The organism is Microbacterium sp. LBN7, from assembly GCF_045690345.1.
Taxonomy (GTDB): Bacteria; Actinomycetota; Actinomycetes; order Actinomycetales; family Microbacteriaceae; genus Microbacterium.
Map to the genome: position 1 here is coordinate 450,922 of NZ_CP147856.1, position 55,383 is coordinate 506,304.

The window sequence follows — 55,383 nt, forward strand, 5'->3', positions numbered from 1 at the left end:
GCGCACGCCGATCCGGTCGCGCAGCGCGGTCGCGGCCTGGCGGCTCGGCGTGAGCACGAGCACCTCCTCCGGGCGCATCCCCTCGGTGTCGAGCAGGTGCACGACGCGATCGACGAGGGTGCGGGTCTTCCCTGTGCCCGGCGCGCCGATGATGACCCCCGAGGCGGTCGACGCGGCGGCGACGACGGCTCGCTGCGCGGCATCCGGTGTCATGTCCTCCACGGTATCGGGGCGCGCGGACATCGTCGCCGCGCCCTGCCCGCACGCCGTGTGCGCTCACGGCGAAACCGGCTCCGGCGGCCGATCCCGCCCGGTGCGCGCGGGGTAGAGTTGGGACGTCCGACGAACTTCAAGGAGCACGCGTGGAAATCCGCATCGGCATCATCAACACCGGCCGCGAGCTGAGCTTCGACACCGGCGCGAGCGCGGACGAGGTCCGCACCCAGGTCTCGGCCGCACTCGAGCAGAGCTCGACGCACCTGAACTTCTCCGACGTGAAGGGCAACTCCTACCTCGTCCCGACCGCGAACCTCGCCTACATCGAGCTGGGCTCCGAGGAATCCCGCCGCGTCGGCTTCGTCGCCTGACCGGACGATGTACATCCTCCTCGCGCTCATCGGCGCGTGCGCTCTCGGCATCGGCGCGCACTATCTGATCGGCGGCCGCGACCTGCGCGGCGTCGCCGTGACTCCGGCCATCGCGACGGCCGTGTCGGCGATCGCGTACACCGGCCTGCAGTGGGCGGGGCTCGGCGAGGACAGCATCTGGCTCTGGCTCGCGAGCGTCCTCGGAGCCGTGGCCGTCGCGGTCCTGGCGACGGTGGCGATCGTCGCGGTGCGCCGCCGATCGGATGCCCAGGCCAAGGCCGCGCTCGGGATCTGACCCGGCGACCGAGCTGACGTGGACGAGCGGCGCACGCTGCGCTGGATCAGGATCTGCATCGGGATCATGATCCTCGGACTGTTCGTGAGCGGCGTCACGGCGTTTCCGCTGCGGATCGAACTCGCGATCGGCTCCGACATCCTGCACGCATCTCCCGCCGCCGGCTGGTTCCCCGACGCCGTGGCGTGGGTCGACCGGGTGGCCGATGCGCTGGCCGACGTGGACGGACGCTACCCGTTCATCTCCTACGGCACGGACTGGCTCGCCTACGCGCATCTCGTGATCGCGGTCGTCTTCATCGGCCCGCTGGTCGATCCGGTGCGCAACATCTGGGTCATCCAGTTCGGCGTCATCGCCTGCGCCGGGATCATCCCGCTCGCCCTGATCGCCGGCGGCATCCGCGGCATCCCGCTCGGATGGCAGCTGATCGACATGTCGTTCGGGGTGCTCGGCGTGATCCCGCTCGTCATCGCCTGGCGCCTGACCAGGAAGCTGGAGCGGACGCGGTCGGCCTAGGAGGCGAGCCCCATCGCGTCCATGCGCCGCGCGTGCGCGCCCATCAGCTCGGTGTACACGGGCTCGATGCGCTCGTCGTCGGCCGCGAGCCGCTCCGGGCGCAGCGCTGAGCGGCAGACGAGGATCGTGTCGCCGACGAGCCGACGCGCCCACATCGACAGCAGCGAACGCCACTCCTCGTCGCTCTCGATCGTCTCCTGGATGATCGCGACGATCTCGTGGCGCGCATCGTCCTCCCGGAGGATCTCGACCACCCGGCGTCCGGTGTCGGCGTAGCTCGAGGCCAGCGCCAGATAGAAGTCGTCGAGCATCCCCGCGGTGATGTAGACCGCCAGCAGGGTCTCGCGGGGGCGCGCGCCGATGGTCTTGCGGCGGAAGGCGTCGAGGTTCTCGCGGAACGGCAGCATGAGCTGCGTCGGGTCGTCGCCTCGTTCCGCGATGAGGTCGACGATCGCGCGATGCTTCGTCAGCGCCGCTCCGGCCGCGCGGGAGAGGGATTCCTTCTCGGAGAGCTCGGGCGTCGCGCGGATCAGACGCGTGAGCGTCTCGAAGTAGCCGAGCTGGAGGTACGCGGCCTGCCCGAGGAAGCGATTCAGCTCCGGCGCGAGCTCGGCGAAGTCGACGCGGGTCGCGTCGCCCTGATCGCCCCGGCTGCGGAGGGCCAGCGTGCGGCGCGGCGCGGCGTCGCGCTGCCAGAACCACTTAACCACGGGGCCTCCCTGTCGAGTTCACCACGTCGTTCACAATACTCGGGCGCAGCACCTCTTCCTGGCCCGCACCGCCCCTCGGGTAGGCTGGGCGTGTCCCGCCGTCGGAGCGGGCCCCCGCGCCTGTGGCACAAGAGACGGCGTGGATCCGTTTACGTGGCGCCCCAGAGGGTCGCCGGACAGGCATCTGAACAAGTGACAACTTTCGCTGATCTCAATATCGATCAGGACATCATCGACGCGCTCGCCTCGAAGGGCATCGTCGACGCTTTCCCCATCCAGGAGCAGACCATCCCCCTCGGCCTTCCCGGCCAGGACATCATCGGCCAGGCGAAGACGGGTACCGGCAAGACCTTCGGCTTCGGCATCCCCGTCGTCCAGCGGCTCGGCAAGGACCCGGAGCACGGGGTGAAGGCGCTCATCGTCGTCCCGACCCGTGAGCTCGCGGTGCAGGTGTACGAGGACATCGATCTGCTCACCAGCAACCGCTCCACGAGCGTCGTCGCGATCTACGGCGGAAAGGCCTACGAGGGTCAGATCGACCAGCTCAAGGCCGGCGCGCAGATCGTCGTCGGCACGCCCGGTCGTCTGATCGACCTCGCGGGGCAGCGCCTGCTCGACCTCTCCAACGCGACCGAGGTCGTGCTCGACGAGGCCGACAAGATGCTCGATCTGGGCTTCCTGGCCGACATCGAGAAGATCTTCCAGAAGGTCCCGGCCGTCCGGCACACGCAGCTGTTCTCGGCGACCATGCCCGGCCCGATCGTGGCACTCGCCCGCCGCTTCATGACGAACCCGATCCACATCCGCGCCAGCGACCCGGACGAGGGCCTCACGCAGGCGAACATCAAGCACCTCGTCTACCGCGCGCATTCGATGGACAAGGACGAGATCATCGCCCGCATCCTGCAGGCCGAGGGCCGCGGAAAGACCGTGATCTTCACGCGCACCAAGCGTGCAGCGCAGCGCCTCGTCGACGAGCTGGGCGACCGCGGCTTCAACGTCGGCGGCGTGCACGGCGATATGGGTCAGGATCAGCGCGAGCGGTCGATGGCCGCGTTCAAGGCCGGCAAGCGCGATGTGCTCGTCGCGACCGATGTCGCCGCCCGCGGCATCGACGTCGACGACGTGACGCACGTGATCAACCACACCATCCCGGACGAGGACAAGACGTACCTGCACCGCGCCGGCCGTACCGGTCGCGCGGGCAAGACCGGCATCGCGGTGACCTTCGTCGACTGGGAGGACCTGCACAAGTGGGCCCTGATCAACCGGGCCCTCGAGTTCGGCCAGCCCGAGCCCGTCGAGACCTACTCGTCGAGCCCGCACCTGTTCTCCGACCTCGACATCCCCGAGGGCACCAAGGGTCGTCTGACGACCGCCCCGAAGACGCAGTCGGTGAAGACCGAGCGCACGCGTCGCCCGGAGCGCGCAGCGGATGCCGCCGCCGAGGGCAGCGATGAGAGCGGCACGCGTCGCCGCCGTCGCCGTCGCAACAGCGAGAACCCGGTCGGCTCCACCTTCGCCGAGGGCGGCTCCGAGTCGACCGCCTCCGACGGCCAGACCGCTCCGTCCGCCGATCGCGGCGCCGACGGCAGCGGCACCCACGACGGTGCGGGCAAGGAGCACCACGACGGGAAGCCGGCCCCGGCACGCCGTCGTCGTCGCCGTCGCGGCGGCTCCGGCGCCCCCGGCGCCGCCCCCGTCACCGGGGCCTGATCGACGTCGGAGGGGCGGATGCTGCGCGAGCGGCATCCGCCCCTCCGCTGTCTCCGGCACCGGCGCGCAGCATCGACCCGGGAATCTGCGGCGGATAGACCCACGCGACCAGGACCACCGAGATGATCATCAGCAGGAACCACGAGCTCAGCTTGCTCAGCGAGACGGGCTGCCAGGTCTCCGCCTGATCGGGGTACGCCCACGCCCCGGCCCAGGTGCCGATGTTCTCAGCGAGGTAGATGAACGCCGCCACGCCGCCGAAGACGAGCAGGAGCGGCAGCCGGACGGTGCGACGCCACACACGCGCGTGCATCACGGTGGGCACCCAGAGCGCCACGACCCCGGCGAGCAGCACCCAGCGGGCGTCCCACCACCAGTGGTGCGTGAAGAAGTTCAGGTAGATCGCCGCGGCCAGGATCGCCGTGATCCATCGACGCGGGTAGCGGGTGAACCCCAGATCGAACAGCCGGTAGACGCGCACCATGTACGAGCCGACGGCCGCGTACATGAAGCCGCTGAACAGCGGGACCCCGCCGATGCGGAGAACGCCGTCGGCGGCATAGGCCCACGAGCCGGCATCCGTCTTGAACAGCTCCATCGCCGTGCCGGTGAGATGGAACAGGACGATGACCCAGAGCTCGCGTCCGCTCTCGAGGCGGAACACCAGCATCGCGATCTGGATGAGAACCGCGGCGATCGTGAGCGCGTCGTTGCGGGCGAGGGCCGCGTCGTCGGGATACCAGAGCTGCGCGGCGACGATCACGATCAGCAGCGCGGCGCCGAAGATGCACGCCCAGGCCTGCTTGAGGACGAACACCGCGAACTCGACGAGTCCCGCGCGGATGCCGTCCGCCGGAGCGCCGAGGAGCACGCGCCTCGCGGCGGCATCGACGCGGCGCTCCAGGGAAGTCGCTCGCTGCATGCCTGGAACCGTATCCGTGGCGCTCGACAGCCGGCCGGGAGTGTCCCGACAGAATGCCGAGGATCAGGGAAAGCGCGGGGCGGTTCCGGTCGCGCGGTCTATGATCCGGGCGACCATCTCCTCGGACGTCGTGTTCTCCCCCGGACGATTGGGCTTGCCGCTGCCGTGGTAGTCGCTCGACCCGGTGACGATGAGGTCGTGCGCGGCGGCGATCTCCCGCAGCTTCCTCTTGCCCGCCTCGGTGTTCTCCCGGTGGTCGATCTCGAACCCGCCGAGGCCTGCGGCGATGAGGCGCTCGAGGTAGGGCACCGGCATCATCAGATCACGGCCGGTGACCGGGTGAGCGATGACCGCCACTCCCCCGGCGTCCGTGATGAGTCGGACCGCCGTGAGCGGGTCCGGGGCGTAGTGGGGTTCGTAGTACCCCTCGCGCGGATGGAGGATGCCGTCGAAGGCCTCGGTGCGGTCGCGCACGATCCCGCGGGCGACCAGGGCGTCGGCGATGTGCGGGCGACCGACGGTGGCGTCGAGCGTGGTCTGGGCGACGACGTCGTCCCAGTGCAGGTCGTAGTCGCGGCCGATGTTGCGGACGATCCGCTCCGCGCGTCCGATCCGGTCGCCGCGGATGCGCTCTGTCTCGGCCAGGAGAGCCGGGTCCTCCGGATCGAAGAGGTACCCGAGCACATGCACGCTGCGCCACTCGTGCTTGGCCGACAGCTCCATCCCGGGGATGAACGTCACCCCGAGCGCGGCGGCCGCCTCCCCCGCCTCCTGCCAGCCGGTCGAGCGGTCGTGGTCGGTCAGGGCGAGCGTCCGCACGCCGTGCGCGTGCGCCTGGCGCACCACCTCCGCAGGGCTCTCCGTGCCATCGGAATGGTTGGAGTGCAGGTGCAGGTCGGCGGGACCGGCGAACCCAGAGGACGGAGTGGCCATCCTCCGAGCGTACCGAGCATGGCGGCAGGGACTTCACAGGCGGCGCTTCTAGGCTTGTCGGGATGCTTCGACTACTGGGGGTCCTGTTCACCGTGCTGCTCGCGATCGCGACGGCGATCGTGGTGTGGCCGCAGTTCTTCCACCTCGAGCAGACCTACCCGTTCGCGCAGCTCGTGTCGGCTCGCGGGCCGGTTCTGGCGGGATTCCTGATCGTGGCGGTGCTCGCTCTCCTGCTCCTGTTCGCCCGTCCGCTGCGCGGATTCGCAGCATCCGTGCTCATCGTGGCCCTGCTCGGAGCGGGAGCGATCGGCGCCATCGGAGCCGTGCGCGGCTTCGGCACGTCCGCCCTCCCGGAGAAGGGTGAGGGAAGCGTCCGCGTCCTGACCTGGAACACGGCGGGCGAGGCGGTCTCGGCCGAGCACATCGCGCAGCAGATCCTCGAGCAGGGCGCCGACATCGTGGCGCTCCCGGAGACCACACAGGCGGTCGGAGAGCAGATCGCGCTGATGCTGCGCGAGCAGGGGCACCCGATGTGGGTGCATCACGTGCAGTTCCGCCCCGACGTGCAGGACGGGCCGCAGTCCTGGCAGACGACGGTGCTGGTCGCCCCCGACCTCGGCGAGTACTCCGTGATCGAGTCGTCGAAGGACGGCACGAGCAACACGGGCTCGGTGCCGAGCGCGGTGCTCATGCCCATCGACGGCGCCGGCCCCACGATCGTCGCCGTGCATGCGGTGGCGCCGCGCATGGAGGAGATGGAGCAGTGGCGGCATGACCTGCAGTGGATCGCCGACCAGTGCCCCCAGGGCGACTTCATCCTCGCCGGCGACTTCAACGCGACCATCGATCACATGGCGCCGCTCGGCATGGACGGCGGCGACATCGGATACTGCCGCGATGTGGCATCGCGCACCGGCAACGGCATGACCGGCACGTGGCCGAGTTCGCTCCCTCCGCTCGCGGGGGCACCGATCGACCACGTCATGGTCTCGCAGAACTGGACGCCCTCGGGCTCGGTCGTGCTCGACGACGCGGGCGGAAGCGACCACCGCGCCCTCGTCGTGCAGCTGGAGCCGGCCGGCTGAGCTTCTGCGCATGCCCGCCAGATGACAGACTGGAGGGATGAGCACCGCAGAGCGCGACACGATCGCAGACGCCGCCGCAGAGATCCCCGCCGAAGTCACGACGGAGACCGTCGAGAACAGCAGCACCAACCGCAAGCAGCCGTTCCCCCAGGGCTTCCTCGACACGATCTCGACCGGCTGGGCCGAGCGACCGGAGACGCTTCCGGCTCCGCGGGCACAGGCCGCGTTCGCGGCGACGCGCCGCGCAGCGGTCTCCGCGGCCTTCCCGGGCAAGCGACTGGTGATCCCCGCCGGCTCTCTCAAGCAGCGCAGCAACGACACCGACTACGTGTTCCGCGCGCACTCGGCGTTCGCTCATCTCACCGGATGGGCGTCGGATGCCGAGCCCGACTCGATCCTCGTCTTCGAGCCGACCGATGCCGGACACGACATCACCCTCTACTTCCGCGAGCGCGCGGACCGCACCACGACCGAGTTCTACGCCGACGCCACGGTGGGCGAGTTCTGGATCGGCCCGCGCCCGTCGCTCGCCGGCGTCTCGGCCGACCTCGCCATCGAGACCGCGCACCTCGAGAAGTTCGCGCCCGCGGACGGCGAACTCGTTCTCGACGAGGATGAGGCGCTCACCCGCGTCGTCTCCGAGCTGCGCCTGATCAAGGACGAGTTCGAGATCGCCGAGATGCGCCGCGCCGTCGACATCACCGCGCAGGGCTTCGACGACATCATCCGCGAGCTGCCGCAGGCGATCGACCATGCTCGGGGAGAGCGCGTGGTCGAGGGCGTCTTCCACCGCCGCGCGCGCGAGGACGGGAACGGCGAGGGGTACGACACCATCGCGGCATCCGGCCCGCATGCGTGCTACCTGCACTGGACCCGCAACGACGGCAGCGTCGTCCCCGGCGATCTGATCCTCGTCGACGCGGGTGTGGAGGCGGACAGCCTGTACACGGCCGACATCACCCGCACACTGCCGGTGTCCGGCACGTTCACCGAGGTGCAGCGTCGCGTCTACGAGACCGTGCGCGAGGCCGCGGATGCCGCCTTCGCCGCCGCACGAGTGGGCGTGCGGTTCCGCGATGTGCACGCCGCGGCGATGACCGTGATCGCCGCGCGCACCGCCGAGTGGGGTCTGCTGCCGGTCACGGCCGAGGAGGCCCTCGACGCGGATGCCGGCGGACAGCACCGCCGGTACATGGTGCACGGCACGTCGCACCACCTCGGCATCGACGTGCACGACTGCGCGCAGGCGCGGCGGGAGATGTACTACGACGGCATCCTCGCTCCCGGCATGGTGTTCACGATCGAGCCGGGCCTCTACTTCCAGATCGACGACCTCACGGTCCCCGCGGAGCTCCGCGGCATCGGCGTGCGCATCGAGGACGACATCCTGATGACCGCCGACGGCCCCGTGAATCTCTCGGCCGGAATCCCCCGCACCGCCGACGAGGTCGAGGCCTGGATCGCCCGCGTCCAGAGCTGAGCGATCCCGGTGCACGAGAGCGAGCTGCCGCTCGACGACGATCTCGCCGAGCGGCTGATCGCCGCACGCTTCCCGGAGCTGCGCGGTCGGCCGCTGCGGCGCGTGCCCACGACCGGCACGGTGAACACCATCATGCGACTGGGCGATGAACTGGTCGCGCGGTTCCCCCTCCTCGGCGCGTCCGAGGCGGAGCTGCGCACCGAGGCCGACGCCATGGCCGAGCTGGCCGACGCCAGCCCGTTCCCCGCAGCACGTCCCTACGGGGTCGCGAACGCCTCCGACGGGTTCGCTTCGGCGTGGTCCGTGCAGACGTGGCTCGACGGCGAGGTGGCCGGGCACGATCGGCACGCGGCATCCGCTTCTCTCGCCCGCGACATCGTGACGCTCATCACGACGATGCGGAGCGTCCCGGTCGGCGGGCGCGTGTTCGACGGCGCCGGTCGCGGCGGGCATCTCCCCGATCATGACGAGTGGATCACGACGTGTCTCGCGCAGAGTGGACACCTGCTCGACACGCGTCGGGCCGCAGAGCTCTGGGCGTCGCTGCGCGTGCTGCCGGCAGCCGGGCCCGACGTCATGAGTCATCGCGACCTCACCCCGTTCAACCTCCTCGTCACCGAGCGGGACGGCGACGATCGGCTCGCCGGTGTCCTGGACGGCGGGAGCTTCGGACCGGCCGACCCGGCGCTCGACCTCGTCGCCGCGTGGCATCTGTTCGATGCCCCGCGACGCCGGATGCTGCGCGACGGTGTCGGCGCAAGCGATGGGGAGTGGCTGCGCGGAGCGGCATGGGCGTTCCAGCAGGCGATGGGCCTCGTCTGGTACTACGAGGAGTCGAATCCGCCGATGAGCGCACTGGGCATCTCGACGATGCGGCGGCTGCTGGCGGATGAAGAGCTGTCGGGGCTGGGCCGGTGAGACGGCGTCACTCCGCGACGATCTCGACCTTGAATCCTTCGGCGTTCTCCAGCCAGCCGGCGTAGTGGTCTGGTCCTCCGGCGTGCGGGTACCGATCCTGGTAGAGCGGGCGCCATCCGTTGAACGGAGCGGCAGAGATCATGGCGTCGACGTCCGCCGGGGAGCCGCCCCACAGGGCGAGGTGATTCATGCCGGGTCTGCGCCGATCGTGATCGGCCGCCGAGATGTTCGGCGACGTCGTCAGGGTCACGTATGCTCCACCGGCGTCCCAGGTCCGACCGCCCGGCCACTCCCCTGTGCACTCCAGACCGAGCGAGGTGAACAGCCAGCTCCAGCCGTCGACGACCGCATCGAGGTCCGCCACCCAGATCTCGACGTGATGGATGCCCTTCATGACTGCTCCTGCGCACTCAGCGGCGCACGAACTCCGCGACGATCGGCGCCAGAGACGCACCGATCTCGGATGCCGGGCGCTTCTGCCCCTTCACCTCGAAGGTGTGCCCTCCACCCTCGATCCAGACGACCTCCGCGTTCTGACACGTCGCGACCGCATCCTCGAACTGGGAGATCGGCTGGATGAACGGGTCGTTCGTCCCCTCCACGAACAGCTGCGGCACGGCGATGGCCGGGAGGTGCTCGATCCGCGGCTTCTCCGGCTTTCCGGGGGCATGCAGCGGATAGCCGAGGTACGCGAGCCCGTCGACGGCGAGGCCGTCGGCGACGGCCATGGACGCCATCCGTCCGCCGTAGGACTTGCCGGCCGCCCAGACGGTCGCGTCGGGGGCGGCGGCTCGGGCGAAGGCCACCACCGCATTCCAGGTCACGATCGCGTGCCTCGCCGGGCCCGGCATCCGCCTCCCCTGCTCGACGTAGGGGAAGTTGAACCGCAGGGTCGAGAAGCCCGCGTCGCCGAGCGCATCGACGAACCCGGTGAGGAACGGATGATCCTTCCCCGTGCCCGCCCCATGCGCGACGATGACCGTCACGCCGTTCTCACCCGAGGACCAGTCCGCGGAGACCGTCGTCGGTCCGGTCGGCAGCTCGACGGCGATCCGGACCATCAGGAGCGCAGGAAGGGGATCGCGAACGGCACGCGCATGACCTTGCCCGAGGACGCCCGCACCGTGCCGATGATCACGATCACGAGGTGGGCGAGCGACAGCGCGAAGTACACGGTGATCGGGATGCCGAGCGGGTAGAAGCCCGTCGTCGGCGACTGCGACGTGAGGACGAACAGCAGCACGAAGTGCAGGATGAGCAGGAGCGAGGACACCATCAGGTAGGTGAGTCCCCAGTTCCGTGCCGCCCGCGCGTTCTCGCGCGCCGTGCCGCCCGCGCGGAGAGACGATCCGCCGCTCACCGCCATCGCGATTCCGGAGGCGAGACCACCGGCGAACGGGAACGGGATGACGATCAGGAACCCGAGCACCCAGGGCAGCAGGCCACGCGGCGGCACGGCCGCCGGGTACACGGGATATCCGGGCGCCGGGTACCCGGGCGCGACGTGGCCGGGGGCGGCGTAGCCGCCCGGAGCCCCCGGTGCGGGCGGGGGCTGATACGCGGGCGGTGGCTGATACGCGGGGGCCGCCGGCGGTGCCGGAGGAGGAGGAGGCGTGAACTCACCCGGCGTCTGAGGGTCGTGCGAGGTCATCGAGTGTCGTCCCGCGGGCCTTCGACGCGGGTCGCGACACCGGGCTCATCGACGGGACCCGGTGCGGGCGTCTCGGGCGTCGTCCCCTCCGGCTGCGGTACCGGGTCGGCCGGGCGCGGCGGCACCACCGGCTCCGCAGCGGGCTCGGGCGCCGGCGCCGGAGCGCCGGCCGGGATCCGCTCCCCGTACCGGGGCGGCTCGTCGAGGTTCACCGGGGGTCGCACCGGGGCGACGTGCGCCGAGCCGAGCACCTGACGAGCCTTGGAGAGCGAGGTGGGCATCACCGTGACCTCGTAGTGGTCCGCGGCGAACTGGGTGACGCTCGCGAAGTCGCGGCGACGACGCACGATCGCGTAGGTCACGAGGCTCAGCAGCATTCCCACGGCCACGCCGATGAACACGAAGCCGACGAACAGCTGGATCGGGACCTCGGGGTTGCCCAGCACGAGGATCGCGGAGAGGAAGAGCCCGAGCAGCACGCCGTTGATGGCACCGGAGCGGGCGGCAGCGGCATAGCCGAGCTTGCCGGTCACCCTCTCGACGGTGCGAACACTCTGGCCGACGATCGCGATGTCCCGCGCGGGCACCTCCCCGGCGATCAGCTTCGAGACCGTCTTCTGCGCGCTCTCGTAGTCGCGCGTCGACGCGACGATCTCGCCGGTCTCGGTACCGTTCACAGGACGGTTCAACATGCTCATCCGGCTATTCTTCCACGCCCTGCCATCCCGGGCCCGGGGAGCGCAACCCTCACGGCGGCTCTCGGGCCCGCGCACTACGCTGGGCAGGTGAGCACACAAAGGGTTTTCGCCGCGCGCCTGGCCGGGTGCGCCGTCTTCGACCCCCTGGGCGACCGCCTCGGCAAAGTCCGCGACGTCGTCATCGTGTACCGAAGTACCGCTGCTCCTCGCGTCATCGGCCTCGTGGTCGAGATCCCGGGCCGCCGCCACGTCTTCCTCTCCATCGGGCGTGTCACATCGATCCGCGCCGGGCAGGTCATCACGACCGGTCTGATCAACGTGCGCCGGTTCTCTCCGCGCGCCGGTGAGGTCCGTGTGCTCGCCGAGCTCCTCGGCCGTCGCGTGAACCTCGTCGACGGCACGGGCACGGCCGTGATCGAGGACGTCGCGATCGAGCCGAACCGTCTCGGGGAATGGGCTGTCAGCCAACTGTTCCTCCGCCGCCCGAAGACGAGCGCCTCGCCGTTCGCGAAGGGGCCGACGACGTTCGCGGCGTGGAACGAGGTCGCCGAGCAGCACTCCCCCGGTGAGGCCCAGTCGGCCGAGCAGCTCGTCGCCTCCTATTCGGAGCTGCATGCCGCCGACCTCGCGAACACGCTGCTCGATCTTCCTCAGCAGCGCATGATCGAGGTCGCCGAGGAGCTGTCGGACGATCGGCTCGCCGACGCCCTCGAGGAGATGCCCGAAGACGAGCAGGTCCACATCCTCGATCGCCTCGGCGACGAGCGCGCCGCCGACATCCTCGACCAGATGGAGCCGGACGACGCCGCCGACCTCCTCGCCCAGCTGCCGCCCAACCGGCTCGAGCAGCTCCTCGAGCTGATGGAGCCCGAGGAGGCAGAGGACGTCAGGATGCTCCTCCGCTACGGCCCGGACACCGCCGGCGGTCTGATGACCCCGGAGCCGATCATCCTCTCGGCGGATGCGACGGTCGCCGAGGCCCTGGCGCTGATCCGTCGGCACGAGCTCCACCCGGCGCTGGCGGCAGCCGTGTTCGTGACCCTCCCGCCGTTCGAGACCCCGACCGGCCGCCTCCTCGGCATGGTGCACTTCCAGCGGATGCTGCGCTATCCGCCGCACGAACGTCTCGGCGGGATCATGGACGACAGTCTCGAGCCCGTGCCCGCGAACGCGTCCGCCGCCGAGGTCGCGCGTCTCCTGGCGAGCTACGACCTCGTCTCGCTTCCCGTCGTCGATGCCGCGCGTCGCCTCGTCGGCGCGGTCAGCATCGACGACGTGCTCGACTACCTCCTCCCGGACGACTGGCGCTCGCATGACGACGACGAGCCGACGCCGACGCCGACGGCGAAGGAGGTGCGCTGATGGCACGTTCGCCCCGCCTCGACGCGCCCCTCGGTCGGGGCACCACACGCGCCCGCCCCACCTCACGCGACCGCTTCGGCCGGTTCACCGAATGGGTCGCCCGGGCGATGGGGACCCCCGCGTTCCTGCTGATGCTCACGCTGTTCTGCGTGGCCTGGATCCTCTGGAACACCCTGACGCCCGATCATCTGCGATTCGACGATGCGGCACTGGGCTTCACCGCGCTCACCCTCATGCTCTCTCTGCAGGCCTCGTACGCCGCGCCACTGATCCTGCTCGCGCAGAACCGCCAGGACGACCGCGACCGGGTGCAGATCGAGCAGGACCGTCAGCGCGCGGAGCGGAACCTCGCCGACACCGAGTACCTCGCGCGCGAGATCGTCGCGCTGCGCATGGCGCTCGAAGAGCGCAACACGCAGCTCGTCACCCGCGATGTCCTGCGCAACGAGCTGAAGGCGCTGCTCGCGGAGCTCGGCTCCGACGAGAAACACGATGAGAAGCACGACGACAGGCACGACGCCGAGAAGCGCTCCGGCGGCGGCGGCTCATGACGGCGGCCGACAGAGTCCGCGCGGCCGTGGCCGCGGTCACGGATCCGGAGCTGCGCCGCCCGATCGGCGACCTCGACATGGTCCGCGAGATCGAGGTCGACGGCGACCGGGCGCTGGTCGGGATCGTGCTCACGATCGTCGGCTGTCCCGCCGCCGCACGCATCGAATCGGATGTGCGGGAGGCCGCGGCATCCGTTCCCGGCATCGCCGCCGTCGACGTCTCGGTGGGCGTGATGACTCCGGCCGAGCGCAAGGCGCTGACCGAGAAGCTCCGCGACGGACGCCCGGCGAGGCAGATGCCCTTCGGCCCCGAATCGCTCACCCGGGTCATCCTCGTCTCCAGCGGCAAGGGCGGTGTGGGCAAGTCGACGGTCACCGCGAACCTCGCCGTCGCCCTCGCCGATCAGGGCCTGTCCGTCGGGCTCGTGGACGCCGACGTGCACGGCTTCTCGATCCCCGGTCTCCTCGGCATCGCGGCGGGAACCCAGCCGACGCGCATCGACGATCTCATGCTCCCTCCGGTCGCGCACGGCGTGAAGACGATCTCTATCGGCATGTTCCTCCGCGACGGCGAGGCCGTGGTCGCCTGGCGAGGGCCCATGCTGCACCGCACGGTCTCGCAGTTCCTCACGGACGTGTTCTTCGGCGATCTCGACATCCTCCTGATCGACATGCCCCCGGGTACCGGCGACATCGCCATCTCGATCGGACAGCTGCTGCCTCACGCGGAGGTCCTCGTGGTGACGACGCCGCAGGCCGCGGCATCCGACGTCGCCATCCGCAGCGGCCTCGTGGCGCGGCAGACCGGGCAGCGCGTGATCGGGGTCGTCGAGAACATGGCCGCGTACACCCTCCCCGACGGCACCGTCGTCGACCTGTTCGGGTCGGGCGGCGGCGCGGCCGTGGCCGCAGCACTGTCCGAGGGCGGCGACGACGTGGCGCTGCTGGCGTCGATCCCGTTGAGTCCGGCGCTGCGCGAAGGCGGCGACGTCGGCATCCCGATCGTCACGACGGAGTCGACGGATGCCGCCGCCACCACGATCCGCGCGCTCGCGCGCTCCCTCGCCGGTCAGGGTCGCGGTCTCGCCGGACGATCGCTGCCGATGTCGATCGGCTGAGCCGCCGACGGCCCGAGGGCCCCGTGGGAGAATGGGACGATGCCCCCTCGTTCCCTCACGATCGATGAGAGCCTGCTCCGACGGATGGCGCGCGATGCCGCCGTCTACTCGCTCACACGCCCGGTCGCGATCATCATGTGGGTGGCACTCGCCGCGGCCCTCGGCATCAGCATCCTCAACCTGTCGGGGCTGGTCGCCGCCGGCGAGGACGACGGCGGTCTCGCCGCGTGGATGCCGCCGCTGGTGATCGCCCTCGCCGTCATCGCGATCGTCATGTCCGTCTCGAGCGCCCGTCACGCCGTGCGCGCCGCGATGCCGCCGGCGACGCTCGTCTGGGTCTCGCTGGAGGACGAGGTGCTGCAGGTGGGCAGCGGCGACCGCCGCTCGACCATCGCCTACAGCACGTTCCAGGGCGTCAGGGTGGGCGCGGACGCCGTGCTGCTGAAGCTGCGCGACGCCTCTGTCGCGACGGCGATCCCGCGCGCGCTGCTGAGCGACGAGGACGTCGCCACGCTCCGCGCGAAGATCGCCTAGGCAGCCATGCCCTCCGCACGACGCCTGGTCCGGCGTGACGCCCCGACGCGGATCAGCACGATGATCGTCACCGCGACCGCGAACGGCGGCAGGAAGACCGCCCCGAACGACAGCATCGTCCCGATCGGGTAGTCGGCGCCGCCTCCGCGGCCGAGTCCGATGCTCCCGCCGCCGAACGAGTCGCCTGCGATCAGGAACGCGCCGTCGTAGATGTCGAGCGAATCCGCGCACCGGACCTCGTGTGGCCCCGCGGCCGGTGCGGTGAACTGCGCGGTCTGCTCGAATCCCGGCTTCGGCGTCATCCACCAGAGGGTGCTGCTCCAGTCGAGCGCCGGCGCCCCGCGCTGCGCGACGGGCTCGCCACCGGGGGCGACGACGACGCACTCCAGGGTTCCGAGGTTCGCGGAGATCCCCTGCGCCCAGATGCCCGCGCGCTCATCCGCATCGAGATCGACGACGATCGCGTCGCCGAGCGGCTGAGGCTCTGCGCGGTCGACGGAGGCGACGATCGGCAGGACCCAGAGGATCCAGATCAGCGCGCCGCCGACGGCGCCGAGCACCGCGGCGACCACCGCGAGGCGAAGTCGGGCTGCGGGGCGAAGGTGCGACCCCACAGGGCTCACGTGGCTTCGGGGTCGTACGGCGGCCGGTTCTCGGCGCTGAACGTCTGCGGCGCACGCGGTGCGACGGGCTCGGCGATGGTGGCTCGCGCCTTCGTCGCGGTCGCGGGCTGCGGCTCCTCCATCAGCGCATCGCGGATGATCCGGCGCGGGTCGTACTGTCGCGGGTCGAGCTTGCGCCAGTCGACGTCATCGAGCTCGGGACCCATCTCCTGACGCATCTTCGACTTCGTGTCGCGGACGTACTCGCCGACCTTGCGGACCATGCGGGCGAATCCCTCTGCGGCCCGCGGAAGACGCTCAGGGCCGATGATGAGCACCGCGATGAGGCCGATCAGCAGCAGCTTCTCGAAAGTGAGCCCGAACGTCATCTGTACAGGCTACCGCCGCGCCTGCACTCCCCGCGCACACCGAGCGAATACGCTGAGATCGATCACAGTGCAAGCACGGAAAGGCAGGCCATGAGCGAGCACGAAGCGAACGCGCGTTTCCTTCGCGAGTCCATCATCGAGCCGGATGCCATCGCGCGCGCCCGGGCCCACGCGGTCGAACTGGGAGCGGCGCCCGTCAGCGCCGTCGTCGGATCGCAGATCGCCGTGATCGCCGCCGCGACCGCCGCCCGCTCGATCGTCGAGATCGGCACGGGAGCCGGTGTCTCGGGACTGTGGCTGCTGCGCGGAGCGCCGCAGGCCGTGCTGACCTCGATCGACAACGAGCCGGAGCATCTCGCCGCCGCCCGCCAGGCATTCTCCGACGCGAGAGTGCCCTCGACGAAGGCCCGCTTCATCACCGGACGGGCCGCCGATGTGCTTCCCCGCATGAACGAGGCCTCCTACGACATCGTGCTCGTCGACGCCGACCCCGAGAACGTCATCGAGTATGTCGAGCACGGCCTGCGCCTCGCCCGCGCCGGCGGCATCGTGCTCGTTCCGCGCGTGCTCGGCGGCGGCCGCGTCGCCGATCCCGTGCAGCGCGACGAGATCACTGCGGCGTACCGCTCGCTCGTGCAGGAGACGCAGGAATCGTCGGCCGTGCTGGCGACCGTCTCCCCCGCCGGCGAAGGGCTCCTTCAGCTGGTCAGCATCGCCGATCGCGCCTGACTCTCGTTCCGGACGACAGCCACCCGGAACAAGAAAGAGGGCGACGGATCCGGAGATCCATCGCCCTCGCAGACCCGCATCGCGGATCCGGGGTCAATCAGGCCGGTGCCACGACGGCGGCCAGCACGTCGTGAAGTTCCTTGGCCTCGGCGTCGTTCACGGAGACGACCAGACGGCCGCCACCTTCGAGCGGAACGCGCACGATGATGAGTCGCCCTTCTTTCACGGCCTCCATGGGTCCGTCTCCGGTCCTCGGCTTCATCGCTGCCATCGTGGCTCCTTTTCCTCGGTGGTATGGAATGAGTTTATCGGGTGTCACCGGGGCCTGGACGTCACCTGTGAAGAAAAGCGACGAGCGTTCACTCTCAGGGCACCTGCCAGAACGTGTTCCCGAGGGCGTACATCGGGAGTATCCAGGCCCACTGACCGACCAGGCAGAGCACCAGGACACCGACTCGCCACCACCGTGATCGCGGCACAGCCAACGCTCCCCACATCGGGCTCAGCGGGAGCAGCAGCCGGAAGGTGCTCGACTGCGGGAAGAACACCGCGAGCAGATACAGCAGATAGCTCGCGCTCCACAGTCGCAGGTCCGTCCCCAGGGCGCGCACCTGCGGGAGGTACAGCAGCGCGGCTCCGGCGGCCACGACCAGGAGCGCCAGTGCCACCGGCCCCGCCCACACCGGCAGACCCCACAGCCCGAACCAGAACTGGGACGCCTGCACCCACCCCTCGAACGGCACGAATCCCTCGACGCCGCCGGCGATCCAGTGCCGCCGCCACGCGAGCTCCGTGGCGAGATAGGCGCCTGGATCGCCCGTGACCACGCCGGCGAGAAGCTGCCAGGCGAAGCCGGTCGCGGTCGCGAGAGCGCCCAGGGCGACGATGTGCGCGATCTCGACACCGGTGAGGGGATCGTCGCGGCGACGTACCCACCGGACGATGCCGTGCAGTCCGATGTAGAGCGCGAAGGCGAGGATTCCCGGCCGGGTGAAGGCCATCACCGGGATGAGCACATAGAGCCACGCGTATCGCCGACGGGTCATCGCGTCGAGCGCCAGGAAGAGCAGCAGGAGGAACAGCGTCTCTGCGTAACCCACCTGGAACATCGCGGCGAGGGGACCTGCGGCGAAGAACACCACGGCCCAGGTCGCGGCGGAGGCCCCGATGCGATCGCGCAGCAGTCGGTGCAGCGCCAGACAGGCGAGGTACCCGGCGACGAAGGAAAGCAGGAACGCTCCGGCGCCCCACGAGCCGAACACGAAGCCGAGTGCCTTCGCCGCATATGCGAACACCGGCATGAACGCCCAGGCGTTCTCCGCGACGTCGCCGGAATCGGTCAGCGGCAGTTCGGCCGGGTACCCGCTCTCGGCGACCAGCCAGTACCACTGCGCGTCCCAGCCGAGCACGAAGTCGATGAGTCCGGCATCCGCTCCGAAGCGCGACAGCGACGTCGAGATCGAAGCCGCCGCGAGGAAGAATCCCGTGGTGACGACTCGTGCGACGAGATAGATCACCGCGATGCGCAGGGCGAGGGGCGCCTGCGCCCAGCGACGGGCCGCGCTCAGTGCGAGGTGAGCCATGCGCGCAGGCCCCGCTCCACGGCGTCGATCTGCGCCAGAGGCACGCGCTCCTCGTCGTGGTGGGCCAGGTGGGGATCGCCGGGGCCGTAGTTCACCGCCGGGATGCCGAGCGCCGAGAAGCGCGCGACATCGGTCCAGCCGTACTTCGGTCGTGGCTCCGCGCCCACGGCCGCGACGAACTGCTGCGCGATCGGGGCGTCCAGCCCGGGGCGGGCTCCCTCTGCAGCATCCGTGATCTCGACGTCGAACCCGGCGAGCACGCCGCGCACGTGCGCCTCGGCGTCGGCCGCCGACTTGCTCGGAGCGAAACGGTAGTTCACCTCGACCTCGCACGCGTCGGGGATCACGTTCCCGGCGACACCGCCGGCGATGCGCACGGCGCTCAGGCTCTCGCGGTACAGGAGCCCGTCGACGGGCACCTCCTTGGCCCGGTACTCGGCCAGACGGGTGAGGATGGGCGCGGCGCGGTGGATCGCGTTCTCGCCGATCCACGCGCGTGCCGCGTGCGCCCGCACGCCGGTGGTGCGGACGATCGCGCGGAGCGTGCCGTTGCATCCGCCCTCGACCTCGCCGTTGGACGGCTCGCCCAGGATGGCGAAGTCCGCCTGGAACAGGTCGGGGCGCACGGCCGCGAGGAGCCCGAGACCGTTCTTCGAGGCTTCGACCTCCTCGTTGTCGTACCACATCCAGGTGACGTCGATCGCGGGCTCGGCGAGCTCGGCGGCGAGCTTGAGCTGCACCGCCGTCCCGGCCTTCATGTCGACCGTGCCGCGCCCCCAGAGGAAGGGGACCCCGTCGATCTCGATGTCCTTCGTTGGCACGTTCTCGTTGATCGGCACGGTGTCGATGTGCCCGGCGATCGCGACGCGCTGAGCGCGGCCGAGGCTCGTGCGCGCGACGATCGTGTTGCCGTGGCGGATCACCTCCAGATGCGCGAGGGGAGCGACGGCCGCCTCGATCGCGTCCGCGAGGGCCTTCTCATCGCCCGAGACACTCGGGATGTCGCAGAGTGCGCGGGTGAGTTCCACGGAGGACGCGGTCAGATCGAGCAGCATGTCCACCAGCCTACTTACACCGTCATGTGCGACGTGGTCGATCGGCGGGCGCGATAGCGTGGAAGCATGAGTGAATCGCGCAGCGTGTGGGGCATCGGACTGACCACGATCGCCGGAGACGGCACGGTGCTCGACGCGTGGTACCCCGAGGTCGGCGTCGGATCGCCGACGGCCGGCGATGCCGCCGCCGCAGCGGCCACCTGGGAGGCACTCACCGGCCCGGATGACCGCCGCAACGTCACGGTCGAGGTCGTCCAGCTCCAGATCGACCTCGACGCCCCGCCTGCCTCCACGTCTGACGCCTACCTGCGCCTGCACGCGCTCTCGCACCTGGTCGTGCGACCGAACGAGCTCAACCTCGACGGCATCTTCGGCCACCTGCCGAACGTGGCGTGGACGAACGCCGGCCCCGTGCACCCCGCGGACGCCGCCCGCCTGCGTCCGTTGCTGCAGCGCGCCGGCATCCAGGTGCAGGGACTCGACAAGTTCCCGCGCCTGACCGACTACGTGCAGCCCGCCGGTGTGCGGATCGCCGACGCGTCGCGAGTGCGCCTCGGAGCGTACCTCTCCCCCGGCACGACCGTCATGCACGAGGGCTTCGTGAACTTCAACGCCGGCACGCTGGGCGCGTCGATGGTCGAGGGACGCATCTCCCAGGGCGTCGTCGTCGGCGACGGCAGCGACATCGGAGGCGGCTCGTCGATCATGGGCACGCTGTCCGGTGGCGGCACGCACCGCGTCTCGATCGGGTCGAGGACCCTTCTCGGCGCGAACGCGGGGATCGGCATCTCGCTCGGAGACGACTGCGTCGTCGAGGCGGGGCTCTACGTCACGGCCGGAACGAAGATCGTGCTCGTCGACGGCCCGCAGACCGCTGACGGCGGTCGCGTCACGGTCAAGGGCGCCGAGCTCTCCGGCCAGGACGGGCTCCTGTTCCGCCGCAACTCGCTCAGCGGCGCGGTCGAGGCCGTGCGCCGCGCCGGCATCGGCGTGACCCTGAACGAGGCGCTGCACGCCTGATCTCTGACCCGTCCGACGGCGTCCGCCGGGCGTGGCGGGCCGGCACACAGGTTGTGCGTGATAGTGTCGGCATGACGCTCCTCGCAGTGCGAGACGTCTGCGTCGTCGACACGCTCCCGCGCCACTTGCCTGGTTCTGGCCATTTCGAACGGCGAAACGATGCGCGATCCCGCGCCGTCGCCCACCTTCCGCACCCGGCCCTGATGGTTCGCGCGTGCACTCTCGGAGATATACCCCTATGACTTCCTTCCTCGATCTCGGCGTGCCCGCCGACCTCGCCGCCGTCCTCTCGAAGGACGGCAAGACCGAAGCGTTCGCGATTCAGCGCGACACGCTTCCCGACTCCCTCGCCGGCCGCGACCTGCTCGGCCGCGGCCGCACCGGCAGCGGCAAGACGATCGCCTTCGCGCTCCCCCTCGTCTCCCGCCTCGCCGCCTCGTCGCGCACGAGCCGCCCCGGCCACCCGCGTGGTCTCGTGCTCGCTCCGACCCGCGAGCTCGCCACCCAGATCGCCGCGACCATCGCGCCGCTCGCGGCAGCCAAGGGCCTGCGCGTCACCACGGTGTTCGGCGGCGTCAGCCAGCGCCCGCAGGAGCAGGCCATGCGCAGCGGCGTCGACATCGTCGTCGCGTGCCCCGGCCGCCTCGAAGACCTCATGAAGCAGCGCGTCGTGCAGCTCGACGCGGTCGAGGTCACCGTTCTCGACGAGGCCGACCACATGGCTGACCTCGGCTTCCTGCCGGGTGTCACCCGCATCCTCACCGCGACCCCGGCCGGCGGTCAGCGCCTGCTGTTCAGCGCGACCCTCGACCGCGGCATCGACACTCTCGCCCGTCGCTTCCTCTCGAACGCCGTGAGCCATGAGGTCGATGAGGAGAGCGTGCCCGTGGGCGAGATGACCCACCGTGTGCTGGTCGTCGACTCGACGGACAACAAGACCGCTCTCGTGCGCGACCTCGCCTCCGGCACGGGTCGCCGCATCCTCTTCACGCGGACGAAGCACCAGGCGAAGAAGCTCGCCAAGCAGCTCACCGCCGCCGGCATCCCCGCGGTCGACCTGCACGGCAACCTGTCGCAGAACGCGCGCGAGCGCAACCTCAGCGCCTTCTCGACCGCTCCCGACGAGGGTGGCGTGCGCGTGCTCGTCGCGACCGACGTCGCCGCCCGCGGCGTGCACGTCGACAACGTCGACCTGGTCGTCCACGTCGACCCGCCGGTCGAGCACAAGGCGTACCTGCACCGCTCCGGTCGCACCGCTCGCGCCGGCGCCGCGGGAACCGTCGTCACGGTCGTGCTCCCCGAGCAGCGTCGCGACGTCAAGGACCTGCTGCGCAAGGCCGCGATCGACGCACCGCTCGAGAACGCGACGCAGGATGCCATCACCGGTCTCGTGCCCGAGCGCGCGGCTCACGTGCGTCCGGCTCCCGTCCAGGCGCAGCAGCCGCAGCGTCAGGCCAAGCAGCGTCCGGCCGGCGGAGAGCGTGCCGGCGCCTCCACGCCCCCGGCACGTCGCCGTCGTCCCCGCTCCGGCCAGGGCGGACAGGGCCAGGGCGGCCAGGCCCGTCAGGGCGGCGCCTCGCGCCAGGGCCAGGGCGGTCGCGGCTACCAGGGACGCTGAGTCTCCCCCACCTGATCCGCTCGCAGATCAGGTGACGCGAAAGGTCGCCGCGCATTCGCGCGGCGACCTTCTGCGTCCCCGTGGCCGGGCGTCAGCGCCGCACCGCATCCAGGACCACCGGGTCGGAGCACCCGCGGACGAAGCCCGCGAGACGTCGCCGGATCTCGAAGCCGAGCACCCGCGCGCCGAGCCACTCGGCGATCGGTGCGAGCCAGACCGGTCGGCAGGAGAAGTTGTACTTCCACACGGCCAGCGTGCCGCCTGCAACGGCCGTGAACCGCCACCCGCCGCCGAGCTTCTCGAAGAACCACGGCCCCGTCTCCATCACCATCCCGACGTTGGTCGGCGGCGCATAGGAGACGTAGCTGCTCACCATGGCGAAGCCGAGGCGCTGCCGGGTGAAGGTGCGCACACCCTTGGCCGGAGCATCCGCCTCGTCCAGGAAATGCTGTTCGCTGATGAACGGATCCCAGCGTCGACGGATCGCTCCCGTCGTCTGCGAGACGGCGAAGGCCGTCGCCGGGTCCACCGGCACGACGGCTTCGGCGCTGACGACGGGCATCGGACGCCGGTGTCAGCGGGTCTGGAACGTGCGCTCCGGAGACCCCGTGTACAGCTGCTGCGGGCGACCGATCTTCGTCTGCGGGTCGAGCTGCAGCTCGCGCCACTGCGCGAGCCAGCCCGGCAGCCGGCCGATCGCGAAGAGCACCGTGAACATCCGGGTCGGGAAGCCCATCGCCTTGTAGATGACGCCGGTGTAGAAGTCGACGTTCGGGTACAGACGGCGTTCGCGGAAGTAGTCGTCGGCGAGCGCGAGCTCCTCGAGCTCCTTCGCGAGGTCCAGCAGCGGGTCGGTGACGCCCAGAGAGGACAGCACCTCGTCCGCGGCCTCCTTGACGAGCTTGGCGCGCGGGTCGTAGTTCTTGTAGACCCGGTGCCCGAAGCCCATCAGCTTCACGCCCTCTTCCTTGTTCTTCACCCGCTCGACGAAGCGCGAGACGCTCTGACCGGAGTCGCGGATCTGGCCGAGCATCGTGAGGACGGCCTCGTTCGCCCCGCCGTGGAGCGGACCGGAGAGGGCCTGGATGCCCGCCGAGATCGACGCGAACTGGTTCGCGCCCGTGGAACCCACCAGGCGCACGGTCGAGGTCGACGCGTTCTGCTCGTGGTCCTCGTGGAGGATGAGGAGCAGCTCGAGAGCCTTGGACATGACCGGGTTGATCTCGTAGGGCTCCGAGAGCACGCCGAAGTTCAGCTTGAGGAAGTTCTCCACGAACCCGAGCGAGTTGTCCGGGTAGAGGAAGGCCTGGCCGACGCTCTTCTTGTGCGCGTACGCCGCGATCACCGGAAGCTTCGCGAGCATGCGGATCATGTTCAGCTCGACGTGCTCGGGATTGTGCGGGTCGGTCTGGCCCTCGTAGTAGGTCGAGAGCGCGGCGACGGCCGAGGACAGCACCGACATCGGGTGCGCGGTGTGCGGCAGGGCCGAGAAGAACCGCTTGAGGTCTTCGTGCAGCAGCGTGTGACGACGGATCTTCTCGTCGAACTCGGCGAGCTCGGAGGCCGACGGCAGCTCACCGTAGATGAGGAGCCAGGCGACCTCGAGGTAGCTCGTGGAGTTGGCCAGCTGCTCGATCGGGTACCCGCGATAGCGCAGGATGCCCTTGTCTCCGTCGATGAAGGTGATGTCCGACTTGGTCGATGCGGTGTTGACGAATCCGTAGTCCAGACCGGTGTAGCCGGTCTGCCGGGTCAGGGTCGAGAAGTCGATGCTGTCGTGGCCTGCCGTGCCGCGCACCAGCGGGAATTCGGCGGTCGTGTCGCCGATCGTCAGCTTCGCCGTCTGGTCTGCCGCTGCGCTCACGCGGACCTCCTCCTGGTGTCCGACCCCCGCTCGTCGCGTCGGTGTCGGACAAGATCTTGATCAAGCCGGAACTGGCGATCTCACGGCGCTGAGGCACCAGGTCGGTACCCGACCGAATCGCCTTTACAGCCTAGTAGGCACGCAGGCCTACTGTGACATCCGCCAAACGGACGGCGGATTTGACGAGGGAATCTACAGCTTTCCTTCATTCAGGCGTCGCGCGGCCTCCAGGACGCGGTCGGTCGCCGCGGTCAGCGCCAGCCGCACGTGCTGCCCGGACGCCGTCCCGTAGAACGGACCCGGACCCGCGAGGATGCCGAGATCGGCGAGCCGCCCCATCGATTCCCAGGCATCCCGCCCCTCGGTCGCCCAGAGGTACAGCCCCGCCTCGGAGCCGTCGATGCGGAAGCCCGCGGCCTCCAGCGCCGGACGCAGCGCATCGCGGCGCTCACGGTAGAGCTCCTTCTGGACCGCGACATGCTCGTCGTCGCCGAGTGCCGTCGCCATGGCGTGCTGCACGGGCGCAGGCGGCATCAGCCCCAGATGCTTCCGGGCCGTGAGGAGATCGCCGACGATGCGGGCGCAGCCCGCGACGAAGGCGGCGCGATACCCGGCGAGGTTCGACTGCTTGCTGAGCGAGTACACGCTGAGCAGGTTCGACCGCCGTCCGCCCGTCACGCGCGGGTCGAGGATCGACGGGATGGGCTCGGTCGCCCACGGCCCGTCCCAGCCCAGCTCCGCGTAGCACTCGTCGCTCGCGAGCACCGCGCCGAGCTCACGCGCACGCCGAACCGCCGCGGCCAACTCGTCGACGGTCCAGGTGCGTCCGTCGGGGTTGCCCGGCGTGTTGATCCAGATGAGCTTCGCACCCTCGGGCCACTCGGCGGGGTCGTCCGCGGCGACCGGCTCGGCACCGACCACGCGGGCACCGACCTCGTAGGTCGGGTAGGCGACGCGCGGATGCACGACGATGTCGCCCGCGCCGAGCCCGAGCAGCGTGGGGAGCAGGGCGACCAGCTCCTTGGAGCCGATCGTCGGGAGCACGTTGTCGACCGTGAGGTCGGGCACGCCGCGCCGACGCGCGTACCAGGCGACGATGGCCTCGCGCAGCGAGGGCGTGCCGAGAGTCTGCGGGTACGCGTGCGCGTCGGTCGCCTCGGCCAGAGCCCGGCGGATGATCTCCGGCGTCGGATCGACGGGAGAGCCGACGGACAGGTCGACCAGACCACCCGGATGCTGCGCGGCGCGGTCGCGGAACGGCACCACGGCGTCCCACGGGTAGTCGGCGAGGTCGCGGACGCTCACAGGGGCGCCTACTCGCCCTGAGGCGGCAGAGCGGCGATGATCGGGTGGTCGAACGTGTACACGCCGACCTTCGCGGCGCCGCCGGGCGATCCGATCTCGTCGAAGAACTCGACGTTGGCCTTGTAGTAGTCCTGCCATTCGTCGGGCAGGTCGTCCTCGTAGTAGATCGCCTCCACCGGGCACACCGGCTCGCAGGCACCGCAGTCGACGCACTCGTCCGGATGGATGTACAGCGAGCGTTCACCCTCGTAGATGCAGTCAACGGGGCACTCGTCGATGCAGGCGCGATCCTTGACATCGACGCACGGGAGGGCGATCACATACGTCACTCCCCCAGTCTACGACTCGCGGGCGACCGCTTCCTCCGCAGAGGGGGTCTCCGTGCGCACGGGAAGCCGCGAGAGCGACGGCCAGGCGACCACGAGCAGCACGAGGCCGGCGACCAGATAGGTCCAGATCCGTCCCGCGAGCGAGTCGGCCACGACGACCGAACCGCCGGGTCCGACGCCGGAGATCAGCACGAGCATCCCGATCATGCCGAGGCCGGCGGCGACGGCGGCGCCCCGATCGTGGGTGAGCGCGCGGACCGCGATGAGGATCGCCGCACACGCGATCGCCCCGACGATCAGCCCGACCGGGATCGGTCCCCACATGAGGCTGTGCCCGATCGTCCCGGCGACACCGTAGACGCCGCCCACGAGGGCGGCAGCGACCCACGACAGGACTCTCGACACCCAGCTCACACGCACCCCTCGATCCTACCGGCGAGGCCTGTGGATCCGGAGTGGGGCCTCGGCTTCACGCCGCGAGACCGAAGAGCCGCAGGAGCGCCGCGACGAGCGCGGCCGTGACCACGACGACGAGGAACGACTGGCGCAGCCAGAGGAGACCGCCGGCGACCAGCAGCGCGGGCACGCGCGCATCCACCGTGATCGCCTGGCCGTCGCCGAGAGTCTGCACCGCCACGAGAGCGGCGAGCAGTGCGACCGTCAGCAGATCCGAGATGCGCGCGGGCCGCGGCGCTTCGAGCAGCTTCGGCGGGACGAGGTACCCGACCGCCTTCAGCGCGAGACAGATCAGGGCGGCGAGCAGGATCGCGCTCCACAGGCTCATACGCCCTCCTCCGCTCCGGAGTCCGCCACGGGTGTCTGCTGCGGCGGGCGTCCGAGCCAGTTGAACCAGCCGACGACGATGGCCACCAGGGCGGCGATGAGCACAGGCAGCCCCGGCATGAGGAACGGGGTGAGCGCTGCCGCCACGACGGCCGCCGCCACGCCGACGGCGATCGCCTGGCGCTGCTTCAGTCGCGGCCAGAGCAGCGCGAGGAAGGCGGCGGCCGCCGCCGCATCCAGCCCCCAGGTGCGGGGGTCGCCGAGCACGTCGCCGACGAGCGCGCCGACCAGCGTCGTGATGTTCCAGCCCACGAAGATGCCGATGCCGGTCACCCAGAAGCCGACCCGCCGCAGGCGCGGGACGGTCTGCGAGATCGCCACTGCCGTCGACTCGTCGATCGTGAAATGCGCAGCGGCGGCTCGCCGCACGGGTCCGCCTCCGACGAGGGGGGACATGCGCATCCCGTAGGCGACGTTGCGCACCCCGAGCAGCGCGGCGGAGGCGACGGCCGAGGGCAGCGCGGCCAACCCGCCGGCGGTGAAGACCCCGACGAACGCGAACTGCGATCCGCCCGTGAACATGAGCAGACTCAGCACGCAGGTCTGCCAGACATCGAGACCGGATGCCACGGCGAGCGCCCCGAATGAGATGCCGTAGGCGCTCGTCGCCAGCACGACGCCAAGTGCTTCCCGCCAGACCTCACGCTCGGCGGTCATCGCGCCGATCCCAGGCTCGTTCGATCTGGTGAACACATGCCTATCATTCTGAACACCGAAGAACGGATAGTCAAGCGAACGATCGTTTGACATGATGAACACATGGAGGATCTCCGCACCCGCATCTCCCGCACTCTCCGCCGCGAGCGCGAGACCGTCGGCCTCTCGGTCTCCGAGCTCGCGCGGCGCGCCGGCGTGTCCAAGGCGACCGTGTCCCAGCTCGAGAGCGGTGCGGGCAACCCCAGCGTCGAGACGCTGTGGGCTCTCGGCGTCGCACTCGGCGTCCCCTTCGCGGTGCTCGTCGACCAGCAGTCCAACGCGCCGACGCTGATCCGTGCCGACGATCTCGCCGGCGTACCTTCGTCCGCCGCGGCCTACAGCGCGACGCTGCTGTCCGCCAGCCCTCCGGGGGCCCGCCGCGACGTCTACCTGATCCAGGCCGAGCCCGGCGACCCGCGGCTCTCCGACCCGCATCACGCCGGGACCATCGAGCACGTCATCCTGATCGCCGGACAGGCACAGGTCGGGCCGGTGACGGAGCCGATTCTGCTGAACCCCGGCGACTACCTGACGTACGCCGGCGACGCGCCGCACATCTTCGAGGCGACGGCATCCGGCACGAGCGCCGTGCTCATCTCCGAGCTGCGCTGATCGTCGCCTGCTCCCCACTCACTCGGCGCCGCCCGCGGGCGAGGGATCGGGGATCTCGTGCGGCCGGTACTGCGGCAGCCGCGACGCCGGGAGGATCGCGAGAGCGCTGATCCCGGCCAGCAGGAGCAGGCCGAGCTTGAGCGTCCCCAGGCGCGCCTCCTCGTTGACGACCACGGCCGCATCGACCTGCTCCGGCGTCGCATCCGTCGCTTCGAGCGCGGTCCGGAGATCGTCGTTGCTGACGAAGTTGAGGTTGTCCATGTCGACCTGGGCCACCAGCGCCGGCGGAAGCTCCGGATGCTCGACGACCGCGCGTCCGATGCTGAGACCGAGCAGCGACACCAGCAGGGCCCCGGCCAGCGCGGTTCCGACCGCCGAGGCGAGGTTCTGCGTGGTGCCGCGCAACGAGCCCACATCGCCCGCCAGCTCAGCGGGAGCCGCCGTCACCAGCACGTTGAACACCAGGGTCACGAGCGCTCCCTGGCCGATGCCGAACACGATGAGGCCGAGGATGGTCGGCAGCGTCTCCCAGTTGTTGCTCACGACGAACGAGAGCCAGACCAGAGCCGCCGTGGTGAGGATGAAGCCGAAGACGCCGATCGTGCGCGGCGGGAACCGCCTGTAGAACCGCACCACGAGCGTCGCCGTGATGAAGACGGTGAGGTTGAACGGCATCATGGCGATCGAGGTGTCGAACGGCGTGCGCCCCTGCACGATCTGGATGTAGAGCGGGATCGTGAAGTTCACGCACGCTTCCAGGGCCACGACGATGAACATCGCGTACACCGCGGCACGCTCCCGCGAAGAGCCGAGCACGCTCAGGTCGATCAGCGGGACCTTGCCCTCCGCCATCCGCTTCCTCGTCCACAGGAAGAAGCCCTGTCCGAGCACGAGACCGACGACGACGAAGACCGGAGCCGGCGAGAGCCCGACGATGCTGAAGGGTGCCGCGTCCGTCGCCGCGACCGCACCCCACGCGTTCAGGTTGTTGAACCCCAGCGTGAGCAGCACGATCGCCGCGCCGATCAGCAGCGAGGCGATCAGGTCGATGCGGATCGAGGCGTCGCCGCGGTCGCCACGCAGCGTGAAGCTGAGCGCGAAGACCAGCACGGCGATCCCGAGCACGATGAAGAACATGGGCCGCCACCCGACGAGGGTTCCCAGCGTGCCGCCGATCAGGAAGGCGCTGACGCCGGAGATCGCCCGCGCCGAGCCGATGGCGCCGATCGCGGTCGCCTGCTGCGCCCCGCGGTAGTTCTCGGCGATGAGGGCGACGATCGACGGCACGATGATCGCCGCAGCGGCCCCCGCGACCGCCTGACCCGCGATCGCCCATCCCACGGTCGGCGCGACCAGCATCATGATCGAGGATGCCGCGAACAGCGCGATCACGATCCGGAAGATGAGGACCCAGCCGATGCGCTGGCCGAGCTTCGCGCCCGTCATGACCAGTGCGGCCACCGCCAGGCCGTACATCACGATGGTCGTGCTCGCGACGGTCGGAGGCACCCCGAAGTCGCTCACCATCCCGCCGAGCGAGATCGGCAGTGCGGCCACGTTGAACGACATCAGCACCTGCGCGAGGAACAGGCTGACCATCGGCAGCCAGGAGGTCTTGGTCTCGGGCTGCTCTGTCTGCGTCATGGCTTCTCCTGCTCGGGGGATCGAGGAACAGCGGCGGAATGCTCCGGCGCGGGAGCCGAGGCGAAGAGGTTCAGACCGAGCGCTCGCGACAGGTAGCCGATCGCCATCTGCGCTCTCACGGAGTTGCCGGCATCGTCGAGTCGCGGCGAGAATCCGGCCACCGCGCCCTTGCCGGGTGCGACGGCCACGATCCCGCCGGCGACGCCGGACTTCGCCGGAAGCCCGATCTCGAAGAGCCAGTCCCCCGAGCGCTCGTAGAGCCCGCTCGACGCGACCACGGCGAGCGTGTCCCGGCACACCTCCGCCGAGACCACGCGCTCCCCCGTCACCGGGTTCACGCCGCCGTCGGCCAGCGTCGCCCCCATCACGGCGAGGTCGTGGGCGGTGACGCCGAGCGCGCACTGACGCGTGTAGACGTCGACGACCTCGTCGGGATCGCCGCTGAGCCGGCCGTAGCTGCGCAGCAGCCACCCGAGGGCGCGATTGCGCTCGTTCGTCGCGGCCTCGGAGGCGTACACGACGCCGTCGAGGCTCAGCGAGCGCCCCGCGAAGGCCGAGAGCCCCTCGCGGACGCGCTCCCACTGCTCGGCCGTCGTCGATCCGGGCATCAGCGCGGTCGTCGCGATGGCCCCGGCGTTGACCATGGGATTCATCGGATGCCCGTCGTTGAGCTCGAGAGCGACGACGGAGTTGAAGGCGAGCCCCGTGTTGTTCACCCCGACGATGTCGCGCACACGCTCATGCCCGTGCTCCTGGATCGCCAGGGCATAGACGAACATCTTCGAGATCGACTGGATCGAGAACGGATGCAGCGCGTCGCCGGCGTCGTGGAGGCCGCCGCCCACCTCGATGACCGCGAGGCCGAAGAGGTCGGGGTCGGCCCCCGCGAGCACCGGGATGTAGTCGGCGACGCGTCCGCCGTGCTCACCGGAGAACCGGGAGTGCGCCTCTCGGACGATGTCCTCGACGCGGTCCCAGCCGGGCAGTGTGCCGGTGGACACCTGTTGCGGGACGTCGAGCCAGGCGGCGGGGTCGAGCACGCGTCCTCCTCGGATCGGAGACGTCCCCAGCCGTCAGTCACACCGTAGCGTTCGTGGGGCCCTCCGACCAGAGGATCAGTACCAGTTCGTGGCCTGCGAGTGCCCCCAGGCGCTGCACGGAGTGCCGTAGACGGACGAGATGTAGCCGAGACCCCAGGCGATCTGGGTCGTGGCGTTCGTCTCCCAGTCGCTGCCCTCCGACGCCATCTTGCTGCCGGGAAGGGCCTGCGGGATGCCCGTCGCGCCGCTGGGGTTGTACGCCTGGTAGTTCCAGCCGGACTCCTTGTTCCAGAGCGACTCCAGGCAGGAGAACTGGTCGCCTCCCCAGCCGTAGCGGCTCGACATCATCTGCTGCGCCGTGGCCTTCGCACCCTCGACCGTGTTCGCGGAGGCGAGAGCCGCGGCGGCGGCCTCTGCTTCGGCGGCGGCCGCGGCGGCGGCGTCATCCGCGGCCTTCTTCTCCTGCGCAGCGGTGAAGGCGCCCTGCAGCGCCACGGTCGCCGTGGCGAGCGCCTTCGTCTCGGCTTCCACCTCGCCCGCGAGGACCGTGACGACCAGGGGCGACATCGCGTCGCGGTCCTCGAGCGCGTCGATGTCGTCCTGCAGCTCCGACACGTCGACGGGCGGGGCGGCGCTCACGTCGAGACCCGAGGCGGTCACGTCGTACGTCAGGGCCTGCGCACTGAGCACGGCATCCTTCGCATCGACCAGCGGCATCGCCGCGTCGTCCGCGACCTTCGCGTGGGGCTCCGTGCCGGCGACCAGCTGCGCGACGGCGGCAGTCGCGTCCGGCATCTCGGCGCCGGCGGCCGGGGCCGACACGATGCCGGCGGTGAGGGTGATGCCGAGGAGAGCGGCGGCGGCGGTCCCGAGGATCATCATCGGACGGCGGGCCGTGGCGCGGGCGGATGCCGCGGCGGAGGCGCGCCGAAGCGCACGGGTTTCATGGAGCATGGTTCGACTTTCGGGTCGTCGTACGCCCAATACAGGAGACTCATCGGGAGCTCGTCCCAGGCGCAAGTGTTCGAGCCTGCCATGCCTTCCTGAATGAAAATTGTGCCTCATCTGGGATTTACATGAGAAGAGGGCCCCGCACGCGCCTTTCGGCGGTGCGAGGCCCTCTGCAGAGCGCTCTCGAACGAGGGTCAGGCGTTCGCGTCCTGACGCTTGATGCGGGCGGTCTCGCGAGCGCGGGTGTTCTGATCCAGGTTCACCTTGCGGATGCGCACGACCTCCGGCGTCACCTCGACGCACTCGTCGTCACGGGCGAACTCGAGGCTCTCCTCGAGCGTCAGCTGACGCGGCGGGGTCATCGACTCGAACGTGTCGGAGCTCGCTGCACGCATGTTGGTGAGCTTCTTCTCCTTGGTGATGTTCACGTCCATGTCGTCGGCGCGCGAGTTCTCGCCGATGACCATGCCCTCGTAGACCTCCTGCGTGGGCTGCACGAAGAACGACATGCGCTCCTGCAGGGCGATCATCGCGAACGGGGTCACGACGCCCTGGCGGTCGGCGACGATCGAGCCGTTCTGGCGCGTGGTGATGTGTCCGGCCCACGGCTCGTAGCCGTGCGAGATCGCGTTGGCGATGCCGGTGCCACGGGTCGTGGTGAGGAACTCGCTGCGGAAGCCGATGAGGCCGCGCGACGGGACGATGAACTCCATGCGCACCCAGCCGGTGCCGTGGTTCGTCATGTTCTCCATGCGACCCTTGCGGCCGGCCAGCAGCTGCGTGATCGCACCGAGGTGCTCCTCGGGCGTGTCGATCGTGAGGTGCTCGAACGGCTCGTGCGTCTTGCCGTCGATCTGCTTCGTGACGACCTGGGGCTTGCCCACCGTGAGCTCGAAGCCCTCGCGGCGCATGTTCTCGACGAGGATCGCGAGCGCGAGCTCGCCGCGTCCCTGCACCTCCCACGCGTCGGGGCGGCCGATGTCGACGACCTTGAGCGAGACGTTGCCGATGAGCTCGCGGTCGAGACGGTCCTTGACCATGCGGGCGGTCAGCTTGTGGCCCTTGACCTTGCCCATGAGGGGCGAGGTGTTCGTGCCGATCGTCATCGAGATGGCGGGGTCGTCGACCGTGATCGCCGGAAGCGGGCGGACGTCCTCGGGGTCGGCGATCGTCTCGCCGATCGTGATGTCCTCGAAGCCGGCGATGGCGACGATGTCACCGGGCGCCGCCGACTCCGCGGGGTAGCGCTCGAGGGCGCGGGTCTTCAGGAGCTCGGTGATGCGGGCGTTGCTGGTCGAGCCGTCGGCACGGACCCAGGCGACCGTCTGCCCCTTCTTCAGCGTGCCGTTGAAGACGCGGAGGAGAGCGAGGCGACCGAGGAACGGGCTCGAGTCGAGGTTCGTGACCCAGGCCTGCAGCGGGGCCTCGTCGTCGTAGGACGGCGCCGGGATGTGCTCGAGGATGGCGCCGAAGAGCGGCTCCAGGTTCTCGTTGTCCGGCAGCGTGCCGTTCTCGGGGCGGTTCAGCGATGCGGCACCGGCGCGGCCGGAGGCGTACACGATCGGCACGTCGAGCAGCGCGTCGACGTCGAGATCCGGCACGTCGTCGACGAGGTCGGACGCGAGACCCAGGAGCAGGTCGTGGGCCTCCTCCTCGACCTCGGCGATGCGCGCGTCGGGACGGTCGGTCTTGTTGACCAGCAGGATGACGGGCAGCTTCGCCTCGAGCGCCTTGCGGAGCACGAAGCGGGTCTGCGGGAGCGGGCCCTCGCTGGCGTCGACGAGCAGCACGACGCCGTCGACCATGGAGAGGCCGCGCTCGACCTCTCCGCCGAAGTCGGCGTGACCGGGGGTGTCGATGACGTTGATCGTCACCTCGCCGTCGGTGGCGTGCACGCCCTTGTAGGTGATCGCCGTGTTCTTGGCGAGGATCGTGATGCCCTTCTCACGCTCGAGGTCGTTCGAGTCCATGGCGCGTTCGTCCACGTGGGCGTGTTCGCCGAAGGAGCCCGTCTGACGCAGCATGGCGTCGACGAGAGTGGTCTTGCCGTGGTCGACGTGCGCGACGATTGCGACGTTGCGGAGGTCAGAGCGGAGGGCGTGCGCCATGCAGAAGTCCTAAAGAGGTGTGGGATTGCGCCGGGAAGCCGACGTTCCAGGATAACGCAAGCTGAGGGTCTGTTCCTGAGCGGACGTCGTAGCATCGGGATCGTGACCTCCCGACCTGTCCCGGACCCCCTCCCCTGGGACCCTCCTGCACCCTCCCGCGGCCGGATCGGGTGGGAGATCGCGATCGTGCTCGCGCTGGGCCTCGGCCAGTCCGCCGTGTACGCGATCGTGCAGCTCGCCTACCGGCTCACGGATGAGACGCCGCTGGCGGATCAGACCGCGACGCTCAACCCGTCGCGCAGCGACCGCGAGTTCTTCGATCTCATCTACCAGGTGCTGTCGATCGGATTCTCGCTCGTGCCGGTGCTGCTGGTGTGCTTCCTCCTCTGGCAGTCGCGCCGTCCGCACCTGGGCAGGCTGGGACTGGACGGCACGAGGGTCGCGGCGGATGCCGGGCGCGGCATGCTCCTCGTCCTCGCCATCGGCATCCCCGGTCTGGCGCTCTACATCGCCGGACGCGCCTCGGGGCTCTTCGTCGCGGTGAATCCGGCGGGACTCGACGCGTACTGGTGGACTGTCCCCGTCCTGCTGCTCGCCGCCGCGCGGGCGTCGCTGCAGGAGGAGTTCGTCGTGCTCGGATATCTCTTCGCGCGCCTCCGGCAGCTCGGATGGAGTCCGTGGACCATCATCGTCTCCACCTCGGTGCTGCGTGCGAGCTACCACCTGTACCAGGGGCCCGGCGCGTTCATCGGGAATCTGGCGATGGGGCTGCTGTTCGGCTGGCTCTTCCAGCGCAGCGGCCGTCTGCTGCCGTTCCTCGTCGCGCACTTCCTGATCGACGCGACCGTGTTCGTCGGCTATCCCTGGGCGGCGGCGACCTGGCCGGAGCTCTTCGGACTGCCGAGCTGAGACGGGGTCAGCCGGCGTTCGCGATGAACACGGCCACCGCGGCCCAGACCAGGATGACGGCCAGGGCGAGGAGAGCGGGACGATCCCAGCTCCGCCGGATGGGAGCATCGGCGGCGGGATCGGACGCCTCCCAGCGATCGCGGATGTCGGTCAGATCGCGCAGGCTGGTCGGGGCTTTGCGCTCCTCGTCCTGCCGACCCGCGGCGCGCCGCTGCCGCGCCCTGGCCGGCCCGCCGTAGCACGTGACGTCGGTGCCGTCATCGAGTGAGAAGACGAGCTGCCAGCGCAGATCGATGTCACGCACACGACGCCACCCGAAGGTCGTGCGTCGCAGCATGTTCTGCACGGTCCCCTCCGCGTCGTCGATGCGGACGAACGAGACGAAGGCGACCTCGTACACGACCCACAGCCCGAGGAGGATCCACGGTGCGAGCAGCAGCGCCTGCCCCCACCCCGCGCGCACGACGGCATCGCCGAGCAGGAACAGCGCGAGCAGCGAGCAGAGGACGAGGAAGACCGGACCGGAGGCCGCACGGAAAGTCCGTGCGGCCCCCGATCCTGGATCGGTCGGCACGTTCAGCGCCCGCCGAGCGGGATCGACGCCCCGGGGATCGCCTTGAGGAGCCGGTCGGTGTACTCCTGCTGGGGGTTGGCGAAGATCTCGTCGACAGTCCCCTGCTCGACGACCTTCCCCTTCTCCATGACGCAGACGAGGTCGCTCGACACGCGCACGACAGCGAGGTCGTGCGTGATGAACAGGTACGTCAGGTTCAGCTCCGACTGCAGCTCGGCGAGCAGCTTCAGGATCTGATCCTGCACCAGCACGTCGAGCGCCGAGACGGCCTCGTCGAGCACGACGATGTCCGGCTTGAGCGCGAGCGCCCGGGCGATCGCGACGCGCTGCCGCTGTCCGCCGGAGAGCTCGTTCGCGTACCGGGTCGCGAGCGTCCTCGGCAGCGCCACCTGGTCGAGAAGCTCCTCGACGCGTTCGCGCTGCGAAGCCCGATCCCCCACACCGTGGATCTGGAGCGGCTCGGAGATCGTGTTCCCGATGTTGCGCAGCGGGTCCAGCGATCCGTACGGATCCTGGAACACGGGCTGCATGCGGCGGCGCAGCCCGAACGCCTGCGCGTTCGAGAGCTTCGACACATCCTGACCGTCGATCTCGATGGTGCCGCTCGTGGGCTCCTCGAGCTTGAGCACCATCTTGGCGACCGTCGACTTGCCGGAACCCGACTCGCCGACGAGGGCGAGCGTCTTCCCGCGCGGGATGTCGAAGGAGACGTCGTCGACCGCACGGAACGCCTCGCTGCGGAAGTTCCCCTGACGGATCTTGTAGTCCTTCGTGAGTCCCGCCACCCGCACGGTCGGCGGGATGTCCGCGAGGTCCTCGAGCGTCTCGATGCCGCGGTCCTCGACGACGGCCTGGATGCGCTGCGAGGCGACGCTCGGGGCTGCACCCACGAGTCGCTGCGTGTACGGATGCTGCGGATTCTCGAGGATCTGCCTGCTCGGGCCGGCCTCGACGATGTTGCCGTTGCTCATCACGATGATCTTCTCGGCGCGCTCGGCCGCGAGGCCGAGGTCGTGAGTGATGAGGAGCACCGAGGTGCCCTTGTCACGCGTGAGCGTCGCCATGTGATCGAGGATGACCCGCTGCACCGTCACGTCGAGCGCCGAGGTCGGCTCGTCGGCGATCAGGAGCTTCGGGTCGGCGGCCAGTCCGATGCCGATCAGCGCACGCTGGCGCATGCCGCCGGAGAACTGGTGCGGGAACTGGTGCAGGCGTCGCTCGGCGTCGCCGAGCCCTGCCTGCTGCAGCACCTCGATCGCCCGCGCCTTCACATCCGCCTTGCCACGGGCGATCCCGTTCGCGCGGATCGCCTCCTTGACCTGGAAGCCGATGCTCCACACCGGGTTGAGGTTCGACATCGGATCCTGCGGGACGAAGCCGATCTCGCGGCCGCGGACGGTCTCGATCTCGTGGCGCCCGAGCGTGGTGAGCTCGCGGCCGTCGAGGGTGATCGATCCGCCCGTGATCGTTCCGGTGCCGGGGAGCAGGTTCACGATGGCACTGGCGGTCGTGGACTTGCCCGAGCCGGACTCGCCCACGATGGCGACGGTCTCGCCGGGGAAGATGTCGAAGCTCGCGCCGTGCAGGACCTCGCGGAGACCCTCCTGTGTGCGGAACGCGACCTTGAGGTCGCGCACGCTCAGCAGCGGCACCTGTTCGGGAGTGCGCTCGCTCATCGGCGTGCCCTCGCTCTCGGATCGATGGCGTCTCGGATGAGCTCGCCCAGGGTCACGAACGCGAGCACGGCGAGCGTGAGCGCGATCGACGGATAGATGAGCGCCATCGGCGCCACCCGGAGCGACGACTGTGCCGCGCTGATGTCATTTCCCCACGACATGGTGTCGCTTCCCAGGCCGACGCCGAGGAACGACAGGGTCGCCTCGGCGACGATCGATGCCGCGAGCGACAGCGTCGAGACGACGAGCAGCGGCGCCAGGGCGTTCGGGATGACGTGTCCGACGAGCGTGCCGAACTTGGAGCGTCCGAGCGCACGAGAGGCGACCACGAAGTCCGCCTGACGGACCCGGAGGACCTCCGCACGCACGACACGCGCGGTGGACGCCCAGGCGAAACCACCGATCGCGAACGCGAGGACCGGAACGGAGCGGTACTGCGAGAAGACCGTCATGACGACCACGGCGGCGAGGATGTAGGGAATGGCGAAGAAGATGTCGCCGATGCGCGACAGCAGCGAGTCCAGCCATCCGCCGTAGAAGCCGGCGAGCGCACCCATGATGAGGCCGACGATCGAGCCGATCGCCGTGGCCAGCAGACCGACGGCGAGCGAGGTCTGCGCGCCCCAGACGATGCGGGCGTAGATGTCGCAGCCCTGGAACGTGAATCCGAGCGGATGCCCGTCCGTCGGTCCGGCATTGCTGTTGCCCAGTTCGCACCCGCTGTTCGGCGGGGTCGATGTGAACAGCGTCGGCCAGAGCGCCATCACCAGGAAGAAGAGTGCGAGCACGACCGAGAACCAGAACAACGGACGCCGCCGGAGGTCGGTCCACGCATCGCGCCACAGGTTGCGCGGCTTCTCCGCGATGCGCACGGCGTCGACGGAGATGCTCTCCGTCTCGACGGGCGCGACGAAGTGATTCTGCGAGTTGGGGTCATGCATAGCGGATCCTTGGGTCGAGCAGACCGTAGAGCAGGTCGATGACGAGGTTGACCAGGACGTACAGGATCACGAACACCGTGACGAAGGAGACCACGGTGGGGCCCTCGTTGCGGATCGCGGCCTGGTACAGCGTGTTGCCGACGCCGGGGACGTTGAAGATCCCCTCGGTCACGGTCGCTCCGACCAGCAGCACACCGAAGTTGGTGGCCGAGTTGGTGATCACGGGGATCAGCGAGTTGCGCAGCACGTGCACCGGGATCACCCGACTGCGCGAGAGCCCCTTGCTGTAGGCGGTGCGCACCCAGTCCTGGTTGAGCGTGTCGATCACGGAGCTCCGCATCAGACGCATGCTGACCGCGAACAGACTGAAGCCGAGCACGATCGCCGGCAGCCACAGGCCGCCCCAGTCGTTGTCGGAGCCCACTGTGGGTTTGAACCAGCCGAGCTGGATCGCCAGGAAGTACTGCGCGAGGAACGCGACCACGAAGATCGGGATGGCGATGGCGACGAGGGCGATGCCGAGCATCGCGTGATCGAAGACCTTGCCCTTGCGCAGCGCCGAGATCGTGCCGATGACGATCGCGAGCGTGAACTCGATGGCGATCGCCATGACCGCCAGGCGCCCTGTGACCGGGAGGGTCTCTGCGAGGACCTCCGAGACCGGACGGCCGGAGAACGTGTTTCCGAGGTCGCCCTGGAACACACCGGTGATGTAGTACCAGTACTGCACGATGAACGGATCGTTCAGGTGGTACTGCTCACGCAGCTGCTCCACGACCGCAGGGTTCGGGGTGCGGTCGCCGAACAGGGCGAGGATCGGATCGCCGGGCATGGCGAACACGAGGAAGTAGATGAGCAGGGTGGCTCCGAAGAAAACCGGAATCACCTGCAGAAGACGTCTGAGGATGTAGCCGAACATCTGTGGTCCCGTTGCGAGGAGGCGGAAAAGCTTGTCGAACACAGCCCGCGAGGCGGTGACGACGAATCGTCACCGCCTCACAGGTGAGTGCCGTCCGGCTTACTCGCCGTCCTTCGTGACCTGGTAGAGGATCGGCCAGGTGTCCCAGCCGAACTCGACGTTGTCGACCGACTCGCCCCAGGCGCCCATGGCGTTGGTGTACCAGAGCGGGATGGCGGGCAGGTCCTTGAACAGGATCTCCTGCGCCTCCTGGAACTTCGTGATGCCCTCTTCGACGTCGGCAGCGGATGCGCCCTCATCGAGGAGTGCGTCGAACTCGGGGTTCGAGTAGTCGCCGTCGTTCGAACCGGCACCGGTGCCGAAGAGCGGGCCGAGGCCGTTGAACATCGACGGGTAGTCGAACTGCCATCCGGTGCGGAAGGCGGTGGTCGACTGACGCTCGGTGATCAGCGTGCGGTGCTCGGCGAAGGTCGGGATCGGGTTGCCGGAGGCCTCGATGCCGAGGTTGTTCTTCAGCTGGTTGGCGATGGCGTCGACCCAGCCCTGGTTGGGGCCGTCCGCGTTGTACTGGATCTGGAACGATCCGGTCCACGGTGCGATGGCGTCGGCCTCGGCCCACAGCTCCTTCGCCTTCTCGGGGTCGAACTCGAGCACCTCGGAGCCGGGGATGTCCTCGGAGTAGCCGTCGATCACCGGAGAGGTGAAGTCCTTCATCGGGGTGCGGGTGCCGCTGAAGACCACATCGGTGATCTCCTCACGGTTGATCGCGTGCGAGATCGCCGCGCGTCGCAGCTGACCCTCTTCACCGCTGAAGTGCTCGAGGCGCTCCGGGATCGTGATGGTCGCGTTGGCCGCTGCCGGCTGGTTCACCGTGCGACCCTCGAAGTCGCTCTCGAACGTCTGCAGGGCGCTGTCCGGGATCTCCTGGAGGATGTCGAGGTTGCCGCCCTGGAGGTCGGCGTAGGCGGCATCGGTGCTGGCGTAGAGAATCATGTCCACGCCGCCGTTCACTGCCTCACGGGGACCGGTGTAGTCCTCGTTCTTGATGAGGTCGATGCTCTCGTTGTGCTTCCACGCGCCCTCTTCGGCGAAGACGTACGGGCCGTTGCCGATCGGGTTCTCGCCGAAGGCCTCGAGGTCGTCCCATGCCGCTGCGGGGAGCGGGAAGAACGCCGTGTAGCCGAGGCGCAGCGGGAAGTCCGACTCGGGCTGCTTCAGCTTCACCGTGAAGGTGAGGTCGTCGACGACCTTGAGGCCGGAGAGCTCCGGGACGTTCTCGTCGTAGGAGAAGCCCTCGATGGACTCGAAGAAGTAGCTCGAGAGCTGCTTGTTGTCGAGCGCCGAACCGTAGTTCCAGGCCTTGACGAACGACTCGGCGTCGACCGGGTCGCCGTTCGCGAAGGTCTGGTCGGCCTTGATCTTGATCGTGTAGGTCTGCGCGTCGTCGGTCTCGATGGACTCGGCGAGGTCGTTGTGCACGGCGCCCTCGGCGTCGTAGTACACGAGACCGGCGAAGATGCTCTGCAGCACGAGGCCGCCGCCGACCTCGTTGGTGTTCGTGGGGATCAGCGGGTTCTGCGGCTCGGTGTTGTTGACCGAGATGATCGCCGTGGCGTCACCGGACGACTCCTCGGCGGGCTCGTTGCCCCCGCCGCTCGCGCAGCCCGCGAGAGTCAGGGCCCCGATCAGGAAAAATGCGCTGCCCGCGAGGGCGATCTTGTTGCGCTTCACTTTGTGTCCTCCTGGACTGTTACTCAGACTGCGCGCTCACCGTTGAACACGTAGGGATAGTCGAGCGTAACCCGGGGTCGGGCTCGCGAACGCACTCAGCTAACGAACTGTTACTGAGTGGTGACCATCCGTAACATCCGCGAAACACCCGGAAAGACGCGACGGAGCCGCGCTCCCCGGCGAGGAGCGCGACTCCGTTCAGATGGGTCGATCCGGTGTCAGGCGAAGGCCTCCACGGGCGGGCAGGCGCAGACGAGGTTGCGGTCTCCGTAGGCCTGATCGATGCGGCGCACCGGCGGCCAGTACTTGCCGGCGACGAGCGCGTGCACGGGGTACGCGGCATCCTCCCGGGTGTAGGCGTGCGTCCACTCCCCCGCGATCAGCGAGACAGCGGTGTGCGGCGCGTGCACCAGGGGGTTGTCGTCGGCGGGCCAGCGCCCTGCCGCCACGGCATCCGCTTCCGCCTTGATCATGATCATCGCCTCGATGAAACGGTCGATCTCGCCGAGGTCCTCCGACTCCGTCGGTTCGACCATGAGGGTCCCCGCCACGGGGAACGACATGGTCGGGGCGTGGAAGCCGTAGTCGATCAGGCGCTTGGCGACGTCGTCGACCGTGATGCCCGTGGCCTCCTTGAGCGGGCGGAGGTCGAGGATGCACTCGTGCGCCACTCGGCCGTTCTCGCCCGTGTAGAGAACGGGATAGTGCTCGCCCAGGCGGGCGGCGATGTAGTTCGCCGACAGCACGGCGGCCGCGGTCGCGCGCCGCAGGCCGTCCGCTCCCATCATGCGCACGTAGGCCCAGGAGATCGGCAGGATGCCCGCCGACCCGTAGGGCGCCGCCGAGACCGCTCCGCCCTCGAAGGTGAAGCCGCCGAAGTGCTCGCTGCGCTGCGCGAGCGGATGCGACGGGAGGAACGGCGCGAGGTGCGCCTTCGCCGCCACGGGTCCGACACCGGGTCCGCCGCCGCCGTGCGGGATCGCGAACGTCTTGTGCAGGTTGAGGTGCGAGACGTCGCCGCCGAGATCGCCGAAGCGCGCGTACCCGAGCAGAGCGTTGAGGTTGGCGCCGTCGACGTACACCTGGCCGCCCGCGTCATGCACCGCGGTCGTGATCTCCACGACGTCGTGCTCGTACACGCCGTGCGTGGACGGGTAGGTGATCATGAGCGCCGACAGGGTGTCGGCGTGCGCGGCGATCTTGGCGCGGAGGTCGTCGAGATCGACGTTCCCGAGCTCGTCGCAGGCCACCACGACGACCTTCATGCCCGCGAGCACGGCGGATGCCGCGTTCGTGCCGTGCGCCGACGACGGGATCAGGCAGACGGTGCGCTGCGCGTCGCCGTTGGCGAGGTGGTAGCCGCGGATCGCCAGGAGCCCCGCCAGCTCGCCCTGCGAGCCGGCGTTCGGCTGCAGCGAGACGGCGTCGTACCCGGTGACCTCGGCGAGCCAGCCCTCGAGCTGCTCGATGAGATCGAGATAGCCCTGCACGTCGGATGCCGGCGCGAACGGGTGGATGCCGGCGAACTCGGGCCATGTGATGGCGGCCATCTCGGTCGCGGCGTTGAGCTTCATCGTGCAGGACCCGAGCGGGATCATGCCGCGGTCGAGCGCGTAGTCGCGGTCGGCGAGGCTCTTCAGGTAGCGCATCATGGCGGTCTCGCTGCGGTGCGCATGGAAGACCGGGTGGGTCAGGTACTCGTCCTGCCGGATGAGCGCGCCGGGAAGAGCGTGGTCGCCGTCGCCGAATCCGAAGACCCGCTCCTTCGTGCCGCCGAAGACGTGCGCGACCTGGTGCAGCTCCGCGGTCGTCGTGGTCTCGTCGACCGCGATGCTGAGCGTGTCGGCATCGACGACGTGGAGGAGGAGACCCGCACCGTCGTGCGCCTGCTTCGCGAGTTCGTCCGCACGGCCGGGGACACGCACGGAGACGGTGTCGAAGAAGGCGTCGTGCACGACCTCGGCTCCGGCCTCGACGAGCCAGTCGCGCAGCAGCGCGGCCTTCGTCGCGACCTCCCACGCGATGGCTTCGAGGCCGTCGGGCCCGTGGTACACCGCGTACATGGAGGCCATGACGGCGAGCAGCACCTGTGCGGTGCAGATGTTCGACGTCGCCTTCTCGCGACGGATGTGCTGCTCGCGGGTCTGCAGCGAGAGGCGGTAGGCGGGCTTGCCGTCAGCGTCCATCGAGACGCCGACGAGGCGCCCTGGCAGCTGACGCTCGAGGCCTGCGCGCACGGCCATGTACCCGGCGTGCGGACCGCCGAAGCCCATCGGCACACCGAAGCGCTGCGTCGTGCCGACAGCCACATCCGCGCCCAGCGAACCGGGCGACGCGATCAGGGTGAGGGCGAGGAGATCGGCGGCAGCGACCGCGAGACCGCCGGCGAGGTGTGCGGCGTCGATGACGGCCGAGGGGTCCCAGACCCGACCGGATGCTCCCGGATACTGCACGAAGACGCCGAACAGCTCCGCCGGGAGCTCCTCGCCCGCGGCGAAGTCCACGGAGACGAGCTCGATGCCGACGGCATCCGCACGGGTGGCGAGCAGCGCCTTCGTCTGCGGGAAGGCATCGGCGTCGACCGCGAAGACGTTCGACGCCGACTTCGAGGCACGCCGGGCGAGCAGCATGCCCTCCACGACCGCGGTCGACTCGTCGAGCATCGACGCGTTGGCGGTCGAGAGCCCGGTGAGCTCGGCGACCATCGTCTGGAAGTTGATGAGCGCTTCCAGACGGCCCTGCGAGATCTCGGGCTGGTACGGCGTGTAGGCCGTGTACCAGGACGGGTTCTCCAGTACACCCCGCTGGATGACCTGCGGAGTGATCGTGCCGTAGTAGCCGAGGCCGATCATCGGCCGGTTCACCGCGTTGCGCGACGCGAGGGCGCGCAACTCGGCGAGCGCTTCGGTCTCGCTCGCCGCTGCCGGGATGGTCGAGTCGAGCGAGCCCGTCGGTCCGGTGAAGATCGAGGACGGGACCGCCTGGCGCATCAGCGCCTCGACGGCATCTCCCTCCTGGGTCCCTGAGCTTGCCCCCTGGGTCCCTGAGCTTGTCGAAGGGTGGATGCCGAGCGCGTCCAGCATGGTCCGCTGGGCGGCGTCGGTGGGTCCGATGTGACGATCGGCGAAGGAGACCACGGGTGGATCAGCCCTCCGTCAGTGCGACGTACGCGTCGCGGTCGAGCAGGCCGTCAGTGGCGCCGTCGGCCACGGCGACCTTGATCAGCCAGCCGCCCTCGAAGGGCTCGGCGTTGACGAGCGACGGGTCGTCGACGACGGCGTCGTTGATCTCGACGACCGTGCCGGCGACCGGGGCGTAGAGCTCTCCGACCGACTTCGTCGACTCGATCTCGCCGACGACCGCGCCTGCGGTGAGCTCGGTGCCGACGGCGGGGAGCTCGACGAAGACGACGTCACCGAGCTTCTCGGCGGCGTAGTCGGTGATGCCGATGCTCACGGTCTGGGTTCCCGAGCCCGTCGAAGGACCGGTCGCGATCCACTCGTGCTCTTCGGTGTACTTCAGTGCGCTGAGGTCGGTCATTTGGTCCTCCGGTAGAAAGGCAGGGCGGTCACGGTCGCGGGGATCTTCGTCCCCCGCACATCAAGGAATACTGCTGTTCCCTCTTCCGCGGAAGAAGGATCGACATAGGCCATCGCGATCGGGTGGCCGAGGGTCGGGCTGAGGGCGCCGCTGGTGATCTCGCCGAGCACCGTGCCATCGGCATCCACCACGGCGTAGCCGGCGCGCCCGGCGCGCTTGCCCTCGGCGGCGAGTCCGACGAGGACGGGAGCTTCCGGGGCCGCGTCGACGGCGTCCTTCCCGATGAAGCTCTCCTTGTCCGCCACCACCACTCGACCGAGGCCGGCCTGCGCCGGTCGGGTCTCGAGGGAGAGCTCGTGCCCGTAGAGCGGCATCCCGGCCTCGAGGCGGAGCGTGTCGCGAGCGGCGAGGCCTGCGGGAACGAGGCCGTGCGGCTCTCCGGCGGCGAGCAGGGCGTCCCACAACGCGGGTGCGAGTGTGCTGGGGACGAGCAGCTCGAAGCCGTCCTCGCCGGTGTATCCGGTCCGGGCGAGGAGCAGGGGCTCACCGTGGAAGCGGGCGTCGGCCCAGGCGTAGTACCTCTGCTCGGCCCAGGGCGTACCGACCTCGGTGATGCCCTGGGTCGCCGCGACGATGGCCTCGGCCGCGGGGCCCTGGACGGCGAGGAGGGCGAAGGAGTCCGAGACGTCCTCGACGTCGACCCCTCGGTCGCCGAGGAACCCGGCGAAGCTGCGCTCCTCCCCTTCCGCCCGGGGAGGCCCCTCGCGTTCGACGAGGGACGGGAACGAGCGCACGCGCGAGGCGAAGGCCGCGTCGACGTAGCCGCGGTTGCCGGCGTTCGCGATCACCAGGTAGCGATCGTCGGCGAGCCGGTAGACGATCACGTCGTCGACGATCCCTCCGGACTCCGACAGGATCAGCGAGTACTTCGCCTTGCCCACGGCCATCGAGGACAGGCGACCGGCGAGCGCGTAGTCGAGGAACTCCGCGGCGCTCTCGCCTGTGACGAGGAACTCCGCCATGTGCGAGATGTCGAAGAGACCGGCCGACCGGCGGACGGCGTGGTGCTCCGCGAGGTCGGAGGTGTAGCGCACCGGCATCTGCCAGCCGCCGAAGTCGGTGAACGACGCCCCGAGCGCCTCATGGCGCTCGCGGAGCGGGGTGTAGCGGGGATCGGACATGGAGTTCTCCCGTGCGGATTCGGGCGGAACGACGACGTCGACGTTCCTCGGAACTCCCCCTCTGTCATGGGCCTGAGAGCTTCGCCCGCGCGGGGGCTTTCACCGTCGGCGGATCTCGAGCTTCGCTCGAGATCGCTTTTCAGAGTGGCCGGAACCGCGCGGTACGCGTTACCTGAGAGATTGGCGGGGAGGCTTGCTCCTTCGGTGCCCGGCTGCATTCGCCGGGGCTCTCCCGCGGGGGTCATTCGGCCTGTCTTCAGTTGTGGGGTTCAGTCTAGCCGGAGCCCTTCAGGATCGGATGCCGAGTTCGGCGCGGACCTCGTCACGGAGGCGTCCGAGGTTCTCGGGCTCGGGGGCCGCGCCGAGGAGCGTCTTGGTGTAGTCGTGCTGGGGGTGGAGGATGACCTCGTCGGCGGGTCCGCGTTCGACGACGTCCCCCTTGTAGAGGACCATGATCTCGTCGGAGAAGTGCCGGGCGGTCGCGAGATCGTGCGTGATGTACAACACCCCGAGGTTCTCCTCACGCTGCAGCTCGGCGAGGAGGTTCAGCACGCCGAGGCGGATCGACACGTCGAGCATCGACACCGGCTCGTCGGCGACGATGAACCGCGCCCCGGGCGCGAGCGCCCGGGCGATCGCGACACGCTGCCGCTGCCCACCCGACAGCTCGTGCGGGCGACGCTCCGCGAAGCTCTCCCCCGGTGTCAGCCGTACCCGCTCCAGCAGCTCGACGGCCCGCTCCCGCACCTGAGCACTGCTCAACTCGGGGTGATGCAGCCGGATCGGTCGCTCCAGGTGATGCACGATCGTGTGGAACGGGTTCAACGACGCGAACGGGTCCTGGAACACCATCTGCACATCCGACCGGTATCGCTCCAACGTGCGCCCGTGCGTCCCCGATGGCACCCCGTCGAGGAGGATGTCCCCGCTCGTGGGGGTCTCCAGCTTCATCAGCATCCGCGCGATCGTCGACTTGCCCGACCCGGACTCCCCCACCAGCGCGACCGTCCGCCCCGGCTCGAGCGTGAACGACACATCCTTCACCGCATGCAGGGTCGTCGTCTTGAACCCGGAACGCAGGTGGAAGTCCTTGGTCAGGTTCCGCGCCTCCAGCGTGCCCGTGCCGCGCGCGGCATCCGTCTTCGTGCTCATCGGGTCCCCTCCTGGCTCACGCCCGTGCGGACGAAGTCGCCCCGCTCGCCCTTCAGCGACGGGAAACTCGACAACAGCTTCTTCGTGTACTCGTGCTGCGGGGTCCGGTAGATCTCCTCCGCTGTCCCCTGCTCCACGATCTGTCCCTGCAGCATCACCGCGATCCGGTCGCTGATCTCGATCAGCATCGGCAGGTCGTGCGTGATGAAGATGACCGCGAACCCGAGTCGTTCACGCAGCCGCATGATCTCGCGGATGATGCCCCGCTGCACGACCACGTCGAGTGCGGTGGTCGGCTCGTCCATGATCATCACCTGCGGGTCCAGCGCGAGGGCCATCGCGATCATCATGCGCTGGCGCATGCCGCCGGAGAGCTCGTGCGGGAAGCTCGTCAGACGCGACGGGTCCACCCCGACCAGGGTCAGCAGCTCCTCGGCGCGCGCGGTCTTGTCCTTCTTCGACATCCCGGGGCGGTGCGTGTCGAAGATGTCGAAGATCTGCGCCTTCACATCGATCACCGGGTTGAGCGAGTTCATCGCCCCCTGGAACACCATCGAGATCTTGTCCCACCGGAACGCCCGCAGACCGTCGCCGTCGAGGCCCACGATGTCGATGTCGTGCCCATCGCGGTCGTGGAACACGATCTCGCCGCTCGTCATCAGCGCCGGCGGCTTGAGCAGACGATTCATCCCGTAGGCGAGCGTCGTCTTCCCGCAGCCGGACTCCCCCGCGAGTCCCAGGATCTCGCCGCGGTTCAAGGTGAGCGAGACATTGCGCACGGCCTTGACGGGCGGATCGACCTCGTACTCGATCGACACGTTCGTCGCTGTCAGCACGGCGTCGCTCATGCGGTGACCCCCTTGGTCTTGGCGGCCTTGCGCACGCGGCGGGCCGCATCCGGCGCGTTGCGGAGCTTCGGGTTGATGACCTCGTCGATCGCGAAGTTGATGAGGACGAGGCCTGCGCCGATGACGGCGATCATCAGTCCCGGCGGCACGAACCACCACCACGCCCCTCGTCCGAGAGCCTGACCGGACTGCGCATCATTGAGGATCGTCCCCCAGGTGATCGAGTCCGTGGGTCCGAGTCCCAGATACGAGAGTCCCGCCTCCCCGAGGATCGCGAAGATGAGGGCGAACAGGAACTGCGCGGTGAGAAGCGGGAGGAGGTTCGGCATGATCTCGACGAGGATCACACGCAGCGACCTCTCTCCGGCGACCTTCGAGGCGTAGACGTAGTCGCGGGTGCGCAGCGAGCGTGTCTGCAGACGCAGCACGTAGGCCGCGCCCGCCCAGGAGGTGATGCCGAGGAAGATCGCCACCAGCTGCCAGGTGCGCTGGGGGACGAAGGACGCGATCACCATGACCAGCGGCAATGCGGGGATCACGAGCATCACGTTGGTGATGAGCGCGAGTCCATCCTCGCGCCATCCGCCCAGGTAGCCGGCGAGAACGCCGAAGAGGAGCGACAGCACGATGGCGATGACGCTGGCGATCAGTCCGACGAGCAGCGAGCCCTGAGCGCCGATCGCGAGCTGGGCGAACACGTCGTTGCCGAGCTTCGTGGTGCCGAGCCAGTGCTCCGCCGACGGCGCCTGAAGAGCGGGATTCGCGGTGCTGCGCGGGTTCTGAGTGAAGATCGGCGCGATGATCGCGAACAGGACGGTCGCGAGCACCAGGATCGAGCCGACGATGAACTTCGGCGACGTGCTGGGAAGGATGCGACGGCGCTTGCGGTCCTGCTGCGTCGCCATCGCGATCGTGCTGGCGGGTGCCGTCGTGGGCGTCTCCTCGACGGAGAGGAGGCCGGCGGTGTTCTGCGGATCAGACATTCTGGCGAGCCCTCGGGTCGATGAAGCCATAGACGAGGTCCATGAAGAAGTTGGCCGCGAGCACCGTGATGGTGATCACGAGGAACAGCCCCTGCATCAGCGCGTAGTCGTTGTTGGTGACCGCCTGGAACATCAGCTTGCCGATGCCGGGGTAGGTGAACACCTGCTCCATCACGATGGAGCCCGAGACGACGAAGCCGAGGGTGATCGAGAAGCCGGCGATCGACGGGATCGCCGCGTTCCGCGCGGCGTACGTGGTGAGGATGCGCCGCGGGCGAAGGCCCTTGGCCTCGGCGGTGAGGACGTAGTCCTCGGCGAGGGTCGCGACCATCATGTTGCGCATGCCGAACATCCAGCCGCCCACCGAGGAGATGACGATGGTGATCGCCGGAAGGAGAGCATGCGAGAACGCATCGGAGAAGAACGCCCAGGTCGGCTCCGGCCCGTCGGGGAAGTCGAAGACGTCGTACCCGCCGAAGAGCGGGAACCAGCCGAGCCCCACGGAGAACACCGCGACCAGGATCAGCGCCAACCAGAAGTACGGGATCGACTGCAGCACGGTCGTGGCCGGGATCAGATGATCGACCCAGGTCCCGCGCTTCCACCCCGCCCAGGCGCCGAGCGCGATGCCGAGGACGAAGGAGATGACGGTCGCAGTACCCACCAGGACGAGGGTCCACGGGATCGCGCCGGCGATGAGCTCGGTCACCGGGGTCGGGTACTTCGTCACCGAGATGCCGAGGTCGCCGCGGAACATGCGCGCCCAGTAGGAGAGGTACTGCTCCCACAGCGAGGAGTCGTCGCCGCCCAGCAGGAGCTTGATGTTCCTGATGGTGGTCTCGGAGATCTCGCCGCCGGCCCGCTGCATCTTGGCGATCATGATGTCGGCGGGGTTCCCCGGCATGAGCCGGGGAAGCAGGAAGTTGAGAGAGATCGCGGCCCAGAGCGTGAACGCGTAGAACCCGATTCTTCGTGCATAGAACTTCATGTCACTGCTTCCTGCTTCCCCGTCCCTTCGTCCTACTTAGCCGGCTGGAGCTGCGTCAGGACGTAGCCTGCCGCGATCGCACCCCAGGACGGCGGGAAGGCGTACATCTCCTCCTCCGTCGGCCAGCCCGTGAAGTCCTTCGTGTTGTAGAAGGTCTGGGTGGCGTTGATGACGAGCGGGATGTAGGGCAGGTCGCGGACGATCTCCGTCTGGATCGTGCCGTACAGCGCCTTCTTCTCGGCCTCGTCGTTCGTGCTGATCGCCGACTGGATCGCGGCGTCGACGACGGGGTTGTCGTAGCGGCTGAAGTTCCAGCGTCCCGCGGGGACCTCGGTGCCGACGGGGCTGGTCGACTGGACCGCGGTGCCACCGACCCAGTCGCGGTAGATCTGGAACGGGTCGGCCACCGAGGTGCCGATCATGCCGCCGACGATGAGCTGGTACTCGCCGCCCTGACGGGAGTCCGAGAACTCCTGCCACTGCACGGTCGACGCCGTGATCTTGATGCCCGCGGCCGCGGCCTGCTCGGCGATCAGCTTGGCTGCGTCGTTGTAGTCGGTCCAACCGTCGACCGAGGTCAGAGTGAGCTCGAGCGGCACGCCGTCCTTCGCGTAGAAGTCGCCGTCCTTGACGTAGCCGGCGGCCTCGAGGATCTTGCCTGCCTCGGCGGCGTCCGCCTCCTGCGGGCTGACCTCGTTGGCGGCATCCGCGACCCACTTCTCGTCGCGCGGGAGCAGCGCGTAGGTCGGCGAGATGTCGCCGGTGAGACCGACGAACGCCTTGTCCTTGATCGCCGCGCGATCGATCGCGACGTTGAGCGCCTGGCGCACGGCGACATCCGTCTGCGGACCGGTGCAGCCGAGGTCGGCGTTCGAGCAGGTGTAGAGCACGGTCGGGTCCTGCGGGGTGTTGACCCAGCTGATCTTGCCGTTGGCCGTGACATCGTCCGGGTTCGGGATGAACATGCCCGTCCAGTCGAGCTCACCGGCCGCGAGCAGATCCTGTGCGGTCTGGTTGTTGTCGACCGCGATGTACTGGACCTTCTTCACACCGAGCTTGTCGGCGTCGCGGAAGTTCTCGTTCGCGACGAGCGTGTACGACTCGCTGGTGGTCTTGTCGACGACGTAGGCGCCGGATCCGACCGGCTCCTCGTTCGCGAAGTTCGCGAAGTCGGCGACGTCGGCCCAGATGTGCTCGGGCAGGATGTACGTCGAGCCGAGGCGCTGGAACTCGGTGGTGTACTGCGCGGCCGCGTAGGTGAGCACCACGGTGGTGTCGTCGGTGGCCTCAGCGGACACGAGTCCGTTGCCCTCGGGGTTGTTCGCCTCGTAGTTGAAGGAGAACGCGACGTCCGCAGCCGTGAGCGGCTCGCCGTCGCTCCACTTGAGGTCGGGCTTGATGGTGATGGTGATCACCGTGCCGTCCTCGTTGTACTCGTACGAGTCGCCGATCAGGCCCACGGGCTCGGAGTCGGACGTCTTGTTGAAGAAGAACAGCGGCTCGTAGATGGGGCCGAGCGCGCCATGGAGCACGGTCGGTGCGAACGGGTTGTAGTTCGCGGTGATCGGGGTCTGGCTACCGGCCCACACCCGAAGGGCCCGGTCGCCATCGGCGTTGCCGCCATCGCCGCTGCCGCCGGTGCCACAGGCGGTGAGGCCCAGGGCCAGGACGGATGCCCCTGCGACGGCGGTGAGCGCGATCTTGCGCTTTCCGTTACGGATCATTCTTCTGTTTCCTCTCGGTGCTGCACTGCAGGAGGGATTTCTCCGGATGGAGCAGAACCCCGTCTGGGGTTCGTGGAAACCCGGGAGGAGCTGTTGGGCCGACCTCACAGGGTTTGTTAGGACAGTAACCTAACAAACCCTGCCGCGGCGGACAAGCCTCCACCCGGTCGGGAGATAACGTTTCGGACTCGACGGGAATTCTCGTCATCTGCACTCACTAAGTGTCAGAAGGACACTAAGATCGATCTCGGAGGTTAAGGTACCCATGACTCAAACCCGCGGCATCCGGGTCGCCGGCTCGACGGTGATCCTCACGCTGCGCCGTGCGGAGAACGGCGCAGCGGTCCTGTCGCTGCCGCTGGTGCTGCGCACGCGCGAACCTTTCGCGCACCAGTGGGCACTGCCGGGCGGCTGGCTCACCGCCGACGAATCGCCCGTCGACGCCGCGGCCCGCACGCTCGCGGAGACCACAGGCCTCGCCCCCAGCTATCTCGAGCAGCTCTACGCCTTCGGCGCCGTCGACCGCTCCCCCACCCGCGTCGTGTCGATCGTGTACTGGGCGCTGCTCCGCCAGGACGATGTGGTGGCGCAGAGCGCGGCTCACATCGCCTCCGGACGCGCCCCGGAGAACGTGCAGTGGTTCGACGTCGACGCCCTGCCTCCGCTCGCGTTCGACCACGCGAAGATCATCGAGTACGCGCTCTGGCGCCTGCGCAACAAGGTCGGCTACAGCCGCGTCGCGCACGGGTTCCTCCCTGCCGAGTTCACGCTCGCCGATCTGCGAGAGGCCTACGAGGCGATCCTCGGCAAGCAGCTCGACCCCGCCAACTTCCGTCGCCAGGTGGAGGCGACGGGCAACCTGCTCCCCACCGAGCGCTTCCGCACCGGGAGCCACCGACCTGCACGTCTGTACCGCTACAACACCGATGTCGAGCTGGCCGACCGCGGCCCGCTCGGTTCCGAAGAAACGAGCACCCGATGAGCATCACCTTCGTCCCCACGCCCGCGGTTCCGGCACTCGATCCCTCGGTCGATCACGCGATCCAGGCGATCGTCGAGGGAGCGTCGACCGACGCCACCTGCGCGACCGACCTCGCCGCCGGCCCGTGGGACTTCGACGCCCGGCCCGGCTACGGCCCCGGCTCCTCGATGGGCGACGTCATCCCGACCGGCGCCCCGCGCCAGGGCGAGCTCCCCACGGCCTACCGCGAGGCCGACGAGGACGCGCTCCACGCGCGCATCGAAGCCGCGAAGGCGACCCTCGGCGATCGCGTCGTCATCCTCGGCCACTTCTACCAGCGCGAGGAGGTGGTTCGGCACGCGGATTACGTGGGCGACTCGTTCCAGCTCGCGACGGCAGCCAAGGGCAGGACGGATGCCGAGGCGATCGTGTTCTGCGGCGTCCACTTCATGGCCGAGACCGCCGACCTGCTCTCGCAGCCGGAACAGGCCGTGATCCTGCCGAACCTGGCGGCGGGATGCTCGATGGCCGACATGGCCGACATCGATCAGGTCGAGGAGTGCTGGGAGCAGCTGGCCGACGTCCTCGGCGACCTGGACACCGCCGATGCCGACGGCCGGGTGCCCGTGATCCCCGTCACGTACATGAACTCCTCCGCAGCGATCAAGGGATTCGTGGGGCGCCACGGCGGCATCGTCTGCACGTCGTCGAACGCCGAGACGGTGCTCGAGTGGGCGTTCGAGCGCGGGCAGCGCGTCCTGTTCTTCCCCGACCAGCACCTCGGCCGCAACACGGCGAAGGCTATGGGCGTGCCGCTGGAGCAGATGCCGATGTGGAATCCGCGTCGGCCGCTGGGCGGCTCCTCTGCAGCCGAGCTCATCGGCTCCCGCGTCATCCTGTGGCACGGCTTCTGCTCCGTGCACCGTCGCTTCACCGTGGCGCAGATCGATCAGGCACGCGCGGAGCACCCCGGCGTGCGGGTGATCGTGCACCCGGAGTGCCCGATGGAGGTCGTCGACGCCGCCGACGAGGCCGGATCCACCGATTACATCCGCCGCGCGATCGATGGCGCCACGGAACCGACCACCTTCGCGATCGGGACCGAGATCAACCTCGTCCGCCGCCTCGCGGCCCAGTACCCTCAGCACGAGATCTTCTGCCTCGACCCGGTGGTGTGCCCGTGCTCCACGATGTACCGCATCCACCCCGGATACCTGGCCTGGGTGCTCGAGGAGCTCGTGGCCGGACGCACGCCCAACCGCATCACCGTGTCGGCCGACGTCGCGGATCCCGCGCGGGTGGCCCTGGAGCGGATGCTGGCGGCGAAGCCGCCCGTGACGGTCGGCGCGCGATGAACGTCCTGGTGGTCGGCTCCGGCATCGCCGGGCTCACCGCGGCTCTCCACGCACGGGAAGCCGGGCATGCGGTCACGATCGTCACGAAGGGCGCGCTCGGCGACGGCAGCACCGGCTATGCGCAGGGCGGCGTGGCCGGGGTCTACGGCACCGGCGACTCGGCGGAGCAGCACGCGGCCGACACGCTGGCCGCCGGCGCGGGCCTCTCGGAGGAGGCGGCCGTCGAAGCCCTCGTCGCCGACGGCGCCGACCGGATCGCAGAACTGATCACCCGCGGCGTCGGGTTCGACCGCGATGCGGACGGCGTGCTGCTGCTCGGCCGCGAAGCCGCGCACAGCCACGCCCGCATCGTGCACGCGGGCGGAGACGCCACGGGGGCGGCGATCTCCCGCGCACTCGTCGCCGCGGTGCGTCGCGCGACGATCGACGTGATCGAGCACGCGTTCGTGTCCGACCTCGTCGTGAGCGACCGTGCCGTCTGCGGCATCCGACTGCTCGTCGCCGATCCCTCGGGGAAGGTGACCGATTCCACGCTCACGGCCGACGCCGTGATCCTCGCCACCGGCGGAGCGGGGCATCTCTACGCGCACACGACGAACCCGGTCGGGACCACGGGTGACGGCATCGCCGCCGCCCTGCGTGCCGGTGCCGCGGTCGACGACCTCGAGTTCGTCCAGTTCCACCCGACGATCCTCGCCACCGGCCCCGCCTTCCTGATCTCCGAGGCCGTGCGCGGAGAAGGAGCGACGCTGATCGACGACGGCGGTCGCCGGTTCGTGTTCGACACCCACCCCGACGGCGAGCTGGCACCGCGCGACGTGGTCTCCCGGGCGATCGCCCGTCGGGCCGCGGCGCAGGGCGGCCCGGTGCGCCTGGATGCCACGATGCTCGGCGCCACGACCCTCGCGACGCGCTTCCCGACCATCGACAGGGTGACGCGAGAGCGCGGCTTCGACTGGTCGACCGAGCCCATCCCCGTGACGCCGGCCGCCCACTACCTGATGGGCGGCGTGGTCACCGATCTCGAGGGTCGGAGCACGCTCCCCGGGCTCTTCGCCGTCGGCGAGGTCGCGCGCACCGGTGTGCACGGGGCCAACCGCCTGGCGTCCAACTCCCTGCTCGAAGGCGCCGTGTTCGGCGCGCGGGCGGCGGCGGCGCTCGGTGACCCCTGGCCCGTATCCACCTCCCTCGAGTCGCAGGAATCGACCGATCCGGCGCCCTCATCCGTGGAGTATCGCGACGGAAGCGAGGTCCGGGACTTCTCCCGCGCAGCTCTGCAGCAGTTGATGTGGGACGAGGTCGGACTCCTGCGCACCGGCGAGGGCCTTCGGAGCGCCCTCGGCGCCGTGCGCGCGTGGCGCCTCGGTGCGCCCGCGCCCCGCACGGTCGGGGAGCACGAGGACGCGAACCTGCTGCTGCTGGCCGAGGCGACGGCATCCGCCGCTCTCGCCCGCGCCGGCTCGGTCGGTGCCCACTACCGGCTCACGGATGCCGAGACCCGCAGCGCCGCACCGATCCTGGAGACCGTCTGATGCTCACACCCGCCACCCTCACGCGCGTCGTCGGCGCGGCCCTCGAAGAGGACGCCCCCTGGGGCGATCTGACGAGCACGACCCTGCTCCCCGCGGAGGCGACGGCCACGGCCGACCTCGTCGCACGCGAAGCCGGCGTGTTCAGCGGCGGCGAGGTCTTCGCGACGGCCTTCGCCCTCACCGACCCCACGCTGACGGTCGACCTGCACGTGGGCGACGGCGACGAGTTCGCCGCCGGAGACGTGCTCGCCTCGGTGTCCGGTTCGGCGCGCAGCATCCTCACCGCCGAGCGGGTGGCACTGAACTTCACGCAGCGGATGAGCGGCATCGCGACGCTCACCGCCGCCTACGTGCGCGCGATCGAGGGCACCGGCGCGCGCATCGCCGACACCCGCAAGACCACGCCGGGGCTCCGCGCCTTCGAGCGGCATGCGGTCGCATCGGGCGGAGCGCGCAATCACCGCTACTCGCTGTCGGATGCCGTGATGGCCAAGGACAACCACCTCGCGGTGCTGAAGCGTTCGGGCGCCGACCTCGCGACATCCCTCCGCGACGCGCTGTCCCGACTGCCGCACACGACGCACGTCGTCGTCGAGGTCGATCGCCTGGACCAGATCCCGGCGGTCCTCGACGGCGGTGCGCATACGGTGCTGCTCGACAACTTCTCGCTCGAGGACCTGCGCGCGGGCGTCGAGCTGATCGACGACAGGGCGACCGTCGAAGCCTCCGGCGGCGTGAACCTCGACACCGTGCACGACATCGCCGCGACCGGTGTCGACGTCATCTCGGTCGGGGCGCTGACCCACTCGGCCAGAGCCCTCGACCTCGGCCTGGACCTGCGGATCGACTGAGCACCATGCTCTACCTCGACCACGCCGCCACGTCTCCGGTCCGGCCGGAGGTGC

The 55,383-nt window shown here is 69.5% G+C and carries 58 protein-coding genes and 1 riboswitch (2 of these 59 cut by a window edge); of the genes, 21 read left to right on the forward strand and 37 right to left on the reverse strand.

All coding sequences use genetic code 11. The annotated features are described in order from the left end of the window. Positions 1–213 carry the start of an ATP-dependent helicase gene (locus tag LBN7_RS02145; RefSeq protein WP_407360820.1) on the reverse strand. It extends 2,997 nt beyond the left edge of the window, so the window shows 213 of its 3,210 coding nt (coding positions 1–213); its start codon is at positions 211–213; its stop codon lies off the left edge, out of view. Between the two features lie 149 nt (positions 214–362). On the opposite strand from LBN7_RS02145, the gene LBN7_RS02150 reads away from it, so the two are divergent. From LBN7_RS02150 to LBN7_RS02160, 3 genes are read left to right on the forward strand one after another with little or no spacing between them, the layout of a single operon-like run. Continuing rightward, a complete protein-coding gene (locus LBN7_RS02150) occupies positions 363–587 on the forward strand; it encodes a DUF3107 domain-containing protein (RefSeq protein ID WP_116636539.1) in 225 nt (74 codons plus the stop codon). A gap of 7 nt (positions 588–594) precedes the next feature. After that, complete coding sequence (locus tag LBN7_RS02155) at positions 595–882, forward strand: hypothetical protein (protein ID WP_116636540.1); 288 nt, start codon at positions 595–597, stop codon at positions 880–882. An 18-nt stretch (positions 883–900) separates the two neighbouring features. Then, positions 901–1,398, forward strand: a complete 498-nt coding sequence (locus LBN7_RS02160) for a hypothetical protein (protein ID WP_243408994.1) — start codon at positions 901–903, stop codon at positions 1,396–1,398. On the opposite strand, the gene LBN7_RS02165 is transcribed toward LBN7_RS02160, so the two are convergent. After that, positions 1,395–2,108, reverse strand: a complete 714-nt coding sequence (locus tag LBN7_RS02165) for a ferritin-like fold-containing protein (RefSeq protein ID WP_116636541.1) — start codon at positions 2,106–2,108, stop codon at positions 1,395–1,397. The two genes, LBN7_RS02160 and LBN7_RS02165, sit on opposite strands and share 4 nt — an antisense overlap. 192 nt (positions 2,109–2,300) lie before the next feature. On the opposite strand from LBN7_RS02165, the gene LBN7_RS02170 reads away from it, so the two are divergent. Beyond that, on the forward strand, positions 2,301–3,824 hold the full coding sequence (locus LBN7_RS02170) for a DEAD/DEAH box helicase (protein ID WP_116636542.1): 1,524 nt from the start codon (positions 2,301–2,303) through the stop codon (positions 3,822–3,824). Here the strand turns inward: LBN7_RS02170 and LBN7_RS02175 are convergent. Both LBN7_RS02175 and LBN7_RS02180 read right to left on the reverse strand, forming a co-directional pair. Next, positions 3,811–4,746, reverse strand: a complete 936-nt coding sequence (locus LBN7_RS02175) for a DUF817 domain-containing protein (protein ID WP_341945797.1) — start codon at positions 4,744–4,746, stop codon at positions 3,811–3,813. The genes LBN7_RS02170 and LBN7_RS02175 overlap by 14 nt on opposite strands. Before the next feature lie 63 nt (positions 4,747–4,809). Beyond that, entirely contained in the window at positions 4,810–5,679 is an 870-nt protein-coding gene (locus LBN7_RS02180) for a PHP domain-containing protein (RefSeq protein WP_116636544.1), read from the reverse strand. A 62-nt stretch (positions 5,680–5,741) separates the two neighbouring features. Between LBN7_RS02180 and LBN7_RS02185 the strand changes: the two genes are divergently transcribed. Genes LBN7_RS02185 through LBN7_RS02195 form a run of 3 tightly spaced genes read left to right on the forward strand, consistent with a single transcriptional unit; the run spans position 5,742 to position 9,162 of the window. Next, positions 5,742–6,764 (forward strand): endonuclease/exonuclease/phosphatase family protein, encoded by a 1,023-nt coding sequence (locus tag LBN7_RS02185; RefSeq protein WP_341945798.1) that lies wholly within the window; start codon positions 5,742–5,744, stop codon positions 6,762–6,764. 37 nt (positions 6,765–6,801) lie between these two features. Further along, the gene (locus LBN7_RS02190) at positions 6,802–8,244 is read left to right on the forward strand and encodes an aminopeptidase P family protein (RefSeq protein ID WP_407360821.1); all 1,443 of its coding nucleotides are present in this window, start codon (positions 6,802–6,804) and stop codon (positions 8,242–8,244) included. A gap of 9 nt (positions 8,245–8,253) precedes the next feature. Then, positions 8,254–9,162: a phosphotransferase gene (locus tag LBN7_RS02195; RefSeq protein WP_341945800.1), complete on the forward strand. Its 909-nt coding sequence runs from the start codon at positions 8,254–8,256 to the stop codon at positions 9,160–9,162. A 7-nt stretch (positions 9,163–9,169) separates the two neighbouring features. On the opposite strand, the gene LBN7_RS02200 is transcribed toward LBN7_RS02195, so the two are convergent. From LBN7_RS02200 to LBN7_RS02215, 4 genes are read right to left on the reverse strand one after another with little or no spacing between them, the layout of a single operon-like run. Continuing rightward, positions 9,170–9,556 (reverse strand): VOC family protein, encoded by a 387-nt coding sequence (locus LBN7_RS02200; protein WP_341945801.1) that lies wholly within the window; start codon positions 9,554–9,556, stop codon positions 9,170–9,172. Between the two features lie 16 nt (positions 9,557–9,572). After that, entirely contained in the window at positions 9,573–10,223 is a 651-nt protein-coding gene (locus LBN7_RS02205) for an alpha/beta family hydrolase (RefSeq protein WP_341945802.1), read from the reverse strand. Continuing rightward, on the reverse strand, positions 10,223–10,813 hold the full coding sequence (locus LBN7_RS02210; RefSeq protein WP_341945803.1) for a DUF4870 domain-containing protein: 591 nt from the start codon (positions 10,811–10,813) through the stop codon (positions 10,223–10,225). Before LBN7_RS02210 ends, LBN7_RS02205 begins: the two co-directional genes overlap by 1 nt. Continuing rightward, positions 10,810–11,511: a general stress protein gene (locus LBN7_RS02215; RefSeq protein ID WP_341945804.1), complete on the reverse strand. Its 702-nt coding sequence runs from the start codon at positions 11,509–11,511 to the stop codon at positions 10,810–10,812. The genes LBN7_RS02210 and LBN7_RS02215 overlap by 4 nt, the downstream gene beginning before the upstream one ends. A gap of 87 nt (positions 11,512–11,598) precedes the next feature. On the opposite strand from LBN7_RS02215, the gene LBN7_RS02220 reads away from it, so the two are divergent. From LBN7_RS02220 to LBN7_RS02235, 4 genes are read left to right on the forward strand one after another with little or no spacing between them, the layout of a single operon-like run. Beyond that, positions 11,599–12,873, forward strand: coding sequence for a magnesium transporter MgtE N-terminal domain-containing protein (locus LBN7_RS02220; RefSeq protein WP_407360822.1), 1,275 nt, complete (start codon positions 11,599–11,601; stop codon positions 12,871–12,873). Next, positions 12,873–13,424, forward strand: coding sequence for a DUF1003 domain-containing protein (locus tag LBN7_RS02225; RefSeq protein WP_341945805.1), 552 nt, complete (start codon positions 12,873–12,875; stop codon positions 13,422–13,424). The genes LBN7_RS02220 and LBN7_RS02225 overlap by 1 nt, the downstream gene beginning before the upstream one ends. Beyond that, positions 13,421–14,542 (forward strand): Mrp/NBP35 family ATP-binding protein, encoded by a 1,122-nt coding sequence (locus LBN7_RS02230; protein ID WP_341945806.1) that lies wholly within the window; start codon positions 13,421–13,423, stop codon positions 14,540–14,542. The genes LBN7_RS02225 and LBN7_RS02230 overlap by 4 nt, the downstream gene beginning before the upstream one ends. Positions 14,543–14,581: 39 nt before the next feature. After that, entirely contained in the window at positions 14,582–15,076 is a 495-nt protein-coding gene (locus LBN7_RS02235; RefSeq protein WP_116636555.1) for a YcxB family protein, read from the forward strand. Here LBN7_RS02235 and LBN7_RS02240 read toward each other — a convergent pair. Then, positions 15,073–15,699: a hypothetical protein gene (locus LBN7_RS02240; RefSeq protein WP_407360823.1), complete on the reverse strand. Its 627-nt coding sequence runs from the start codon at positions 15,697–15,699 to the stop codon at positions 15,073–15,075. The two genes, LBN7_RS02235 and LBN7_RS02240, sit on opposite strands and share 4 nt — an antisense overlap. After that, entirely contained in the window at positions 15,696–16,067 is a 372-nt protein-coding gene (locus LBN7_RS02245) for a twin-arginine translocase TatA/TatE family subunit (protein WP_116636557.1), read from the reverse strand. Before LBN7_RS02245 ends, LBN7_RS02240 begins: the two co-directional genes overlap by 4 nt. A 90-nt stretch (positions 16,068–16,157) precedes the next feature. Between LBN7_RS02245 and LBN7_RS02250 the strand changes: the two genes are divergently transcribed. After that, the gene (locus tag LBN7_RS02250; RefSeq protein WP_341945808.1) at positions 16,158–16,796 is read left to right on the forward strand and encodes a class I SAM-dependent methyltransferase; all 639 of its coding nucleotides are present in this window, start codon (positions 16,158–16,160) and stop codon (positions 16,794–16,796) included. A 97-nt stretch (positions 16,797–16,893) separates the two neighbouring features. On the opposite strand, the gene LBN7_RS02255 is transcribed toward LBN7_RS02250, so the two are convergent. The 3 genes from LBN7_RS02255 to dapE form a co-directional block, all read right to left on the reverse strand. Further along, positions 16,894–17,067, reverse strand: coding sequence for a DUF3117 domain-containing protein (locus tag LBN7_RS02255; protein WP_017203323.1), 174 nt, complete (start codon positions 17,065–17,067; stop codon positions 16,894–16,896). Between the two features lie 94 nt (positions 17,068–17,161). After that, entirely contained in the window at positions 17,162–18,379 is a 1,218-nt protein-coding gene (locus LBN7_RS02260; RefSeq protein ID WP_407360824.1) for a hypothetical protein, read from the reverse strand. Beyond that, on the reverse strand, positions 18,361–19,434 hold the full coding sequence (gene dapE, locus LBN7_RS02265) for a succinyl-diaminopimelate desuccinylase (protein WP_407360825.1): 1,074 nt from the start codon (positions 19,432–19,434) through the stop codon (positions 18,361–18,363). The genes LBN7_RS02260 and dapE overlap by 19 nt, the downstream gene beginning before the upstream one ends. A 66-nt stretch (positions 19,435–19,500) precedes the next feature. On the opposite strand from dapE, the gene dapD reads away from it, so the two are divergent. Both dapD and LBN7_RS02275 read left to right on the forward strand, forming a co-directional pair. Further along, a complete protein-coding gene (gene dapD / locus LBN7_RS02270) occupies positions 19,501–20,454 on the forward strand; it encodes a 2,3,4,5-tetrahydropyridine-2,6-dicarboxylate N-succinyltransferase (RefSeq protein ID WP_407360826.1) in 954 nt (317 codons plus the stop codon). 238 nt (positions 20,455–20,692) lie between these two features. Beyond that, a complete protein-coding gene (locus LBN7_RS02275; protein WP_341945811.1) occupies positions 20,693–22,072 on the forward strand; it encodes a DEAD/DEAH box helicase in 1,380 nt (459 codons plus the stop codon). Positions 22,073–22,163: 91 nt separating this feature from the next. Here LBN7_RS02275 and LBN7_RS02280 read toward each other — a convergent pair whose 3' ends face one another. The 7 genes from LBN7_RS02280 to LBN7_RS02310 form a co-directional block, all read right to left on the reverse strand. Beyond that, a complete protein-coding gene (locus LBN7_RS02280; RefSeq protein WP_116636562.1) occupies positions 22,164–22,634 on the reverse strand; it encodes an SRPBCC family protein in 471 nt (156 codons plus the stop codon). A 12-nt stretch (positions 22,635–22,646) separates the two neighbouring features. Further along, entirely contained in the window at positions 22,647–23,936 is a 1,290-nt protein-coding gene (locus LBN7_RS02285; protein ID WP_116636563.1) for a citrate synthase, read from the reverse strand. Between the two features lie 192 nt (positions 23,937–24,128). Beyond that, positions 24,129–25,241 carry a succinyldiaminopimelate transaminase gene (gene dapC, locus LBN7_RS02290; RefSeq protein ID WP_407360827.1) on the reverse strand — a complete coding sequence of 371 codons (1,113 nt, stop codon included), beginning with the start codon at positions 25,239–25,241 and terminating at the stop codon, positions 24,129–24,131. Positions 25,242–25,249: 8 nt separating this feature from the next. Next, positions 25,250–25,570 carry a ferredoxin gene (fdxA, locus tag LBN7_RS02295; protein WP_046013877.1) on the reverse strand — a complete coding sequence of 107 codons (321 nt, stop codon included), beginning with the start codon at positions 25,568–25,570 and terminating at the stop codon, positions 25,250–25,252. 9 nt (positions 25,571–25,579) lie between these two features. Further along, positions 25,580–25,990 (reverse strand): histidinol dehydrogenase, encoded by a 411-nt coding sequence (locus LBN7_RS02300; RefSeq protein WP_407360828.1) that lies wholly within the window; start codon positions 25,988–25,990, stop codon positions 25,580–25,582. A 49-nt stretch (positions 25,991–26,039) separates the two neighbouring features. Then, positions 26,040–26,354 (reverse strand): AzlD domain-containing protein, encoded by a 315-nt coding sequence (locus LBN7_RS02305; protein WP_341945814.1) that lies wholly within the window; start codon positions 26,352–26,354, stop codon positions 26,040–26,042. Beyond that, complete coding sequence (locus LBN7_RS02310) at positions 26,351–27,070, reverse strand: AzlC family ABC transporter permease (protein ID WP_407360829.1); 720 nt, start codon at positions 27,068–27,070, stop codon at positions 26,351–26,353. Before LBN7_RS02310 ends, LBN7_RS02305 begins: the two co-directional genes overlap by 4 nt. Before the next feature lie 102 nt (positions 27,071–27,172). Between LBN7_RS02310 and LBN7_RS02315 the strand changes: the two genes are divergently transcribed. Continuing rightward, a complete protein-coding gene (locus LBN7_RS02315) occupies positions 27,173–27,721 on the forward strand; it encodes a helix-turn-helix domain-containing protein (protein ID WP_116636567.1) in 549 nt (182 codons plus the stop codon). Positions 27,722–27,739: 18 nt separating this feature from the next. On the opposite strand, the gene LBN7_RS02320 is transcribed toward LBN7_RS02315, so the two are convergent. From LBN7_RS02320 to typA, 4 genes are all read right to left on the reverse strand, one after another. Then, positions 27,740–29,365 carry an MFS transporter gene (locus tag LBN7_RS02320; protein WP_341945816.1) on the reverse strand — a complete coding sequence of 542 codons (1,626 nt, stop codon included), beginning with the start codon at positions 29,363–29,365 and terminating at the stop codon, positions 27,740–27,742. After that, positions 29,362–30,405 carry a glutaminase A gene (glsA, locus tag LBN7_RS02325; RefSeq protein WP_407360830.1) on the reverse strand — a complete coding sequence of 348 codons (1,044 nt, stop codon included), beginning with the start codon at positions 30,403–30,405 and terminating at the stop codon, positions 29,362–29,364. The genes LBN7_RS02320 and glsA overlap by 4 nt, the downstream gene beginning before the upstream one ends. Positions 30,406–30,480: 75 nt before the next feature. Beyond that, positions 30,481–31,359, reverse strand: a complete 879-nt coding sequence (locus LBN7_RS02330) for a phospholipase (RefSeq protein WP_407360831.1) — start codon at positions 31,357–31,359, stop codon at positions 30,481–30,483. Positions 31,360–31,550: 191 nt separating this feature from the next. Next, on the reverse strand, positions 31,551–33,464 hold the full coding sequence (typA, locus tag LBN7_RS02335; RefSeq protein WP_116636571.1) for a translational GTPase TypA: 1,914 nt from the start codon (positions 33,462–33,464) through the stop codon (positions 31,551–31,553). A gap of 102 nt (positions 33,465–33,566) precedes the next feature. On the opposite strand from typA, the gene LBN7_RS02340 reads away from it, so the two are divergent. Further along, entirely contained in the window at positions 33,567–34,373 is an 807-nt protein-coding gene (locus LBN7_RS02340; RefSeq protein ID WP_407360832.1) for a CPBP family intramembrane glutamic endopeptidase, read from the forward strand. A gap of 7 nt (positions 34,374–34,380) precedes the next feature. Here the strand turns inward: LBN7_RS02340 and LBN7_RS02345 are convergent, their stop codons facing one another. The 13 genes from LBN7_RS02345 to LBN7_RS02405 all read right to left on the reverse strand — a co-directional run bounded on the left by LBN7_RS02345 (position 34,381) and on the right by LBN7_RS02405 (position 50,630). Further along, positions 34,381–34,947: a PH domain-containing protein gene (locus LBN7_RS02345; RefSeq protein WP_407360833.1), complete on the reverse strand. Its 567-nt coding sequence runs from the start codon at positions 34,945–34,947 to the stop codon at positions 34,381–34,383. Positions 34,948–34,949: 2 nt separating this feature from the next. Continuing rightward, on the reverse strand, positions 34,950–36,623 hold the full coding sequence (locus tag LBN7_RS02350) for an ABC transporter ATP-binding protein (RefSeq protein ID WP_116636574.1): 1,674 nt from the start codon (positions 36,621–36,623) through the stop codon (positions 34,950–34,952). Beyond that, positions 36,620–37,564, reverse strand: a complete 945-nt coding sequence (locus LBN7_RS02355) for an ABC transporter permease (protein WP_116636575.1) — start codon at positions 37,562–37,564, stop codon at positions 36,620–36,622. The genes LBN7_RS02350 and LBN7_RS02355 overlap by 4 nt, the downstream gene beginning before the upstream one ends. Continuing rightward, entirely contained in the window at positions 37,557–38,483 is a 927-nt protein-coding gene (locus tag LBN7_RS02360) for an ABC transporter permease (RefSeq protein WP_341945821.1), read from the reverse strand. Before LBN7_RS02360 ends, LBN7_RS02355 begins: the two co-directional genes overlap by 8 nt. A gap of 99 nt (positions 38,484–38,582) precedes the next feature. Next, a complete protein-coding gene (locus LBN7_RS02365; RefSeq protein WP_116636577.1) occupies positions 38,583–40,214 on the reverse strand; it encodes an ABC transporter substrate-binding protein in 1,632 nt (543 codons plus the stop codon). A gap of 218 nt (positions 40,215–40,432) precedes the next feature. Then, entirely contained in the window at positions 40,433–43,297 is a 2,865-nt protein-coding gene (gene gcvP / locus LBN7_RS02370) for an aminomethyl-transferring glycine dehydrogenase (RefSeq protein ID WP_407361692.1), read from the reverse strand. Between the two features lie 61 nt (positions 43,298–43,358). After that, positions 43,359–43,754, reverse strand: a complete 396-nt coding sequence (gcvH, locus tag LBN7_RS02375; protein WP_341945822.1) for a glycine cleavage system protein GcvH — start codon at positions 43,752–43,754, stop codon at positions 43,359–43,361. Beyond that, positions 43,751–44,935 carry a glycine cleavage system aminomethyltransferase GcvT gene (locus tag LBN7_RS02380; protein ID WP_407360834.1) on the reverse strand — a complete coding sequence of 395 codons (1,185 nt, stop codon included), beginning with the start codon at positions 44,933–44,935 and terminating at the stop codon, positions 43,751–43,753. The genes gcvH and LBN7_RS02380 overlap by 4 nt, the downstream gene beginning before the upstream one ends. A 149-nt stretch (positions 44,936–45,084) precedes the next feature. Further along, positions 45,085–45,180: riboswitch (glycine riboswitch) on the reverse strand. Between the two features lie 43 nt (positions 45,181–45,223). Further along, entirely contained in the window at positions 45,224–46,087 is an 864-nt protein-coding gene (locus LBN7_RS02385; protein ID WP_116636581.1) for an ABC transporter ATP-binding protein, read from the reverse strand. Beyond that, positions 46,084–46,935 carry an ABC transporter ATP-binding protein gene (locus LBN7_RS02390; protein ID WP_116636582.1) on the reverse strand — a complete coding sequence of 284 codons (852 nt, stop codon included), beginning with the start codon at positions 46,933–46,935 and terminating at the stop codon, positions 46,084–46,086. Before LBN7_RS02390 ends, LBN7_RS02385 begins: the two co-directional genes overlap by 4 nt. Beyond that, positions 46,932–47,918, reverse strand: a complete 987-nt coding sequence (locus LBN7_RS02395; RefSeq protein WP_407360835.1) for an ABC transporter permease — start codon at positions 47,916–47,918, stop codon at positions 46,932–46,934. The genes LBN7_RS02390 and LBN7_RS02395 overlap by 4 nt, the downstream gene beginning before the upstream one ends. After that, entirely contained in the window at positions 47,911–48,906 is a 996-nt protein-coding gene (locus LBN7_RS02400; RefSeq protein ID WP_407360836.1) for an ABC transporter permease, read from the reverse strand. Before LBN7_RS02400 ends, LBN7_RS02395 begins: the two co-directional genes overlap by 8 nt. Positions 48,907–48,938: 32 nt before the next feature. After that, positions 48,939–50,630, reverse strand: coding sequence for an ABC transporter substrate-binding protein (locus tag LBN7_RS02405; RefSeq protein ID WP_407360837.1), 1,692 nt, complete (start codon positions 50,628–50,630; stop codon positions 48,939–48,941). Positions 50,631–50,895: 265 nt separating this feature from the next. Between LBN7_RS02405 and LBN7_RS02410 the strand changes: the two genes are divergently transcribed. The 5 genes in view from LBN7_RS02410 to LBN7_RS02430 are tightly spaced (at most 5 nt apart) and all read left to right on the forward strand, a layout consistent with a single transcriptional unit that may run on beyond the window. Next, the gene (locus LBN7_RS02410) at positions 50,896–51,612 is read left to right on the forward strand and encodes an NrtR DNA-binding winged helix domain-containing protein (protein ID WP_116636586.1); all 717 of its coding nucleotides are present in this window, start codon (positions 50,896–50,898) and stop codon (positions 51,610–51,612) included. Continuing rightward, the gene (gene nadA, locus LBN7_RS02415) at positions 51,609–52,946 is read left to right on the forward strand and encodes a quinolinate synthase NadA (protein ID WP_407360838.1); all 1,338 of its coding nucleotides are present in this window, start codon (positions 51,609–51,611) and stop codon (positions 52,944–52,946) included. The genes LBN7_RS02410 and nadA overlap by 4 nt, the downstream gene beginning before the upstream one ends. Next, positions 52,943–54,478 carry an L-aspartate oxidase gene (gene nadB / locus LBN7_RS02420; RefSeq protein WP_407360839.1) on the forward strand — a complete coding sequence of 512 codons (1,536 nt, stop codon included), beginning with the start codon at positions 52,943–52,945 and terminating at the stop codon, positions 54,476–54,478. The genes nadA and nadB overlap by 4 nt, the downstream gene beginning before the upstream one ends. Next, complete coding sequence (gene nadC, locus LBN7_RS02425; RefSeq protein WP_407360840.1) at positions 54,478–55,329, forward strand: carboxylating nicotinate-nucleotide diphosphorylase; 852 nt, start codon at positions 54,478–54,480, stop codon at positions 55,327–55,329. Before nadB ends, nadC begins: the two co-directional genes overlap by 1 nt. 5 nt (positions 55,330–55,334) lie before the next feature. Beyond that, positions 55,335–55,383, forward strand: partial view of a cysteine desulfurase family protein gene (locus LBN7_RS02430; RefSeq protein ID WP_407360841.1) — the 5' portion only. 1,088 nt of this gene lie beyond the right edge of the window; the window shows 49 of its 1,137 coding nt (coding positions 1–49); the start codon lies at positions 55,335–55,337; the stop codon falls past the right edge of the window.

Bases quoted from the DNA above. Each gene is read 5' to 3' on its own strand.
- LBN7_RS02155 (WP_116636540.1), top strand. From the start codon at position 595: ATGTACATCCTCCTCGCGCTCATCGGCGCGTGCGCTCTCGGCATCGGC.
- LBN7_RS02175 (WP_341945797.1), bottom strand. From the start codon at position 4,746: ATGCAGCGAGCGACTTCCCTGGAGCGCCGCGTCGATGCCGCCGCGAGG.
- LBN7_RS02180 (WP_116636544.1), bottom strand. From the start codon at position 5,679: ATGGCCACTCCGTCCTCTGGGTTCGCCGGTCCCGCCGACCTGCACCTG.
- LBN7_RS02185 (WP_341945798.1), top strand. From the start codon at position 5,742: ATGCTTCGACTACTGGGGGTCCTGTTCACCGTGCTGCTCGCGATCGCG.
- LBN7_RS02190 (WP_407360821.1), top strand. From the start codon at position 6,802: ATGAGCACCGCAGAGCGCGACACGATCGCAGACGCCGCCGCAGAGATC.
- LBN7_RS02200 (WP_341945801.1), bottom strand. From the start codon at position 9,556: ATGAAGGGCATCCATCACGTCGAGATCTGGGTGGCGGACCTCGATGCG.
- LBN7_RS02205 (WP_341945802.1), bottom strand. From the start codon at position 10,223: ATGGTCCGGATCGCCGTCGAGCTGCCGACCGGACCGACGACGGTCTCC.
- LBN7_RS02210 (WP_341945803.1), bottom strand. From the start codon at position 10,813: ATGACCTCGCACGACCCTCAGACGCCGGGTGAGTTCACGCCTCCTCCT.
- LBN7_RS02215 (WP_341945804.1), bottom strand. From the start codon at position 11,511: ATGAGCATGTTGAACCGTCCTGTGAACGGTACCGAGACCGGCGAGATC.
- LBN7_RS02225 (WP_341945805.1), top strand. From the start codon at position 12,873: ATGGCACGTTCGCCCCGCCTCGACGCGCCCCTCGGTCGGGGCACCACA.
- LBN7_RS02230 (WP_341945806.1), top strand. From the start codon at position 13,421: ATGACGGCGGCCGACAGAGTCCGCGCGGCCGTGGCCGCGGTCACGGAT.
- LBN7_RS02235 (WP_116636555.1), top strand. From the start codon at position 14,582: ATGCCCCCTCGTTCCCTCACGATCGATGAGAGCCTGCTCCGACGGATG.
- LBN7_RS02245 (WP_116636557.1), bottom strand. From the start codon at position 16,067: ATGACGTTCGGGCTCACTTTCGAGAAGCTGCTGCTGATCGGCCTCATC.
- LBN7_RS02250 (WP_341945808.1), top strand. From the start codon at position 16,158: ATGAGCGAGCACGAAGCGAACGCGCGTTTCCTTCGCGAGTCCATCATC.
- LBN7_RS02255 (WP_017203323.1), bottom strand. From the start codon at position 17,067: ATGGCAGCGATGAAGCCGAGGACCGGAGACGGACCCATGGAGGCCGTG.
- LBN7_RS02260 (WP_407360824.1), bottom strand. From the start codon at position 18,379: ATGGCTCACCTCGCACTGAGCGCGGCCCGTCGCTGGGCGCAGGCGCCC.
- dapE (WP_407360825.1), bottom strand. From the start codon at position 19,434: ATGCTGCTCGATCTGACCGCGTCCTCCGTGGAACTCACCCGCGCACTC.
- dapD (WP_407360826.1), top strand. From the start codon at position 19,501: ATGAGTGAATCGCGCAGCGTGTGGGGCATCGGACTGACCACGATCGCC.
- LBN7_RS02275 (WP_341945811.1), top strand. From the start codon at position 20,693: ATGACTTCCTTCCTCGATCTCGGCGTGCCCGCCGACCTCGCCGCCGTC.
- LBN7_RS02280 (WP_116636562.1), bottom strand. From the start codon at position 22,634: ATGCCCGTCGTCAGCGCCGAAGCCGTCGTGCCGGTGGACCCGGCGACG.
- LBN7_RS02305 (WP_341945814.1), bottom strand. From the start codon at position 26,354: ATGAGCCTGTGGAGCGCGATCCTGCTCGCCGCCCTGATCTGTCTCGCG.
- LBN7_RS02310 (WP_407360829.1), bottom strand. From the start codon at position 27,070: ATGACCGCCGAGCGTGAGGTCTGGCGGGAAGCACTTGGCGTCGTGCTG.
- LBN7_RS02315 (WP_116636567.1), top strand. From the start codon at position 27,173: ATGGAGGATCTCCGCACCCGCATCTCCCGCACTCTCCGCCGCGAGCGC.
- LBN7_RS02320 (WP_341945816.1), bottom strand. From the start codon at position 29,365: ATGACGCAGACAGAGCAGCCCGAGACCAAGACCTCCTGGCTGCCGATG.
- LBN7_RS02330 (WP_407360831.1), bottom strand. From the start codon at position 31,359: ATGCTCCATGAAACCCGTGCGCTTCGGCGCGCCTCCGCCGCGGCATCC.
- typA (WP_116636571.1), bottom strand. From the start codon at position 33,464: ATGGCGCACGCCCTCCGCTCTGACCTCCGCAACGTCGCAATCGTCGCG.
- LBN7_RS02350 (WP_116636574.1), bottom strand. From the start codon at position 36,623: ATGAGCGAGCGCACTCCCGAACAGGTGCCGCTGCTGAGCGTGCGCGAC.
- LBN7_RS02355 (WP_116636575.1), bottom strand. From the start codon at position 37,564: ATGCATGACCCCAACTCGCAGAATCACTTCGTCGCGCCCGTCGAGACG.
- LBN7_RS02360 (WP_341945821.1), bottom strand. From the start codon at position 38,483: ATGTTCGGCTACATCCTCAGACGTCTTCTGCAGGTGATTCCGGTTTTC.
- gcvP (WP_407361692.1), bottom strand. From the start codon at position 43,297: ATGCTGGACGCGCTCGGCATCCACCCTTCGACAAGCTCAGGGACCCAG.
- gcvH (WP_341945822.1), bottom strand. From the start codon at position 43,754: ATGACCGACCTCAGCGCACTGAAGTACACCGAAGAGCACGAGTGGATC.
- LBN7_RS02380 (WP_407360834.1), bottom strand. From the start codon at position 44,935: ATGTCCGATCCCCGCTACACCCCGCTCCGCGAGCGCCATGAGGCGCTC.
- LBN7_RS02385 (WP_116636581.1), bottom strand. From the start codon at position 46,087: ATGAGCACGAAGACGGATGCCGCGCGCGGCACGGGCACGCTGGAGGCG.
- LBN7_RS02390 (WP_116636582.1), bottom strand. From the start codon at position 46,935: ATGAGCGACGCCGTGCTGACAGCGACGAACGTGTCGATCGAGTACGAG.
- LBN7_RS02395 (WP_407360835.1), bottom strand. From the start codon at position 47,918: ATGTCTGATCCGCAGAACACCGCCGGCCTCCTCTCCGTCGAGGAGACG.
- LBN7_RS02400 (WP_407360836.1), bottom strand. From the start codon at position 48,906: ATGAAGTTCTATGCACGAAGAATCGGGTTCTACGCGTTCACGCTCTGG.
- LBN7_RS02405 (WP_407360837.1), bottom strand. From the start codon at position 50,630: ATGATCCGTAACGGAAAGCGCAAGATCGCGCTCACCGCCGTCGCAGGG.
- LBN7_RS02410 (WP_116636586.1), top strand. From the start codon at position 50,896: ATGACTCAAACCCGCGGCATCCGGGTCGCCGGCTCGACGGTGATCCTC.
- nadA (WP_407360838.1), top strand. From the start codon at position 51,609: ATGAGCATCACCTTCGTCCCCACGCCCGCGGTTCCGGCACTCGATCCC.
- nadB (WP_407360839.1), top strand. From the start codon at position 52,943: ATGAACGTCCTGGTGGTCGGCTCCGGCATCGCCGGGCTCACCGCGGCT.
- nadC (WP_407360840.1), top strand. From the start codon at position 54,478: ATGCTCACACCCGCCACCCTCACGCGCGTCGTCGGCGCGGCCCTCGAA.